Below are 56,585 nucleotides of genomic sequence, written 5' to 3' on the forward strand. Positions count from 1 at the left end.
GCGGACCTGGCCGCCGAGGCCGTCGACGGCGGCGTGCACCGCACGCAGCGGCCGGTGACGGACCTCGCCGAGCGCGTGCGGCTCGACGTGGTGTTCACGCCCGCGACGGGTCAGAAGTACGACGACCGGTTCGGGCCGTCGACGCGCCTGCAGGTCTCGTCGACCCCGCCCGGGCTGCTGCTCGCGGGTGCGGGCGACGACGTCCCGTTCGAGCGCGAGCTCGTGCTCGACCCGACCGTCGGCGAGGGCGTCCTGCACGTCACCGCCCACGCCGCGTCGTGCGACGACGACCCCGCGGTCGAGTACCCCGCGTGCCACCTGAACGCGCAGGACTGGGGCGTGCCGGTGCGCGTCACCGCGGACGGCGAGACCACCCTGACGCTCCCGTTGCACGGATAGCGACCACGCTCACCCCGCGGGGCGTGCACCGGGTGGGCTTCCGCTCGCTCAGCGAGCGCAGGTCCACCCGATCCGCAGCCCGGGCGCGGCGCACCGCGACGGCGGTGCGGGCGGCCGGCCGTGGTGGGGTCAGGAGGCGCCCTCGACCGCGACCGCGGCCAGTGCGTGCAGCGCGGTGGTCACCGCGGGGCCGGCCGCCGCGTGCGGCGACGCACCGATCTCGACGAGCCACACGCCGTGCGTCACCTGCGTGACGATCTGCTCGTGGTCCACGTCCGCGGGGCTGCCGCCGCGCGCGACCGCGGACGCGGTGCCGTCGCGCTGCATGAGCACCGCCCACGCCGACCCGCCGAGCGTCTCGGTGGTGGCCGCGGCCATCGCGCACAGCCGCGGCACGACGCCGGACTGCGCCGCCGTGATCGCCGCGGCACCCGCGACGACCACGCGCTCGGCGGTGACCGCCGGATCGGCGATCGGCACCGCGGACTGACGGGCGCGTGCGCGGGCGCGCTTCACGCGGTACTGCGCGATGTCCGCGCGGCGGAACAGGTGCCGCGCGGAGATCTCGCCCGTGATCGCGGTCGAGGCCAGGCCGTAGGAGATCGCGGCGCCGTGCGGCAACGGCGACTCGAGCGTCGTCGAGAGCATGACCTCCGCGACCTCGGCCCGGTGCTGGCCGACGGTCACGAGGCAGAACTCGTCGCCACCCAGACGCGCCGCGGTGCTGCCCGGCAGCCGCTCGACCGCGCGGCGCAGGACGTCCGCGACGCTGCGCAGCAGGTCGTCGCCCACGTCGTGACCCAGCTCGTCGTTGACGCGCTTGAGGCCGTCGACGTCGCACATGACGATGCAGACCTCCTCGCCGGACTCGAGCGCGGCCTCGGCGGCGTTGTCCGCGACGCGGCGGTTCGCGAGGCCCGTCAGCGGGTCGTCGGCGACGAGGTGGCGGATCTGCTCCTCGAGGTCGACGCGCGCGATCGCGCCGGCCGTGAGCGCGGCGATCACCTCGGCGCACGCCTGGTCGTCGAGCGTGAACAGCCCGTCGTCGGGCCCGCGCAGCGCGAACACCGCGCCCCACACGACACCGTTCACGACGATCGGCGCACCGAGCGAGCTCGCCGCACCCACCTCGAGCAGCTGCGCGACCTCGACCGGGTCCCCCGCACCCTCGTCGCCCGGGCGGGTGGGCTGGCCCGTGACGTCCTGCGCGTGCGCGACCCAGCTCTCCCGCTCGCGGATGAGCCGACGCAGGGCGGGGCGGTCGTCGGCGCGGTAGGTCGTGAGCAGGCGCCAGGCGTGCCGCGGGTCCGACGACGGCTCGTGGTGCAGCACGCGCATCGTCTCGTGCTCGATCCGGCAGATCGCCGCGAGCTTGCCCTGCAGCATCTCGGCGGCGAGCGCGGCGGCGGTCTGCACGACCTCGTCGAGCGAGCGTGCGCTCTCCAGCCGGTGCGCCGCGAGCGCGAAACCACGCGCGCCACTGAGCGCCGCAGCGGCCCGTCGGCCTCTGCGAGCTCCGGCCGTCACCCGTGGCGTCACGGGGACATCATCGCCTGCCGAGGCCGCCTGCGGACACCGGCGGCCGAGGAATCACCTGTTCCGCACGAATCACCCGCTCGCGCAGGTCAGCGCGCACGATCGGCGCGGACCGAGCTCAGTTGTGCAGCGCGCCGAGCTCGGCGAACACCGCCTGGTTGAGCCGGAACGCGACGCGCGCCTCCTCGACGGTCGCCGCGAGCTGCGCGTCGTCGAGCCCGAGACCGTCCAGCCGCTCGCGGTAGACGTCCTTGAACGGCTTGAGCTTGTGGATCTGCGGGAAGTCGTAGAAGCCGACGCCCTCGTCCGGCACGCCGTAGTGGCGCTGCACCATGCGCTTGACGACCTGACCGCCCGACAGGTCGCCGAGGTAGCGCGTGTACGCGTGGGCGGCGTAGAGCGACAGGTCCGACGAGCACGCGACGAGCCGCTGGGCGTACTCCTGGGTCGCGGGCAGGAACGTCACCCGCGCCGCCCAGTCGGCGCCGAGCAGGAACGCGAGGTCGCTCTCGATCGCCGGGACGCGCGTGAGCTCGTCGAAGACGAGCCCCTGGTCCGCACCCGCGGCGCGCAGCTGAGCGCCCGCGGCCTCGAGCGCCGTGTAGATCGCGAGCTGCTGGACCGCGAGCGCGGTGTACGCCTCGCGCGAGAGCCGGCCGTTGACGAGGCCGTCGATGAACTCCATGCCTTCGGCCTGGCTGTGCTGCTCGCGCGTGCCCTCGCGCAAGCAGGACGAGAGCGTCGTGGGGGCCGTCGGAACGGAGGTGGTGGTCACAGGCGTCTCTCTCGTCGCGGTCAGCACGTTGGTGACGTGGCGTCAGGAAGATCGTAGGGCATGAGGTTAGGCAAACCTACCCTCCGACCACGATGCGAGCATCGGGCGACGCCCCGCGGCCGGAACCGGATGGCCTCGCGCCGGTCTCCCGGGCCTGGCACGACGAACGCCGCGCAGCTCGTCGGCCGCGCGGCGCTCGTCGTCATCCCTCGGGATCACTCCACCACCGGGATCGCACCACCACCGGGATCACACCACCGGCGGCGGCGTCTCCCGGTGCTCGACGACCGCCGTGTGCGACGTGTTGGACCGCTGGGCGTTGACCACCAGCGCCAGGATCAGCATCAGCGCACCGGCGCCCATGCAGATGTACCCGATCAGCCCCAGGTTGACCCCGTCGATCGCGTCGCTGACCGCGAACGACAGGATGGCGCCGATCACGAGCAGCGCGATACCTCCACCGATACCCATGCTTGCTCCCTCTCGTCGGTCGGCCGTGGTGGCCGGTCTCAGATGAGGGAGTCTTGCCGCGACCGCTCGTGACCGCGCGTCGAACGTCCGTTTCGTCCGGTTCTGGGCGGGCTTGCGGGGGTCGCCCGTCACTCGGACGAGCGACCCCGCGTCAGCCTCGGCTCGGCGCGGCTCCTCAGCCCAGCGTGTCCGGGTACGGCACCGCGTCGTCGCCCGTGCGACCCAGCACGTGCTCGGCGAGGAACGCCTCGACCACCTGGTACCAGACGATCGCGTGCTGCGGCGAGAGCACCCAGTGGTTCTCGTCGGGGAAGTACAGGAACCGGTGCGGCGTGCGGCCCTCGTCGTCCGCGGGGAGCCCCGACTTCGCGAGGAGCTCGTACCAGAGGCGCAGGCCCTCGCCGATCGGCACGCGGTAGTCCTTGTCGCCGTGCACGACGAGCATGGGCGTCACGATCTGCTCGACGAACCGGTGCGGCGAGCTCTCGAGCGCCATCTCGGCGGTCATCTCCCGCTGCCAGTAGAAGGAGGCGTCCGTCGTCGGCCCGAACTGGTCGAGCGCCCACAGGCTCGCGTGCGTCACGATCGCGCGGAACCGGTCCGTGTGCCCCGCGACCCAGTTCGCCATGTAGCCGCCGAACGACCCGCCCATCGCGGCCGTGCGCGACTCGTCGACCGCCTCGTGCTGCTCGGCGACGTCCGTGACCGCCATGAGGTCCGTGTACGGCGCCCTGCCCCACGCGCCCCACCCGGCCTGGACGAACTCCTGCCCGTAGCCGGTGGACAGCGCCGGGTCCGGCAGCAGCACCGCGTACCCGCGCGCGACCAGCAGCCACGGGTTCCAGCGCCACGACCACGCGTTCCACGAGCCCAGCGGACCGCCGTGGATCCACAGCAGCAGCGGCGCCGGGTGAGCGGCGTCCGCGCCGTCGGGCAGCGCGAGCCACGCCCGCACGCGGCGGCCGTCCTCGACGGTCGTCTCGACCTCCTCGAGGCGCCCGGGCAGCTCGGGCGTGGGCGCGGGGGAGCGCAGCGGCACCGCCTGCGTCGGCACGCTCGTCAGGTCCACCCGGACCGGGTGCGCCGGGGCCAGGTACGACGAGCGCAGCGCGTACGCCGTGCGGCCGTCCGGGCTGACCTGCACGTCCGTGAAAGCCGCGTCGTCGCTGGTCACGCGCGTGACCCGGTCCTCGCCGCCGTCGGTCGCGAGGTCGATCCGGAAGATCGGCGCGCGGCCTTCGTCGTCCGCGACGACGAGCAGACCCGAGGAGTCCGGCAGCCACACCGGGCTGCCCGGCCAGCGGTCCCACCCCGGCGCGACGACGCGCGCCTGCCCACCCGCGAGCGGCACGACCGCCAGGCCGGACCGCGGCGCCTCGTGCGGCGTCGAGATGGTCTCGTACCCGTAGACGACCCACGCGCCGTCGGGCGAGACGACCGGCGACCACGCGTCGATCGCGTCGTCCTCGACGAGTGTGCGGCGCTCACCCGTGGCGACGTCGATCGCGACGAGCCGGCTGCGCTGGTCCGCGCGTCCCCGCAGCTGCGTCCAGCCGGTGACGATCGTCGTGCCGTCCGGGGAGATCGCCGCGTGCTGCTCGACGAGCGCGCCACGCGCGTCGGGCGTGCGGTCCGTGAGCTCGAGGCGCGGGTCGTCCTGCCCGGCGAGCAGAGCGGCCGGCTCGTCCGCCCCGTCTGCCTCGGACGTCCCGGCGCTCGCGAGGCCCGCCGCCCGCAGGTCCGCGGTGAACAGGTGCGGGAGGTCCGGGCCGAGGTCGTGGTCCCAGTACCGGACCGGGTAGCCGTCGTGCAGGATCGCCGCGACCTTCTTGTCCTTGCGGTCCTTGCGCAGCTTGTCGTCGCCCTCGGCGTCCGCGGCGCGCGGCAGCACGTCACCCGTCAGCAGCACGGTGTCCGCGTCCGTGGCGGTGGTCACCCCGCCGAGCCCGCCCGTGCGCGCCGCGACCACGCGCGCCTCGGCGCCGTCGCGCGGCAGCAGCCACAGCGCGGCCGGGGCCTCGTCGTCCGGCTCCTTCGCCGCCGGGTCCGGGCGCGCGCTCGTGAACAGCAGGTCGCCGTCGCGCGTGAACACCGCGCCGCCCTCGGACTTCGCCGACCGCGTCAGCCGCCGTGCCGGCTTCTCACCCGCGGGGTCGACCTCCCACAGCGCCGTCAGGTACCTGGTCTTCTTCGTGTCGAGCGTCGACACCGCCACGACGAGCCGCTCGCCGTCCTGGGAGAGCGTGAGCCCACCCACCCGCGGGATGCCGACGTACTCCTCGAGGTCACCGATCTTCACCATCCCCCCGTCCTATCACCCACGTCCCCCAGACCTGCGCGGTTCCGCACGGCACGTGCTCAGCCCTGGGCGGACGGGTCAGTCGTTGAGGGACTTGAGCATCTCGTTGTAGGCGTCGAGCTCGGGGTCCTCGTCGCGGGTGCGGCGGTCGCGCTGGCGCGCGGTGCGGTCGTCGTCGCGGGACCACGCCAGGGCGACGCCGATCGCCAGCGCGAGGGTCGGCAGCTCACCGATGCCCCAGGTGATCGCGCCGCCCGTCTGCTGGTCGGCGATCGCCGACGCGCCCCACGGGCGGCCGAGCAGCCCGAACCAGTCGGCGACGAGCAGCGAGTCGCCCGAGACGAGCGAGACGCCGAAGAACGCATGGAACGCCATGGTCGCGAACAGCGTGAGCAGGCGCTGCGGGTAGCCGAGCCGCCGGGGACCGGGGTCGATGCCGACGAGCGAGTTGACGAACAGGTACCCGACGAGCGTGAAGTGCACGACCATGAACAGGTGGCCCACGCTGCTGCGCAGCGACCACTCGAACAGGCCCGTGTAGTAGAAGAGCAGCATCGAGGCGACGAAGTTGACCGCCGCCACCACGGGGTGCGCGAAGAACTGCCCGAGCCGGCTGTGCACGAGCACCAGGAGCCACTCGCGCGGTCCGCGCGACACGTCGCCCGACAGCGTGGTGGCGCGCACCGGCAGCGCGCGCAGGGCGAGGGTCACGGGCGCGGACAGCGCGACGAACACGGGCACGACCATCGCGAGCACCATGTGCTGGATCATGTGGGCGCTGAACAGGACGTGCCCGTAGGTCGCGGGGCCGCTGTTCGTCGTCCAGAAGAACAGGACCAGCCCGGCCGTCCACGACGCGGTGCGCGCCCACGGCCACGCGTCGCCGCGGCGGCGCAGCCGGCGCACCCAGCGCCAGTACACGACGACGCCCGCGGCCGCGGCGAACGCGAGCAGCAGGTCCCAGCGCCACTCGGTGAACCACCGCACGGCCGTCAGCTCGGGCGGCAGCGGGTGGCCGGTGACGAGGTACGCGGGGGTCGGGTCGGCGGGTGGGGTCTCGGGGACGGGCGGCGAGCTCGACGCGAGCGCGACGGCGACGCCCGAGACCGCGCCCATGACCGCGAGCTCGACGAGCACGAGCCGCCAGAACAGCCGCGTCGCGCCCGCGGGCGTGCCGTGCGAGCCGGGGTCGTCGGCCGTGCGGGCGGCCATCGCCGAGACGGTCCGGCGGCGGTGCCACAGGCCGAGGCCGGCGAGCGTGACGAGCAGGACCACCTTCGCGACGAGCAGCGTGCCGTACCGGGTGTCGAGCCCGGCGAACGAGCCGAGGCGCAGCCACCCGCTCACCAGGCCGGACACCGCGACGGCCGCGACGCACCAGCCCGCGATCACCGAGTAGCGCGCGACCGCGGGAGCCACGTCGCGCCCGAGGGCCCGCACGAGGACCGCGAGCGCGGCGAGCGCGCCGATCCACACCGCGGCACCGACGAGGTGCACGAACAGCGCGGAGGTCGCCAGGTCGTGGCCCGCGGCGCCGGCCGCGTGGCCCAGCTGCGCGAGCTGCCACAGCGCGACGACCCCGAGCACAAGCGTCCACGCGGCGCCGGTCGGGGTGCGCACGACCATCGACAGCGCGGTGACCAGGGCCGCGACGACGACGACGGACCCGAGCGTCCGGCCGAGCGAGATCTGCGTGACGTAGAGCCACAGCTCGTCGCCGAAGCTCGGCGCGGTCACCGAGGTCCCGGCGACGTTCGCGTACGACAGGACGAGCTGCGCGACTGCGGCGAGCGTCCACGCACCCGCGGCCCACGCGGCGACGAGCAGCGAACGCGGGTAGGCGGTGCCGTCCGCGACGGGTCCGGTGCGTGCGGGGCGACGAGCGCCCGACGCGCGTTCCTCACGCCGCGGGAGCACGCACACCGCGAGGACGAGCGAGCCGATCGTGGTCGCCGCCGCGACCTGCACGAACGTCTCCGCGACGGGCAGGCCCCACCGCACGAACGGGCCGGGGTCCAGCACGAGCGCGGGCAGGGCCGCCCCGGAGAACCACACCCCGAGGACGACGGTGAGGACGGCGGCGCCGACGAGCGTCGCGGCCCGCCAGGGGCCGGGACGCCGGGGCTCGGTCGTGGCGGTCATCCGCTCACGCCCCGGGAGACGTCGTCACGTGCAGCACCCGTCCAGCATCCCCCACGGCGCACGGTCGTCCGCCCGGCGAGACACACCCTGTGACCGGGAACACATGCATGGACGCACATTGTTGATGACGTGCGCGTGCTCGGGGCGTGATCGTCGTCCCCGAGGACACCGGCGAAACCGGCGCCGTGACCACCCGCCCGTCCGCCCTACGTCGATCGAGGTCAGATGACGCAGCACGACGCCAGGTCCGAGGACACCGAGCAGCGCGAGCACGGTCAGGCTCCCGCCGCCTCGGCCGACGTCGGCACGACTGCACCGGACCCGGTCCAGGAACCGCAGCCGGACCCCACGCAGGACCCCGTGCAGGGGCCCACGCACCGCGAGATCGTCGCGATCCTCGGTGGCCTCATGATCGGCATGTTCCTGGCCGCGCTCGACCAGACCATCGTCGCGACGTCGATGCGCACCATCGGCGACGACCTGCACGGCCTGTCGCTGCAGGCGTGGGTCACCACGGCCTACCTGCTCACGGCGACGATCTCGACGCCGCTGTACGGCAAGCTCTCCGACGTCTACGGCCGCAAGCCGTTCTACCTCGCGGCCATCAGCATCTTCGTCGTCGGGTCGCTGCTGTCCGGCACCGCGGACTCGATGTACCAGCTCGCGGTGTACCGCGGCGTGCAGGGCCTGGGGGCCGGCGGCCTGATGTCGCTCGCGATCACGATCCTGGGCGACCTGGTCCCACCACGCGAGCGCGCCCGCTACCAGGCGTACTTCCTCGCGGTGTTCGGCACGTCGTCGGTGCTCGGACCGGTGATCGGCGGGTTCTTCTCGGGCGCCGACGAGATCCTCGGGCTCGCCGGGTGGCGCTGGGTGTTCCTCGTCAACGTCCCGCTCGGCATCCTCGGGCTCGCGGTGGTCTCCCGGGTGCTGCACCTGCCGCCCGTGCGGCGCGTCGACCACCGGATCGACTGGCCCGGGGCGCTCGCGCTCGTCGTCGCGCTCGTGCCGCTGCTCGTCGTCGCCGAGCAGGGGCGCTCGTGGGGCTGGACGTCCCCGCGCGCGGTCACCGCCTACGTCGTGGGCGGCGTGGGACTCGTCGCGTTCTGGCTGTGCGAACGGCGGGCCGGCAGCGACGCGATCCTCCCGCTGCGCCTGTTCCGCCTGCGGGTGTTCTCGATCGGGGCCGCGGCCAACGTGGTGATCGGCCTGGCGATGTTCGGCGGGCTCGCGGTCCTGCCGCTGTACCTGCAGATCGTGCGGGGTCAGTCGCCCACCCAGGCCGGGCTGACCCTCATCCCGTTCACCGTCGGGATCATGTCCGGGTCCGTCATCGCGGGCCAGACCACGTCCCGCACGGGCCGGTACAAGATCTTCCCCGTCCTGGGCACGGTCCTGATGATCGTCGGCTGCCTGACGTTCGCGACGCTCGACGTGGACACCCCGTTCGCCTGGATCTTCGCGTTCTCCGTGGTGTTCGGGCTCGGCCTGGGATTCACGATGCAGCCGCTGGTGCTCGCGGTGCAGAACGCGGTCCCCGTGCAGGACATGGGGGTGGCGACGTCCTCGTCGCTGTTCTTCCGGCAGATGGGCGGCACGCTCGGCACCGCGCTGTTCCTGTCGGTGCTGTTCTCCACGGTCGTCGGCAACATCTCGGAGGCGTTCACCCGCGCGGCCGCGACACCGCAGCTGCAGGGCGCGCTCGCGGACCCGGCGGTGCGCGCCGACCCCGCGAACGCGCACGTGATCGAGCTGCTCGAGACCGGCCGGACCGACGGGCTGAGCATCGACGACTCGTCGTTCATCTCGGCGCTCGACCCGCGCCTGGCCCGGCCGATCCTCGAGGGCTTCGCCGCATCGATCGACCTGGTCCTGCTGCTCGCGGGCATCGTGATGATCGCCGGCGTGGTGCTGACGGTGCTGCTCCCCGAGCTGCCGCTGCGCACGGTGTCCGGCATCCAGGGCCGCCTGGCCGACGAGGCTGCCGCGGACCGGGCGGCAGCCGCAGCCTCCACCCGAGACGACGGCGACGAGCCGCCGCAGGCACCCGGACCGCCCGACGACGAGCGCGCGACCGACGACGCAGAACGATTCCGCCAGGGGTCGACGCACGTCACGACGCAGACGACACACAGCCTCGACCGCTAACGTCGCTGCACCGGCCTTCCGGCCGAGCCGTGGGACGACGAGCCATACCGACCACCCGGAGGCACGCGATGACCAGCACCACGACACGAGGCCCCGTCGGGACGACCGCTCCCGACCCGGACACCCAGCCGACGCACGACCACCGCTCCTGCGCGGGCTGTCTCGACCGCCGCCAGCTCCTCACGCGCGCCGGCGGGGTGGGCCTGGCCGTCGCCGGCGCGGCCGTCCTCGCCGCGTGCGGGAGCTCGGCGACCCCCGGCGGCGGCTCGTCCGACGCCGCGAGCAGCGCAGGCGCCGCCTCGTCCGGCGACGGCGCGACGAGCCCGCTCGCCCAGGTCGCCGACGTGCCCGTGGGCGGTGCGCTGCTCGTCGACAGCGGCGGCCAGAAGATCCTCCTGGTCCAGGAGTCGCAGGGCACGATCACCGCGGTCAGTGCGATCTGCACCCACCAGGGCTGTACCGTCGCGCCCGGCGAGGGCGACCTGCGCTGCCCGTGCCACAACTCCGTGTTCGCGCTCGACGGCGCCACGGTGTCCGGGCCCGCCGAGAAGCCCCTCCCGAGCGTGGAGGTCCACGTGAAGGACGGGGCTGTGTTCTCCGGGGCGGCATGACATGACCACCGCACCGCACGCCGCACCGGTCGGCACCACGCGCTCGGTCGCGTGGCTCTGGCGGGTCCTGACCGCCCTCGTCGTCGCGATCTCCGGGGCGGTGCACGTGTACCTCGTCGCCGTGGAGGACTACGGCGGCGGCGACGGCAACTGGCTCGCGACGGCGTTCTGGTTGCAGGGCATCGGCGGGCTCGTGCTCGCGGTGCTCGTGCTCACGTGGCGCTCGCCGCTGCCCCTGCTCGGGGCGGTGGCGTTCGGCCTGAGCACGCTCGTCGGCTTCCTGCTCGCGGTGTACCTGCCCGACGGCCTGTTCGGCGTGCGGTCGCTGTGGGGCGGGTGGCCCGAGATGGTCTCGGCGGTCACCGAGGCGCTCGCGGTGGTCGGTGGTGCGGCGGCGCTCGTGCAGGAGCGGCGGCGGCGCGTCTGACCTCGTCGGCGCGCGTCTCACGTCGCGGGCCGAGCTTGACCGGTTGCTCCCGGATTGCCAGGGTCACCCTGCCCCGCCGCCGACATCCCGGAGCACCCGTGCAGCGTCGCCTGGTTCACGTCGTCCCCCTCGTCGTCGCGGGCTGCGCGCTCGTGGCGGCGTGCTCACCCGGCTCGGACGGTCCGTCGCGCGTGGCGCCGTCCGTGACGACGACCGCGACCGCTGCGGCCGGAGCGCCCGACAGCGGCGAGACGCCCGCTGGTGCGCTCCCGCCGGACGCGGTGGCGCCTGTGCCCGCGCCCGCATCGTGCACCTCCATCACGCTCGTCGAGGGTGCCGCGATCACCAGCGAGGAGCTAGCCGCGTGCCTCGCCGATCACATGCGCTGGGCCCGCAGCGGGCACCAGGAGGTGCGGCTCGCAGGCACCACGACGCGCGTGGACTGGGTGCTCACGGACGAGGGTCTGCACGCGTTGACCGACCGCGAGCCGGGCGGACGCGTCGCCCTCACGCCGACTCGGGGCTGGATCGAGGACGAGTCCGGCTGGGTCGAGGGGGACCCGGCGGGCGACTCCGAGGCCGCGCTCGCGGCGCAGGGCGTGGACATCCTGCGCTCGTCGCTCGACCCGACGTTCCTCGACGCCATGATCCGGCTCGCGCCGGGGTTCACGGTCGACGGTCGCGAGGAGGTCGAGCTCGCGGACGGCACGACGACGTCGCTGTGGGCGATCCGCGCCGACGCTCCGTTCCCGACGTTCGCGGACAGCACCACGACCGAGCTCGTCGTGTGGACCCCCACGCCCGGCCCGACCGCGCGGATCGACGTCACCTCGACCACGCCCGGCGCGGGCGAGGGCACGTCGACCACGTTCTACTCGCAGTGGGGCGAGCTCCCGGACCTCGCCGAGCTCGAGGAGCTCGCCGGCGAGATCGGCTGACTTCAGCCCCAGACGAGACCCTGGGCCGGGTCCGCGAGGACGGCCGCGACGTCGGCGAGCACGCGTGAGCCGAGCTCGCCGTCGACGAGACGGTGGTCGAAGCTCAGCGCGAGCTGCGTGACCGAGCGCACCTTGATCTTGCCCTTGTGCACCCACGGCTGCTCACGGATCGCGCCGAACGCCAGGATCGCCGCCTCGCCCGGGTTGAGGATCGGCGTTCCCGTGTCGATGCCGAACACCCCGACGTTGGTGATGGTGATGGTGCCGTCGGCCATGTCGGTGGGCGACGTGCGGCCCGCACGCGCGGTGGACGTGAGCTCGCCGAGCGCGGCCGCGAGCTCGTGCAGGCCGAGCCGGTGCGCGTCCTTGACATTCGGCACGACGAGCCCGCGCGGCGTGGCCGCCGCGATACCGAGGTTCACGTAGTGCTTGTAGACGATCTCCTGCGCGGCCTCGTCCCAGCTCGCGTTGATCTCCGGGTGGCGACGGACCGCGAGCAGGAGCGCCTTCGCGGCGACGAGCAGCGGCGTGACGCGCACGTCCGCGAACTCCTTGTCGCCGCGCAGCTTCTCGACGAGCTTCATGGTCCGCGTGACGTCGACCGTGTGGAACACCGTGACGTGCGGGGCCGTGAACGCCGAGGTGACCATGGCCTCCGCGGTGCGCTTGCGCACCGACTTCACGGGCACGCGCGTCTGCCGACCGTCGGACGAGACGGTGCCGGACGCGAGCCACGGCTGGTCGTCGCCCGGGTAGGTCGCCAGCGTGCGGGCCTCGGCCTGCGCGGCGTGCGCGAGCACGTCCTCGCGCGTGACGATCCCGCCGGGCCCCGTGGGAGTGAGCGAGTCGAGGTCGACGCCGAGCTCGCGCGCGAGCTTGCGCACGGGCGGCTTGGCCAGCGCGTGCGTGCGGCCCGGCGGTGCCGCCGCGGGGGTGGTCGCACCGGCCTCACCGCGCGGACGCCGCGCCGAACCACCGGCAGCCAGCCCGTACCCGACGAGCACCGACTCGCGCTGCTCCGCCGCGGCGGGCTGCGCGGCGGACCGGACGGCAGGGGCGGCGGCGGTGGAGCCGTCGGCAGCCGGCACAGCGGCCGCCGCGCGCTCGGCGGCCCCGCGCGCCTCGCGTGCGGCCTCGATCTCCTCGGCGCCACCGGGCTCGACCCCGCTGTGCCGCACGGCACCGCCGACGTGCCGGACCGCGCCCGTCGTCGTCGCGGGCTCGTCGGACGCAGCCTCGCCGGACGCAGCCTCGCCGGTCGCACGCTCGTCGGCTGCGGCGTCACCGGACGCGGCGGAACCGGACGCACCCTCGTCGGACCCGACAGGGGCCTCGCCGTCCGGGTCCGTGTCGATCTCGATGATCGGCGTGCCGACGTCGACCGTGGTGCCGGGCTCGACGAGCAGCCGCGTCACGACCCCGGCCCACGGGCACGGCAGGTCGACGAGCGACTTGGCGGTCTCGATCTCCACGATCGTCTGGTTGACCTCGACCGTGTCGCCGACGGCCACGTGCCACTCGACGATCTCGGCCTCGGTGAGGCCCTCACCCGCGTCGGGGAGGGGGAACTGCTGGTACGTGGGCACGTCGTCTCCTGTGAGCGGCCGGGGTCAGAACGCGAGCGCGCGGTCCACGGCGTCGAGCACGCGGTCCAGGCCCGGCAGGTAGTCGTGCTCGATCTTCGCGACCGGGTAGGGCACGTGGAAACCGCCGACGCGCAGCACGGGCGCCTCGAGGTGGAAGAAGCACTCCTCGGTGATGCGGGCCGCGACCTCGGCGCCGGTCCCGTACATGACGGGCGCCTCGTGCACGACGACGCACCGGCCGGTGCGCTGCACGGACGCGGCGACGGTCGCGGTGTCGAGCGGCGACAGGGTGCGCAGGTCGACGACCTCGATGCTCGTGCCCTCGGCCGCGGCCGCCTCGGCGGCCTTGAGCGCGGTGGTGACGGTCGGTCCGTACGCGACGAGCGTGACGTCGGTGCCCGCGCGCACGACCCGCGCGGTGTCCATGCCGGTCGCGGCGTCGCCGTGCGGCGCGGTCGCGGGCGCGTCGAGGTCGACCTCGCCCTTCTCCCAGTACCGGCCCTTGGGCTCGAAGAACAGCACCGGGTCGGGCGACGTGACGGCCTGCTGGATCAGCGCGTACGCCTCGGCGGGGCTCGACGGCGTGACCACCCGCAGGCCCGCGGTGTGCGCGAACAGCACCTCGGGGGACTCACTGTGGTGCTCGACCGCACCGATCCCGCCGCCGTACGGCACGCGGATCACGACGGGCAGGTTCAGGCGCCCGCGCGAGCGGTAGTGCATCTTCGCGAGCTGGGTCGTGATCTGGTCGTACGCGGGGAAGATGAACCCGTCGAACTGGATCTCGAGCACGGGGCGGTAGCCGCGCAGCGCCAGGCCGATCGCGGTGCCGACGATGCCCGACTCGGCGAGCGGGGTGTCGACCACGCGGTCGTCACCGAACTCGGCCTGCAGCCCGTCGGTCACGCGGAACACACCGCCGAGCCGGCCGATGTCCTCGCCCATGAGCAGGACCTTGTCGTCGTCCGCGAGCGCGCGCCGCAGGCCGAGCGTGATGGCCTTGGCGAACGTGAGCTTCTGGACGCCCGTGGGGAACGGCGGGATGTCCGACGAGCGTGCGGGCGCGCCGGTGGTCGCGGCCGACGACGCCGCAGGTGCGTGGGTCGTGGCGGTGGTCGTGGCGTCCGTCGGACCGCTCGTGGTGGTTGTCGGACCGGTCGACGCCGGACGCACGGCGGCGTGCGGTGCCGCGGGGAGGTGGAGGCCGGCGGGGCTGTCGTGCGTCGCGGTGCTCATCGGTGGCTCCCCTCGGAGTGACCCGGCCGGTCCAGGAACGACGACTCGTAGGACTCGAACCATGCGCGCTCGGCCTCGACGCCCGCGTGCGGCGTGGCGTACACGTGCTCGAACATCGACGCGGCCGACGGGTGACCCATCGCGCGGATCGTCGTGCGGATGTGCTCGCCGAGCGCGTCGCCCTCGGCCGCGAGCGACGCGAGGAACTGCGACGGCAGCGCGTCGCGCGACTCGAGGTACGCGCGCAGGCGCTCGATCGGGTCGCGGCGGCGCCAGTACTCCTCCTGCTCGGACGAGCGGTAGCGCGACGGGTCGTCGGACGTGGTGTGCGCGCCCATGCGGTAGGTGAACGCCTCGACGAACGTCGGGCCGCCGCCCGAGCGGGCGCGCTCGAGCGCCTGCGCGGTCACCGCGTAGCTCGCGAGCACGTCGTTGCCGTCGACCCGGACCGCGGGGATGCCGAAGCCCGGCGCACGCGCGGCGATCGGGACGGTGGCCTGACGTGTCGTCGGCTCGGAGATCGCCCACTGGTTGTTCTGGCAGAACAGCACCACGGGCGCCTGGTTGACCGCCGCGAAGACGAGCGCCTCGCTCACGTCGCCCTGCGAGGTCGCACCGTCGCCGAAGTACGTGACGACCGCGGTGTCCTTCTCGGGGTCACCGGTCCCGACGAGCCCGTCGCGCACGACGCCCATCGCGTAACCCGTGGCGTGCAGCGTGTGCGAGCCGATGACCAGCGTGTAGAGGTGGAAGCCGTGCGCGACCGGGTCCCAGCCGCCGTGGTCCACGCCGCGGAACAGCCGCAGCACGTCGGTCAGGTCGACGCCCCGCACGTGCGCGACGCCGTGCTCGCGGTAGCTGGGGAACACGTGGTCCTGCGGGCGCAGCGCGTGCCCGGAGCCGACCTGCGCGGCTTCCTGCCCGAGCGCCTGCGCGAACAGCGCGAGCTCGCCCTGGCGCTGCAGCGCGGTCGCCTCGGTGTCGAACCGCCGCACGAGCACCATGTCGCGGTACATCGCGCGCAGGTCGTCGTCCGTGAGCGCTGCGACGTACGCGTCGTACTCGGGGTGCGCTACCCGCTCGCCCGTGGGCGTGAGGAGCTGCACGAGCCCCTCCTCGGCCAGCGGGCCGCCCTCGAACGCGGGCTGGGCCGACGAAGACTGGGCCGACGAGGGCTGGGAGGTGGAGTAGGCCGCGGCCCGGCCGTCCGTGGTGAGGACGGGGGCCGCGGCCGGCCCGCCGTGGGTGGCGGCGGGCGTCCAGGGCGCAGCGGGCGCCGTCGAGCCGGACGGTGATCCGGTCGGACGGGCCCCGGGTGCTGCGGGGGTGAGGTCGGCGTGGGGGAGGCCGGACGAGCTCACGCGGTGCTCCTTCGCGTGCAGCGGCGGTGGCCGCTCCGGAACGTCGGGGCTTGGTCCAGCACCCAACCTACGTCACCGTAGCCTACGCATCCGTAGGTTCCAGGCAACCCCTGCGACAAGGTTCGTCCGCCCGACTTGTCGGCACCCCACAGGCCGCCCGGGCGCCCGTGCCGGCGCCCGCACCAGGGTGCTCCACGAGCCCGTCGGGCGCACGACCAGACGTCGCCGCAGATCAGGCCCGCGACGCTCGCGACCGGACGAGCCCCGCGCCCAGCGGACCGCCCAACCAGCCGAGGCAGCCCGACCTGGACGCCAGCGGGGACGGGATGTCAGCGGGGATCAGTCGCCGGGGATCAACGGCGACGCGGTCAGCGGGCGAGGTGCTGCGCGGTGACCTCGAGCAGGAGGTCGGTCGCCTCGGGCTCGCCGACGCTCACGCGCACGCCGTCACCCGCGAACGCACGCACGATCACGCCGCCCCGCGAGCACCGCTCCGCGAAGGACGTCGCGTGGTCGCCCACGCCGAACCACACGAAGTTCGCCTCGCTGTCCGGAACGGTCCAGCCCTGCGCCCGCAGCGCGGCGAGCATGCGCGTGCGCTCCTGGACGATCGCGTCGACGCGTGCGAGCAGCTCGTCGCGCGCCCGCAGCGACGCCAGCGCGGCAAGCTGGGCGACGTGCGAGACCCCGAACGGCGTCGAGGCCGCGCGGATGCCCGCCGCGTGCCGGGCGCGCGCGACGGCGAACCCGACGCGCAGCCCGGCCAGTCCGTACGCCTTGGAGAAGGTGCGCAGCAGCACGACGTTCCGGCGCGCGGCGAACACCGCCAGGCCGTCCGCGGCCGCGGGGTCGCGCACGAACTCGACGTACGCCTCGTCGAGCACGACGAGCACGTGCTCGGGGACCGCGTCGAGGAACTGCTCGAGCTCGTCGGCACGGACGGCCGGGCCCGTCGGGTTGTTGGGGGTGCACACCAGGACGACGCGCGTGCGGTCGGTGACCGCGGCCGCCATCGCGGGCAGGTCGAGCCGCCCGTCGTCGGTCACCGGGACGCGCACGCCCTGCGCACCGGCGAGCGTGACCGCGATCGGGTACGCCTCGAACGAGCGCCACGGGAAGACGACCTCGTCGCCGGCCTCGCAGAACGCGGTCAGCACGTGCCCGAGCACGGCGACGGACCCGCAGCCCACGACGACCTGGTCCGGCGCGACGCCGAGGTCCTGGGCGATCGCCTCGGTCAGCTCGGTCGCGTACATGTCCGGGTAGCGGTTGACGTCGACCGCGGCGTCGGCGATCGCGGCCATCACGGACGGCAGCGGCGGGTACGGGTTCTCGTTCGACGAGAGCTTGAACGCGGCGGCGCCGACGGGTGAGCGGGCACCGGGCACGTAGGGCGGCAGGTCGGCCAGGGCGCGGCGCAGGGTGGGGCGGCTCACGTGCACAGGATGCCACCGATGCCCGGGGCGCCGACCGGGGCGTTCGCCCGGTGACCGCCGGCCCTGTCGCCGCCCGACGGCACGCTCGTCCGACGCGCGTCGGCCCGGGTCAGCTGCGCCCCGGCCGTCCTGCCCCGATCGCCGTGACGACGGCGTCGAACGCGGGCTTGGTCTGGTAGTCCTCGTCCCACAGGAGCGCGGCGCCGTACCCCTCGAACCACCGCGGGATCCAGGAGTACCGGTCGGTGACGCCCCAGACCGTCACGCCGAGGCACCCCTCGACCGCGAGGCACGTGGTCACGACGCTCGCGTAGTCCTTCGCCTGCTGGGCGAGGTCCTCGTCGCTCGCGGGCGTGTGGACGCGCACGTCGACCTCGGTGAAGCGCACCGTCAGGCCCAGGTCGACGAACCGCTGGATGTTCTCCTGCAGGTCGTCGCGCAGCGTGCCGGCGGTGAGGTGACCCTGGAAGCCGACGCAGTCGATCGGCACGTCGCGCTCGACGAGGTCGGACACCATCTCGTAGACCGCGTCGGACTTGATGCCGATCGCCTCGAGGTCGTAGTCGTTGTAGCAGAGCTGCGCGTCCGGGTCGGCCTCGTGCGCGACGCGGAACGCGTCCTCGATGTAGCCGTCGCCGAGCGTGGCCTGGAACGGGGACTCCGCTCGTCGCCGGCCGTTGTCGTCGATCGCCTCGTTGACCACGTCCCACGCGACGACCTGGCCCTTGAAGTGCTCGACCTGCGTGCGGACGTGCTCCTCCATCGCCGCCTGCATCGCCTCGGCGTCGAGCTCCGAGACCCACGCGGGCAGCTGCGAGTGCCAGACGAGCGTGTGGCCGTAGAGCTTCTTGCCGTGCTCCTGGGCGTAGGCCGCGAGCTCGTCGGCCGCGGTGAAGTCCCACTCGCCGGGCGCCGCCTCGGTGGTCTCCCACTTCATGACGTTCTCGGCGACGACGAGGGTGGCGTGCGTGTCGACGATGTCCCGGTACTCGGGCTCGTCGAGCAGCTCGGGGGCGATCGCGAAGCCGATGTCGAGCGCGCTCCCGCCCGCGAGCTCGGCCAGCACGGGGTCGGTGCCCGCCGGGGGCTGCGCCTGGGTCTGGTCCGGCGTCACGTCCTGGGCGTCGCCGTCGTCGCTGCAGGCCGCCAGCGGGAGCACGACGAGCAGCGGCAGGAGCGCGGCGGTGACGCGGCGGCGTGCGGGCACGCGGGCGAGGGCGGCGTGAGGCATCGAGTCTCCGTTCGACTTTCGGCGTCGTCGCCGAAACCTGCGGGGATGGTAGCGCGCCGGGCAGCATCCGCGTGCCGTGTTCCCACCCGTCGCGGCACGTCTCCTGGCAGGATCGGGTGCATGTCCTTCGTGATGCGCGTGATCATCAACGGCCTGGCGATCTGGCTCGCGACCGTGCTGCTGTCCGACGGCCTGACGATCGTCGGCGCGGACTCGACCGGCGAGAAGATCCTCATCATCGCCTTCATCGCGCTGGTGTTCGGGATCGTCAACGCGGTCGTGAAGCCGATCGTACAAATCCTGTCGATCCCGTTGTACATCCTCACGCTGGGCCTGTTCACGCTGGTCGTGAACGCGCTCATGCTGCTGCTCACCGCGTGGATCACGGGCTTCACCGACTGGGGCCTGGAGATCGAGGGGTTCTGGTGGGCCGTCGGAGGCGCGCTGATCATCTCGATCGCGTCGTTCCTGCTCTCGGTCCTGCTTCCCGGCAAGAACAAGTAGCCGCGCAGGTCAGCCGCGGCGGGGGAGCACCAGCGTCGCGACGCCCGCGCCGGCCACGAGCGCGAGGATCCGCCACACGTCGCCCGCGTCGAGCTGAGCGCCCGCGAGCGCGAGCGCACCGACGGCGAGCAGCTGAGCGGGCACCTGCAGGAGCGCGACCTCGCGCAGCCCGTCGGCGAGCACCGCGAGCTCGACGCGCGCCCGCAGACCCACGCGCGCCGTCCAGCCGCTCGCCCACACGGCGAGGTGCACGAGCAGCACCAGGGTCAGCGTGAGGAACACCGACGGCGGCCCGCCGACGAGCACCTCCAGCCCGACCGCCGCGACCGCGAGCCCGACGAGCGACGCGCGCGGCAGCAGCACCACGGCCGTGGCCATGAGCAGCGAGACGAGCGCGGAGGCGAGCGACAGCGGCAGGAGCACGGACCAGCCGAGCACGAGCATCGCGGTGACGATCAGTCCGGTGACGAGGCGCACGACCCCGCCGCTCACCGTGGGTCCGACCTCGAGCTCGGCCTCCGGCTCGGGCGCGGGCCGCAGCCCGGGCACCCACGCCCACCGCGACGCCGCTCCCCGCGCTCCCGTCCCGACGCGCGTCGTCGTCCGCCCGTTCACCACGCCGCCGTCCATCGCGCCGCCGGCCGCCGCGCTGCCGCTCATCGCACCCCCGCCCCGGCACCCGGTCGCCGCTGACCGCTGCGCGCCAGCCCGGCGAGCGCCACCTGCGGCGCGTCGCGCCAGGAGACCAGCTCGACGTCCGCGTCCTGCACCGCCGCGAGCCGGTCGGTACGCGCGAGCCGCACGAGCCGCAGCGCGAGGCGTTCGCGATCGCGCAGCGCAGCCTCGCGCAGCGTCGGCAACACGTCGACGGCGACGACCCGGTGGCCCGCGCGCCGCCACTGCACGGCGGCGTCCGCGGCCGCGTCGTCGAGGAACGTCGAGAACACGACGACGAGCGCGCCCGACGGGAGCTGCGGCGCGCGCACCCGGTGCAACGGCTCGCCCTCGGGTCGGGTCAGGGCGAGCGCATGCCGGATCCGGTCGAGCTGACGGCGGCCCCCGCCGGGCGGCAGCGGGCGTCGCACCGCGCCGAGGTCGTCGAGCCCCACGCGGTCACCGGCGGACAGGTACGCCTGCGCGAGGGAGGTCGCCGCCTGGCGCGCCAGGTCCAGGGAGGTCGGGTCGGTCGCGCGCGGGCGGGACGAGCCGCGCCAGGTCCGCGGGTCGGGGCCGACGTCGTCGCGCGAGTCGACGACGAGCAGCACCACGGCCTCCGCGAGCGCGAGCTCACGGCGCACGTACAGCTCCTGCAGGCGCGGCGAGCGCCGCGCGGTCACGCGCCAGTCGATGCGCCGCAGGCGGTCGCCGGGCGCGTACGGGTGCACGTCGCGCAGGCCGCCGCCCTCGCCGGGCCTGCGCGACGGGTGCGCGCCGGACAGCCCGCGCAGGCGGTGCGGCAGGGGGAGCTGGGCGAGCGGACCGGGCGTCGGCAGCACGAGCGCCTCGTCGGACGCGGGCTCGACCGGCTCGGACACGCTGGTGCCGCCCGGCCCGATGCCGATCGCGTCGACCTCGGCCACGGTCTGCGGACCCGTGCGCACGGTCCGCACGACGAGCGGCACGGTCCGTGTACCGCGGACCTGGACGACGACCTCGTCCTGAGAGCGGTTCGAGCGGCGCACCGCGAGCGCGACGCCCGCCGTGTCCCGCGGCGCCCGGACCCGGACGTGCGTGCGCAGCGTCCCGGGCTCGTCACCTGCCGCGACGCCCGCACGCGGCACGGTCTCGTCGGACCCGGCAGTCCCGTCGGACCCGGCAGCCTCGTCGGGCGAGCCGTCGGCCTCGTCGCGCGCACCCACGCTCACCTCGACGTCCCGCGACGGCGTGCGCAGCCAGCCCCACAGCGCCGCACCGACCAGCGGTCCCGCGAGCACCGCGACGTCCGCGCGCCCGAAGGCGGCGCCGACGAGCAGCAGCACGGCACCGACGGCGGCACCCACCGCCGTCGTCCGTGCACGGGACCAGGGCTCGTTCATCGCGCGGCGCCGACCCCCCGCACCGTCGTCGGACCCGGCACATGCGCGAGGACCTCCTGCACGACGCGCTGCGGCGCGAGGCCCGACGCCCAGGCCTGCGGCGTGAGCGAGATGCGGTGCGCGAGCGTCGCGACGCCCACGGCCTTGACGTCCTCGGGCGTCACGAAGTCGCGGCCCGCGAGCACCGCGACCGACCGCGCGACGAGCACGAGCGCCTGCGACCCGCGCGGCGACGCACCGACCTCGACCGCGGCGTGCTGACGCGTGGCCGCCGCGAGGTCCACGCAGTACCCGAGCACGTCGTCGTCGACCGTCACGGCCTCGACGCCCGCCTGCATCGCGCGCAGCGTGCCCGCGTCCACGACCGTGCGCACGGTCGCGACCTCCTGGCGACGCGCGAGGCGCCGCGCGAGCACGTCGACCTCGGAGTCGCGCTGCGGGTAGCCGACCGCGAGGCGCACCATGAAGCGGTCGAGCTGCGCCTCGGGCAGCGGGTACGTGCCCTCGTACTCGACCGGGTTGGACGTCGCGACCACGTGGAACGGGTCCGGCAGCAGGCGCGTCACGCCGTCGACCGTGACCTGCCGCTCGGCCATCGCCTCGAGCAGCGCCGACTGCGTCTTGGGCGCGGTGCGGTTGATCTCGTCGGCGAGCAGGAGACCCGCGAACACCGGTCCCGGCCGGAAGTCGAAGGTCGCCGTCGCCGGGTCGAACACCGACGAGCCCGTGATGTCCGAGGGCAGCAGGTCGGGCGTGCACTGCACGCGCCGGAACTCCAGGCCGAGCGCGGTCGCGAGCGAACGCGCCGCGAGCGTCTTGCCCAGGCCCGGCACGTCCTCGAACAGCACGTGCCCGCCCGCGAGGATCGCCGCGAGCGCCACGGTGAGCGGCTCGCGCATCCCGACGACGACCGTGGAGACCTCGTCGAGCACCGCGCGGCCGTGCGCGGCGACCTCGTCGACGGGCAGGTGCTGGACCGGCTCGGCCGGCTCGAGGGTGCGCTCGGTCATCGGTTCCTCCTGGGGCGCGGGGACTGCTCGTGGTCGTGGTCGTGCTGCTCGGCGTCGTGCCCGGCGACGACGTCGCCGTCGAGCACGTCGGTGTCGAGCGCGTCGAGCTCGGGTCGGGCGGGGCGCGGGCCGAGGGCCTCGAGCGCGCCGAGCGTGTGGGTCAGGTCGGCGACGGACGGCAGCGGGGCCGAGCGGCGGGCGAGCGTCGCGGCGGCGCGGCGGCCGACGAGCGCGGCGACGGCCTCGGACTGCTCCGGGTCGGCCAGGTCCACGCCGTGCCGCGCGAGCCGGACGGTCGCGGTCTCGCGCAGGCGTCGCATCGCGCGCTCGCCGGCCCGGCCGTCACGGCCGACCATCGACCACGCCAGGTCCTGCAGGTCGCCGCGCGAGCCGGCGGGACGCACGTTCCGCTCCCGGTCCCACTCGGGGTCCGGGTCCGTCTCGAGACGGGTCGCGACGACGACGAACGCGGCGACCGCGATGCCGAGCACGAGCGACGACCACACCGTGAAGCCCGCCATGAGCCCGAGCGCGAGGCCCGCGAGCAGCCCGAGGCCCTCGCGCCACACGAGGTGCCAGACGTGCCCGATCACGGCGCCCCCTGCTCGCGCGGCGTCCCTGGCAGAGCACCGTCGTCGACCTGACGCCGCTCGCGCACGCCGCGGGCGATCTGCTCGAGCGCGGCGCGCGCGCTCGTCACGTGGTCGTCGGTCACGGGGTGCTCGCTGAACCGCGCCGCGAGGTACAGGTCGAGCAGCGCGCGGCTCGCGGCCGGGTCGGCACGCGTCGCGTCCAGCAGCTCGAGCGTGAACTCGGTCGCGGTCTGCGCACGCTCGCGCACCACGCCGCTGCGCTCGGCCGACCGCTCGAGCGCGACCCACGCGGCGATCACCGCGTCGCCCGGTGGCAGGTCGCCCGCGAGCGCCTCGACCGCGTCGTCGACGCCCGCCGCGAGCGCGGGCTGCGCGAGGTCGAGCACGTCGCCGCGCAGCACCTGCCCGGGCGCGAGCCCGTCGTCGACCGCGAGCTCACGCTGCTGCTCGAGCCAGCGCCGCACGACGCGTAGCGCCTTGCGGCCCAGGAACGTGAGCACCGCCAGCAGCAGGCAGAACCCCAGGACGACGAGCCAGGGCGGCATCCCGTTGTCCGTGACGACCTCGTTCACCGCCTCACCCGTGGGCACGGGTGTCGGCTGGTTGCGGTCCGGCAGGAGCGCGGTGGGCATCTCGAACTCGGCGCCGGGGCGCTGCCCGGGGACGAACGGTCCCGCGACGGCGGCGGCCAGCACGGTCACGACGACGAGCCCGCTCGCGACGAGCGCGGCACGCTGCGCGGACCGCAGGCGTGCGAGCGCGGACGGTCCGTCCGCCGCGCCGGGCTCGGGGTGCTCGTCATCGGCCGCACCGCGCGAGGTGCCGGACGTCGCGGCGCCTGTCGGGCTCGTCGGGCCGACCGCCATGCGCCCTCCCCGGACCCTCGTCGTGCGCCGCTGTCCGGGCGCGTCCGCGACGTGCGTCCCACGCCCGCGCGCTCACGGTAACGACCTGCGGGCCCGCCGGACGACACGCTGGGCGATTCGCCCCGGTGCGGCACCCGGACAGCGGTCGTGGACCGGGGCCCGCGCGTGCGGGCACGCCTGGGATGATGGGCGCCATGACCTCTCCCGCGCGTGTGAGCCTCGCCGACGTCACCCCGCCGATCGCCCTGGGCCCGCTCGACGGCCGCTACCGTCCCGCGGTCGCGCCGCTCGTCGACCACCTGTCCGAGGCGGCGCTCAACCGAGCGCGCGTGCACGTCGAGGTCGAGTGGCTCATCCACCTCACGAGCCGCGGCGTGGTGCCGGGTGCGCCCGTGCTGAGCGACGCCGAGCAGGCGTACCTGCGGGACGTGGTGGCGACGTTCGGCGCCGCCGAGATCGCGGAGCTCGCGCAGATCGAGCGCGTCACGGTGCACGACGTCAAGGCGGTCGAGTACTTCCTCAAGCGCCGGCTCGAGGCCGCGCCGGGCGTGCTCGGTGAGGGCACGGTGCTGCCGTCCGTCGGCGAGCTCGTGCACTTCGCGTGCACGAGCGAGGACATCAACAACCTGTCCTACGCGCTCATGGTCCGCGGCGCCGTGCAGGACGTGTGGCTTCCGGCCGCCACCGCGCTGGCCGACGAGGTCGCGGCGCTCGCGCACGAGCACGCCGACCAGCCCCTGCTCGCGCTGACGCACGGTCAGCCCGCGACGCCGACGACGCTCGGCAAGGAGCTCGCCGTGCTGGCCCACCGCCTGCGCCGCCAGCTGCGTCGCATCGCGGGCGACGAGTACCTCGGCAAGATCAACGGCGCGACGGGGACCTACGGCGCGCACGTCGTCGCCGTCCCGGGCGCGGACTGGCAGGAGGTCTCGCGCACGTTCGTCGAGCACCTGGGCCTGACCTGGAACCCGCTGACCACGCAGATCGAGTCGCACGACTGGCAGGCCGAGCTCTACGCCGACGTGTCCCGCTACAACCGCGTGCTGCACAACCTGGCCACCGACGTGTGGACGTACATCTCGCGCGGGGTGTTCATCCAGATCCCCGTGGCGGGTGCGACGGGCTCGTCGACCATGCCGCACAAGGTCAACCCGATCCGGTTCGAGAACGCCGAGGCCAACCTCGAGCTCTCGTCGGCCCTGCTCGACACGCTCGCCTCGACGCTCGTGACGTCGCGTCTGCAGCGCGACCTGACGGACTCGACGACGCAGCGCAACATCGGCCCCGCGTTCGGGCACAGCCTGCTCGCGATCGACAACGTCCGACGAGGGCTGCGTGCGCTGTCCGTGGACGCGGACCTGCTGGCACGTGAGCTCGACGAGAACTGGGAGGTGCTCGGCGAGCCCGTGCAGTCGGCCATGCGCGCCGCGTCCGTGGCGGGCGTGACCGGCATGGAGAACCCGTACGAGCGGCTCAAGGAGCTCACGCGCGGGCGCCGGCTGACGGCCGACGACATGCGCGAGTTCATCGCGGGCCTGGGGCTGCCCGCGGACGTCGCGGCGCGGCTCCAGGAGCTCACGCCCGCGGGGTACACGGGGCTCGCGGCCTCGCTCGTCGCGCACCTCGACGCCTGACGCGCGGAACCGGCGCGGGCTGACGGCTTCACCCCGACGGCCGGGCCGCGTCGGCGGGCTACGGCGCATGACCATGTGACGGTCGTCACGCCCGGTATGTCCGGGGCCGCGTGCGGCGTGGGCGCGCTACCACTTCCGGATGACCCGATCTGGACATCCGACCCGATTCCTTGCAGAATCGGGCCCGATCCGTCCGATTTACCCGTTCCCGAACCCTGAAAGTTTCGGCGACGGGGTCGGTTCCGTCCAGTCGTAGGCGAGGCCGCCATGACCCTGATGCAGAAGGCGATCACCCCCGCGCTCGCACGAGCGCACGTCGAGGGTGGCTACGACCGGATGGCCGGGTACGTGGTGCGCGCCGAGGACGTCGCGTTCGCGACGACGCCCGCTCAGCTCTTCGAGGTGCACGGCCTCGGCTACCCCGGCTCGCCGTTCCGTCCCGACGCGCAGTTCATCGACCTGCTGCGGTTCGAGTCCGGGCCGCAGCTGCAGTACCGCGACGTGCCGGGCTACATCGTCCCGCTGTGGTGGCTGCGCCACTCGCGCATCACGCCGGGCGCCGAGCTCGTGCGCGTCTTCGCCGACGGCTCGGTCACGCTCCTGGCGCGCTACGGCGACGTCGGCACCGGCTGGTCCGTGACCAACCTGGGCTACCGGCCCGCGCTCGCCTCGCTGTCGCGGTGCGTCGGCCCGGTCGCCAAGTGGCACAGCGCCTACCTCGAGGCCGACCTCGTCGACGGCGGCAACACCGTCGTGCTCGCCCTCGCCAACCCGCCGCTCGCCGAGACCGGCTTCCAGCAGGCGCAGTCCGGCCGCTGGTTCCGCCGCGTCCCGCGTGAGGACGTCTCCGAGCTGTTCGAGCTGGACCTCACGGCCCGGTGGAACGGGCTCGCGGTGCGCGTCGTCGACCAGTGGCAGGACGCGCAGCGGTACGTCGTGGCGCGCATCTCGCACCTGGGCGACGACCTGGACCACGCCGAGCACCTGCGCCTCGACCGCGTCGAGGCGGGCGTGTACGAGGCAGTCGTGTACGCGGCGGAGCTCACGGACATCCAGACCAACCAGGTCGTCCCGCACACCTGGTCGCCCGGCCCGGCGCGCGCGCTCCGTCGCCCGGTGTCCTCGCAGTCGTCGTACTGAGCCGCTCGCCGTCTGACCGCTTGTCGCCTGACCAGCCCGACGTCGTGACCCGCTCGACGTGCTGAGCGGCGCGACGTCCTGAGCGGCGTCGAGCCGTGCGTCGGCCCGTGCGTGGGGTCAGCGGACGCCGAGCGCGGTCGGGAGTGCCGGGACCTCGATCGCGGCCAGGTCCGCGAGCGCGGCGGCGTACGCCGCGGTGTCCCCCGCGCGGGCGGCCTCGCGCGCCCGGACCGTCGGGCCGTGCAGCGCGGCCCGGGTGCGCCGGCGCAGCTGCCGCGCCGCACGCTCGTCGCGCTCGTCGTCGGACAGCGCGGACAACGCGGACTCGAGCCCGCCCAGCACGCGCGACCGCTCCGCGAGCACGGCGGGGTTCCACTCGCGCACGCGACGCTCGGCCTCGTACGCGTCCGCGGCCCGCGTGACGAGCTCGCGCGCGGTCACCACCGCGCCGTGCTCGGCGGGCGCGTGCTCGGCCACGGTCGTCAGGGAGACGAGCCGCACGCCGGGCAGGGTCCGGACGCCGGGGTCCACGTCGTGCCGCAGCGCGAGGTCGACGACGGTCAGCGGCTGCGCACCGTCGGAGCGGGCCTGCGCGAGCGCGTCGACCGTGAGCACCGCGCCGGCCGCGCCCGAGCACGCGACGACCAGGTCGACCCCCGTGAGCTGGTCGGCGAGGTCCGCTCCCGGGGGCACCGCAGCCACGCCGCGCGCGGCGGCGAACGGCGCGGCGCGACCGCTCGGGGAGTAGACGCGCACGTCCCGGCAGCCGCGGGCCTTGAGCGCCGCGAGCGACGCACCCGCGTACGAGCCGGTGCCGATGAGCACGCAGCGCACGCGGTCCCACGCGACGAGGTCGCGCTCGGCGATGTCGAGCGCGACGCCCACGACGGACCGACCGGTCGAGCCGAGGCCCGTGCGCTTCTCGACGATCCGGGACACGCGCGACGCGGCCTGGAACAGACCCTCGAGCGCGCTCGTCGTCGTGCCGTCCGCGCGCGCGGTCGTCAGGGCGCGGCGCACCTGCCCCGCGATCTCCCGCTCGCCGACGACCATCGACTCGAGCCCGCTCGCGACAGCGAACAGGTGGCGTGCGCTGTCGGTGCCGATCTCGACGGTGAGGTGCGCGGCGACGCTCGTCGGGTCGTAGCCCGATCGCGCCGCGACGGTGGCGGCCACGGCGTCGCGCGCATGGGGGGCGTGGGCGGCGTCGTCGACGTCCAGGTACAGCTCGAAGCGGTTGCACGTCGCGAGCACGACGGCACCGCAGATCGAGGGGGACGCACCGACGAGCTCCCGGCCCACGGCGTGCACGTCAGACGAGAGACGCTCGAGCACTCCGAGGTCGAGATCACGGTGCGACGCGACGAGGGACAGCAGCACCACGTGCTCGATTCAACCATCCGGGCAACCCGGACAAGAAATGTCAGGCACAATCGTCAGATGCTTTCTGCAGGTCATCCGCTCGTCGACGGGCGTACGTCACATTCTGCGCTGGTGCGGGCCTATTCCGGCGAGCGCCCCGACCGCCTTCCGGTGTGGTTCATGCGGCAGGCCGGACGCTCCCTGCCGGAGTACCGGGCGCTGCGCGTGGGCACCGCGATGCTCGAGGCGTGCCTCGACCCGGCGCTCGCGTCCGAGATCACGCTGCAACCCGTGCGCCGCCACGGCGTGGACGCGGCGATCTTCTTCTCGGACATCGTCGTGCCGCTGCGGCTGGCCGGGGTCGACGTCGAGATCAAGCCGGGGGTCGGGCCCGTCATGGGCACGCCCGTGCGGACCGCCGCCGACGTCGCGCGCCTGGCCGAGCTGACCCTGACGGACGAGGCGCTCGCGCCCGTGACCGAGGGCGTCGCCCGGACGGTCGCCGAGCTCGGCCGTACGCCGCTGATCGGCTTCGCGGGTGCGCCGTTCACGCTCGCCGCGTACCTGGTCGAGGGCGGCCCGTCGCGCGACCACCTCGCGGCCCGCACGCTCATGCACGCCGACCCGGACACGTGGCGCGCGCTGACGCAGTGGACCGCCGAGGTCACGGGCGCGTTCCTGCGGGCCCAGGTGCTGGCGGGCGCGTCCGCCGCGCAGCTCTTCGACTCGTGGGCGGGGGCGCTGTCGCTCGCCGACTACACCGCGCACGTCGCTCCTGCGTCGGCCCGTGCGCTGGCGGCGGTGCACGACCTGAACGTGCGGACCGTGCACTTCGGCACGGGCACCGGCGAGCTGCTCGCCGCGATGCGTGACGTGGGCGCGGACGTCGTCGGCGTGGACTACCGGATCCCGCTCGACGAGGCCGCGCGACGCGTCGGTGCGCGCACGCCGCTGCAGGGCAACATCGACCCCGCGCTGCTCGCGGCGCCGTGGCCGGTGCTCGAGGCGCACGTGCGCGACGTCGTGGCGCGTGGCGAGGCGGCGCGCGCGCACGTGGTCAACCTGGGCCACGGCGTGCCGCCGAGCACGGACCCCGACGTGCTGACGCGCGTCGTCGAGCTCGTCCACTCGTTGTGACCGCGCGATGACGACCGCCGACGACGCCCGCGACAGCACCCCGGACGAGACCGCCGACGTGCCGTGGGGTGCGGTCGTCGTCGGTGGTGGCGTGGCCGGGCTGGTGGCGGCGCGTGAGCTCGTGGACGCGGGCGTGCGCACGCTCGTCGTCGAGGGACGCGACGCGGTCGGCGGCGCGGTGCGCGGGCACACGGTCGCCGGGCTGACGCTCGACGCGGGCGCGGAGTCGTTCGCGACGCGCGGCGGCACCGTGGCCGCGTACCTCGAGGAGCTGGGGATCGCCGGGCTGGTCGTCGCGCCGAGCGGTCTGGGGTCCTGGGTGCACCTGCCGTCGGGCGACGGTCCGCTGCCGCGCACGGGTCTGCTCGGCATCCCGTCCCGGCCGTGGGCGGCCGACGTGCGCCGCACGCTCGGGCTGCTCGGCGCGGCGCGCGCGAGCCTCGACCTGATCCTGCCGACGCGCGTGGGCGCGGGTGAGACCACGCTCGGCGGCCTGGTCCGGGCGCGCATGGGCGCGCGCGTCGTCGACCGGCTCGTGCGGCCCGTCGTCGGCGGCGTGCACGCGGCGGACCCCGACGAGCTCGCGGTCGACGCGGTCTCGCCGGGCCTGCCCGCGGCGCTGCGCTCGTCACGCTCGCTCGCGCGCGCAGTGCGGTCGCTGCGGGCCGCGGCGCCCGCGGGCTCTGCTGTGCAGGGCCTCGACGGCGGTGTGCGCGTGCTCGTCGACACCCTCGCCGCGCAGGTCGGCGAGCGGGGCGGGCAGATCCGCACCCGGACCCGGGCGACGAGCGTCACGGCCGGCACGGACGGCCCCGGGGGCCCGGTCGTCGTCGGGCTCTCCGACGGGACGAGCGTGCGCACCGAGCGTCTCGTCGTCGCGGCGCCCCAGGGTCTCCCGCTGCTCGCGGCGCTGCTGCCCGGCCTCGACGACGTGACGCTCGACGACGGCGCCGACGTCCGCCTCGTCACGCTCGTGCTCGACGCCCCGGCGCTCGACGCCGCTCCGCGCGGGACGGGCGTGCTCGTCGGGCGGGACGCCACGGACGTGCAGGCCAAGGCGCTGACGCACGCGACCGCGAAGTGGCCGTGGCTCGCGCGGCAGGCCGGTCCCGGCCGGCACGTGGTGCGGCTGTCCTACGGCCGGGGCGACGCGGCCGACGAGGCGGCCGGCGGCTCGGCCGGGCCGGGCGGGCTCGGCGGGCCGGAGCTCGTCGCGCAGGCGCTCGCCGACGCCTCGGTGCTGCTGGGTGTGCCCCTCACCGCCGACCAGGTCACCGCGAGCGCGGTCGTCCGGTGGACGCAGGCGCTGCCGCGGCCCAGCGCCCGGCACCGCGACGCGGTCGCCTCGGTGCGTGCCGCGCTCGGCTCGGCGGCGGCGCGCGACGTGCGGGTGGCGGCGTGCGGGGCGTGGCTCGCGGGCAACGGGCTCGCATCGGTGATTCCCGATGCGGTCACCGCCGCGCGTTCGGTGCTCGAGCCGTAGCGGATTCTCTTTTCTGACAGTCCGTCCCGACCCGGTCACAGAATGGCACGAGCTCAGGATGTCCTGGCCATTTGGACGAGCGTCGAGAATGCGCCGACGAACATTCTGACAAGGCGTCACGACCGCGTCACGGACGGCGCATTGTTTCGCACATCGACGACGGAAGGGTCAGACTGACTCACATGCCTGCGGTCCGGATCGGTACGCGCGCCTCGGCCCTGGCGCTCACGCAGACGGGTCACGTGGCCGACGACCTCGCCCGGCTCGGCGGCTTCGACGTCGAGATCGTGCACGTGCGCACGGAGGGCGACCGGCTCACCGGGAGCCTGGCGACGCTGGGCGGCACGGGCGTCTTCGTGACCGCGCTGCGGGACGCGCTGCTGGAGGGTCGCTGCGACGTCGCGGTGCACTCGCTCAAGGACCTGCCCACCGCGCCCGCGCCGGGCCTGACGGTCGCGGCGGTCCCGCTGCGCGAGGACCCGAGCGACGCGCTGTGCGCGCGCGACGGCCTGACGCTGCGCGAGCTGCCCGCCGGCGCACGTGTCGGCACGGGCTCGCCGCGCCGCGCCGCGCAGCTCCTCGCCGCCCGGCCCGACCTCGAGGTCGTGGACATCCGCGGCAACGTCGACACGCGCCTGGGCCGCGTCCGCGGCTCGGGCCACGGTCCCGGTGACCTCGACGCGGTGGTCCTCGCGCGCGCCGGCCTCGCCCGCCTCGGACGGCTCGACGCCGTGACCGAGGTGCTCGGGCCGGACGTCATGCTCCCCGCACCCGGTCAGGGCGCGCTCGCCGTCGAGGTCCGCACCGCCGACCTCGCGGACCCCGCGTCGCCGCTCGCCGCGGCGCTCGCCGCGCTGGACCACAAGCCGACGCGGCTCGCGGTCGTCGCCGAGCGCGCGCTGCTCGCGCGGCTCGAGGCGGGCTGCGCCGCGCCGGTCGGTGCGCTCGGGCGGATCGACGACGCCACGGTGCACCTCGAGGCGGTTGTCGCCCGCACGGACGGGACGCGGCTCCTGCGCGAGGGCGTGTCCGTCGGCGTGTCCTTCGGGTGGGAGGGCGACCCGCCTGCCCCCCTGCCGCACCCGGTCGCCGACGAGCAGACCGCGCGCTCCGCCGGGGAGGACCTGGCCGACCTGCTGCTCGAGCAGGGTGCGGCCGAGCTCGCCCCGCTCGGGCCGGGCGCGTGAGCCGCCAGCCCGGGCCGCTCGCCGGCTGGCGCGTCCTGGTCCCCCGCCCGACCGCGGGTCAGTCGGCGGCCGCCGTCGCCCTCGCCGCCGCGGGAGCGACCGCCGAGCTCGTCCCGCTCATCGCGATCGAGCCGCCGCCCGAGACCGGCCCGCTCGACGACGCGCTGCTCGCGCTCGGCGCCGGCTGGTACCGCTGGCTCGTCGTGACCAGCGGCGCCGCCGTCCCGGTGCTCGACGACCGCGCCGAGGCGGGCGGGCGAACGCTCGCCTCGCTCGTCGCCGACGGCCGCGTGCAGGTCGCCGCGGTCGGCCCCGGCACGGCGCGTGCGCTGTCCGACGCGCAGGTCACCGCCGCGCTGACGCCCCGCGGCGCGTCCACGGGCGCGAACCTCGCCGCGCAGTGGCCCACGCCCGCGAGCGCCGACGCAGGCGAGGACCGCCCGCCCCGTGTGCTGTTCGCACGCGGGGACCTGGCGGCCTCGACCGTCGCGGACGGGCTGCGCGCCCGCGGCTGGCAGGTCGACGAGGTCGTCGCGTACCGCACGGTCACGGCACCGCCCCCGCCCGACGACGTGCGCGATGCCTGGCGCACCGGCGAGATCCGCGCGGCGCTCCTGACGTCGGCGAGCACGGTCCGCTCGCTCGTCGAGCACCTCGGCGCACCCCCCACCGGGACGCTGCTCGTCGCGATCGGCCCGACGACCGCCGACGAGGCCCGACGCCTCGGCCTGACGCTCACGGCGACGGCCGACGAGCAGACGATGGGCGGCCTGGTCGCGGCGCTCGCGCGGGCCGCCGCGCGTGCCGACGAGGAACGCGCGTCGTCGCACGACACCCCCGTCCGCACCCCGTTCGTCGGGGAAGATGGACGGAACGGACACCTGGAGGTGCTGTGAGCCCCGAACCGACCGACGCGCCGACCCCCGGACGCGTCCGTCCGCGACGTCTGCGCTCGACCGAGGCGATGCGTCGCCTCGTGCGCGAGGTCGACGTGCACCCGCGCCAGCTCGTGCTGCCCGTCTTCGTCCGCGAGGGCCTGACGGAGCCGCGCCCGATCGACTCGATGCCGGGCGTCGTCCAGCACACGCTCGACTCGCTGCGCGGCGCGGTCGCCCAGGCGGCGGCCGCTCGTCTGGGTGGTGTCATGGTGTTCGCCGTGCCCGAGGTGCGCGACGCGACCGGCACCCAGGCCACCGAGCCCGACGGCATCCTCAACCGTGCGCTCGCCGTCGCGGCGGCCGAGGCCGGTGACGCGCTCGTCGTGCAGGCGGACCTGTGCCTCGACGAGTTCACCGACCACGGCCACTGCGGTGTGCTGACGCCCGACGGCCGCGTCGACAACGACGCGACGCTCGTCCGGTACGCCGACATGGCGCTCGCGCAGGCCGCCGCCGGAGCACACCTCGTGGGCCTGTCCGGGATGATGGACGGCCAGGTCGCGGCCGTGCGGGACGCGCTCGACGCCGCCGGGTACGACGAGGTCGCGGTGCTCGCGTACGCCGCGAAGTACGCCTCGGCGTTCTACGGACCGTTCCGCGACGCCGTCGAGTCGCAGCTCGAGGGCGACCGCCGGACCTACCAGATGGACCCCGCGAACCGCCGCGAGGCCGCGCGCGAGGTCGCGATCGACATCGCCGAGGGCGCCGACGTCGTCATGGTGAAGCCCGCGATGGCGTACCTCGACGTGCTCGCCGACGTCGCCGCCAGCAGCTCCGTTCCCGTTGCGGCCTATGCGGTGTCCGGCGAGTACGCCATGATCGAGTCCGCCGCAGCGGCGGGATGGATCGAGCGCGAACGGGCGATACGCGAGTCCGTGCTCAGCATCCGTCGCGCCGGTGCCGATCACGTACTGACGTACCACGCGACGGAGCTGGCCGGATGGCTGGCGGAGGAGTACCGATGAGCCCGACGAACGCCGAGGTGTTCGCCCACGCGCAGGCCGTCATCCCGGGCGGGGTCAACTCGCCCGTGCGCGCCTACGGCTCGGTCGGCGGCACGCCTGCGTTCATCGCGTCGGCCAGCGGCCCGTACGTCACGGACGTCGAGGGCCGGCAGTACGTCGACCTCGTCGGCTCGTGGGGACCCGCGCTGCTGGGGCACGCACACCCCGAGGTCGTCGCCGCCGTGCAGGAGGCCGCCGCGCGCGGCCTGGGCTTCGGCGCCCCGACGACGACCGAGGTCGAGCTCGTCGACGCCGTCCGCCACCGCGTCCCCGCGGCCGAGTCCGTGCGCCTCGTCTCGACCGGCACCGAGGCGACCATGACCGCGCTGCGCCTGGCGCGCGCCGCGACGGGCCGCGACCTCGTCGTGAAGTTCGCCGGCTGCTACCACGGCCACGTCGACGCGCTCCTGGCCCAGGCGGGCTCGGGCCTGGCGACGCTCGCGCTGCCGGGCTCGGCAGGCGTCTCGGCGGCCGTCGCGGCCGAGACCATCGTGCTGCCGTACAACGACGTCGACGCGGTCCGCGAGGCGTTCGCGACCCACGGCGACCGCATCGCCGCGATCATCACGGAGGCCGCGCCCGCCAACATGGGCGTCGTGCCGCCCGCGCCGGGCTACAACGCCGCGCTGCGCGAGCTCACGCTCGAGCACGGCGCGCTGCTCATCCAGGACGAGGTGCTCACCGGGTTCCGCGTCGGGTACTCCGGCTGGTGGGGGCTCGAGGGCCTGCGCGAGGGCTGGGCGCCCGACCTGTTCACCTTCGGCAAGGTCATCGGCGGCGGCCTGCCCGTCGCGGCGGTCGGCGGTCGGCGCGACCTCATGGGGATGCTCGCCCCCGTCGGGCCCGTCTACCAGGCCGGGACGCTGTCCGGGAACCCCGTCGCGACCGCTGCGGGCCTGGCCACGCTGCGCCTCGCCGACCTGGCGGTGTACGCGAAGGTCGACGAGGCCGCGGCGCGGCTGCGGGACTCGGTGACCAAGGCGCTCGCCAACGCGGGCGTGCCGCACGCGCTGCAGTGGGCCGGCTCGCTGTTCTCCGTCTCGTTCGGTGCGGACGCCGCGCAGGCCGGCGTGCGTGACTACGCCGCGGTGCAGGCGTCCGAGCACTGGCGGTACACGCCGTTCTTCCACGCGCTGCTCGACGCGGGTGTCTCGGCTCCGCCGTCGCCGTTCGAGGCGTGGTTCGTCTCCGCGGCGCACGACGACGAGGCCCTCGGCCGCATCGAGGACGCCCTCCCCGCCGCCGCCCAGGCCGCCGCCACCGCCACGCACCCCTGAGCGGCGCGCGACCCACCGAACGCTCCGGCTCCCCCTCCCTGAGCCGGCGGGCTGGGCGGGGTCGTTGTTCCGGATGCGGAGTCGCGCGGTCGTTCATATGCTCCCGGCAACCGCCGTGACGCGGTGGCGTCCGGGGAGCGAGAGCCACCGGTCATGGTCCGAAGGCACGCCTTGTGCGGGCGAGCCGACGGCGCGCGACCGCGTCCCGCGGCGGTGGCCTGCTCTCCTCGCCCGGGCTGCGCCGGCCTGCCCGTCGCCACGCTGGGCACGCCTGTCTAGGCGCGCTGGCGCGCCATCTCGGCGACCCCTCGGCTCGTGGTGCGGGGCATCGCTGAGGGCGGGCTCGGACCCTCTCACCGGACTAGCACTCTGGCAGCGAGAGTGCTAAAACGGAGATGTAGCCGTCCCGGGCGGACCGTCTCCCCCGGGCAGCCCCGAGCCCGGAGGGTCCGGGCTCACCAGGAGGAGGTGAGGGTTCATGGCTACGCGATTCGACCCCTTCCACGAGCTCGACCGCCTGTTCGGCCAGGTGCTCGCCGCGGACCGCGCGTCCGCCACGATGCCGATGGATCTGTACCGCGCCGGGGACCACTACGTCCTGCACCTCGACCTCCCGGGCGCCGACCCCGGCACGATCGACGTCTCGGTCGAGGACCGCACCCTGACGATCCGCGCGCAGCGCACCGCGCGCACCGAGGACGACGTGCAGTGGCTCGCCAAGGAGCGCCCGGTCGGCACGTACGCGCGTCAGCTCGCGGTCGGTGCGGGTCTCGCGCTCGACCGGATCGAGGCCACGTACACCGACGGCGTCCTCACGCTCACGATCCCGGTGGCCGAGGACGCCAAGCCGCGCAAGGTCGAGGTGCAGCACGGCGCCCGCCCGCAGCAGGCCACGATCGAGGCCTCTGCCGAGGCACCGGCCTCGTGAGCGCGACCCCCGCGTCCCGCTGATCCCCGGACGGCGCCCGCCACACGGTGCGGCGCCGTCCGCATGTCCGCCGCCGGAGGACGACCACCGCGGCTGTCGGGCACGCGTCGAGCGGCAGGGCCCGGGCGTGCGGTCGTCGGGAGTCGTTCGTCGGGAGTCGGTCGTCGGGAGTCGGGCGACGGGCCGGGCGGTCAGGCCGTGGCGGTGCGATCGGTGGGCTCGAGCAGGTCGCGGCCCACCGGGATGCGGCGGGCGTACCAGCGACGGTCGTGCAGGTCGTACCCCAGTCGCCCGGTCGCGGCGTCGGGGGCGGCCGCGAGGTGGTCGACGACCGCCTCGCGCTCGCCGCCGGCGGGGTCGAGCCCCATCCCGACGCCGAGGCGCGCGTGCGGCAGGTCGAGCTCCCACCACGACGCACCGGTCGCGGCGTCCGCCCACACGCGCAGCGCGTTCGCGTGGCGGAGCAGCGGTTCGAGCTCACGCAGGGCCGCGGGCGCGGCGACGAGGACGGCATCCGGACGCGCGGCGTCCGCCTCGGTGTCGGCGACGAGCCGCAGCGTGTCGCGCGTCGGCCGGGCCTGACGGGCCGACGGGTCGGCGGGCAGCGACCGCACGAACGACCTCGCGTGCCGTGTGCCGAGCTCGGCGCGCACGGTCATCGCGGCGGTGAGCGCCGGCAGCTCGGCGAGGGTGCGCACCCAGTGCGCGGGCAGCATGACGCGCCGCTCGTGCAGGCGAGCGCCCGGCGGGATGAGGGTCTGGCCCGCGGCTCCGACCTCGAGCCGCACGGGGTCGCGCGGCAGCACACCGCCGAGCAGCTCCCGCACGCGCGGTCCGAGCTCGACGTTCGTCGTCCCCGCGGGGTGGTCGGCGAGCTCCAGCCCGCCGGGCAGCAGGTCGAGCCGTGCGGCGACCCGGCCGCAGCCGGACAGGCTCTCGAAGCGGACGGCCCCGTCGCCGGTCGTCACGAACGGGTCGGCGAGCCGGACGCCGGCTCCCTCGGGGGTGTCGTAGCGGGCCGCGGCCACGTGCGCGACGACCAGCAGCGCGGCTCCGACGAGGTCGGCGCGTTCGGCGCGACCGTCGACGAAGGTGCGCCGCTCGGTCGTCGCGAGGCCGAGGTGCACGCCACCGCGCTCGACCCTCAGCCCCGAACGACCGGCGTACCGGAACGCGACCTCCGCCTGACTCACAGACTGTCCATCGGCAGCCCGAAGGTCACGGTTGAGTCACGACGGCCCGGCGGTCAGCCGACGACGGCCACCTGGGGCTCGCGCTCGGACGTCGCCGACGCCTCGTCGTGCGACGGCGCGACCTCGACGATCGTCGTCGCGACGACCTTCTCGCGCCGGTAGGCGCGCACCGACCAGACCACGGCCGCGGCCCACACGACCGCGAGGAGCGTGAGGATCCATGCCTGCGCGGGCGTGCCCGCCAGTCCCACCCAGTCGGACCGGATGATCGTGCGCGTGTTCGTCAGGACGATCACGCCGCCGACCGCGGAGCCGAGGATGCGCGGCGGGATGAGCCGCACGAGCCACGCGGCGATCGGCGCGGCCACGAGCCCGCCGGCGAGCAGGGCGAGCACCCACACGGCGTCGATGCCCTGCGAGCCCAGCGAGAACAGGAAGCCGAGCGACGCGGCGATCGCGACGAGGAACTCGGAGGTGTCGATCGAGCCGATCACCTTGCGCGGCTCCATGCGTCCCGACGCGAGCAGCGCGGGTGTGCCGACCGGCCCCCAGCCCCCGCCGCCGGTCGCGTCGACGAAGCCCGCGACCAGGCCCAGCGGGGCGAGGAACCGCCTGCGCACGGGCTGGCCGAGCCGGTCCTTGCGCAGACCCCGGAACGTGAACCGGATGAGGATGTAGAGGCCGAGCGCGAGCAGGATGCCGGACATCACCGGTGCCGCCGCGTCCGTCGCGAGCCGGGACAGCACGGTGGCGCCGAGGAACGCGCCGATCGCGCCGGGCACGCCGACGCGCCGCACGACCTTCCAGTCGACGTTGCCGAACCGCCAGTGCGAGATGCCCGACGCGAGCGTCGTGCCGATCTCCGCGAGGTGCACGGTCGCCGAGGCCGCGGCCGGGTTCGTGCCGATCGCCAGCAGCAGCGTCGTGGACGTCACGCCGTAGGCCATGCCGAGCGAGCCGTCGACGAGCTGCGCGGCAAGGCCGACGACGGCCAGGAGCACGAGCTGCGGCATGGCGGGTTCCTTCGGGTATGGGCCGGTTCGGAGCGAGAACCCGATAATCCCGACCGCCCAACTCGATATTCAACCCCGGTCCCAGGATGCAAGACGAGGAGCGCGCGCACGGCCCTGGCCCGGGCGGGTGCCGCACCCGCGCGCGAGGTCCCGCCGTGGGCACGGCGCTACGACGCGGGCGGACGTCCGCCCGTCGTCGTCGAGGTCCAGCCCGCCCGCGAAGGGGGCTGGCTCAGGGGTTCTCCCATGCGTCCGCGCGCTGGAGCATCGCCTGGATCGGGGCCGGCAGGTCGCCCGCGACGAGCGCGGCGATCGACACCTCGTCGAGCACGTCGCGCACGCTGACGCGCAGCGCGACCCACACGTCGAGCAGCGCGGCGGCCGAGCCGTCGTACGTGAGCGACGGCGGACGCTCGTCGCGCACCGTGACCAGCGGGCCCTCGGCGGCACGCATGACGTCCGCGAGCGTGATCTCGGTGGCGGGCCGCGCGAGCTTGTAGCCGCCCGACCGCCCGCGCACGCTCACGACGACGCCGCCGCGTCGCAGGTCGCCGAGGATGCGCTCGAGGAAGCTCGTCGGCAGGCCCTGGCCCGCGGCGAGCGTCTCGACCGCGACGGGCTGGCCCTGCGGGCTCGCCGCGAGCTCGGCGCACGCACGCACCGCATAGTCCGCCTTCGCCGAGACCCGCATGCGCACATTCTGCCTGCCGGGCGCCACGGACCCGGCACCGGACGTCCCATCCGGCGATTCCCGACAGCCCCGATCGAGAACCGGCACCCGCGCACCTCGTCGGGCGCACGTCACCGGCCCCGGCCGGCGGTCAGCACCCCCCGACGAGACTCGGTCGCTCAGGGGTGCCGGCCCCCGGACCCGGAGCGACCGCGGGATCGCGCGGAGACGGCACCGCACCCGTGAGCAGGTCCGCCAGGGTCACGTGGTCGAGGACGTCGTGCAGCGTCTCGTCGAGCGCACCCCACAGCGTCGGCAGGTGCTGCGCCACGCCGCGGTACGTCAACGTGTCGGGCAGCGCCGCACGCACCGTGACGAACGGACCCTCGAGCGACGACAGCACCGGCCCGATCAGCACCTCGTCGGCCGGGTGCGCGAGGTGGAACCCGCCACGCGCACCCCGCTTGGAGACCACGTACCCGAGCTTGCGCAGCTCGGTCAGGATCTGCTCGGCGTACTCGCGCGGCAGGTCCTGCTCGGCGCTCAGCGCCTCCGCGGTGACGAGCTCGGGCGCGCGCTGGGCGAGCAGCAGGAGCGCGCGGACCGCGTAGTCGACCTTGGCGGAGATGTGCACGCGGGCGCCTCAGGCGGGGACGGGCTCGGGTGCGCGCGGCGAGCCCGCGGGGAACGGCGTGGCGACGAGCGGGCGCAGCCAGACCGTCGCGCCCTCGGCCAGGTCGAGCTCGGCCACTTGCGCACGCGTGAGCTGCACCCACGGCGTCGACCCGTCCTGCGCGCGCGTCTCGGCGCGCACCTCGTAGCCCACGCGCAGCAGCTTGGTCACCTCGACCTGCACCGCGCCCGCGCGCTCGTCGGTCAGCACCTCGATGTCGTGCGGCCGGACCAGCACGCCGCCGAGCCGCGTCACCGGGCCCAGGAACGACATGACGAACTCGTTGGCCGGGTGGTCGTACAGCTGCGCGGGCGAGCCCACCTGCTCGATGCGGCCCTGCGAGATGACGACGATCTCGTCGGCCACCTCGAGCGCCTCCTCCTGGTCGTGCGTGACGAACAACGTCGTCACGTGCACCTCGTCGTGCAGGCGGCGCAGCCAGTCGCGCAGCTCCTTGCGGACCTTGGCGTCGAGCGCACCGAACGGCTCGTCGAGCAGCAGCACCTCCGGCTGGACGGCGAGCGCGCGGGCCAGGGCCATGCGCTGGCGCTGGCCGCCCGAGAGCTGTGACGGGAGCCGGTCGGCGAACTGCTCGAGGTGCACGAGCTCGAGCAGCTCGGCGACCCGGTCGTGGACCTCGGCCCGGGGGCGCTTGCGGATCTCGAGCCCGAACGCGACGTTGCGCGCCGTGGTCAGGTGCTTGAACGCGGCGTAGTGCTGGAAGACGAAGCCCACCGAGCGGCGCTGCGGCGGCAGGAACGTCGCGTCGCGGCCGCCGATCTCGACCGCGCCGCGGTCCGGGTAGTCGAGGCCCGCGATGATCCGCAGGAGCGTCGACTTGCCGCCCCCGGACGGGCCGAGCAGGGCGGTCAGGCCACCCGGCTTGACCTCGAGGTCGATGTCCTCGAGCGCGACGAAGTCACCGAACGACCGGTGCACGCCGCGCACGACGATCCCGGACTGCGCCTCGGCGCTGCCGCTGTGGCCGGCTGACTGGTTCACGAGCGCTCCTCCTGGGGCCGCAGTGCGGCGATGACGACGATCAGCGCGACGGCGATCGCCATGAGCACGAACGCGGCGGCGAACGCCTGCCGCTGCGCGTCGGGTCCGAACTCCTGGTACGAGTCGTTGACGTACAACGTGAGGGTCTGGGACTCGCCGGCCACCGAGCCGGACACGACGCGCACCGCGCCGAACTCGCCCAACGAGCGCGCCAGGCTCAGCGCGACGCCGTAAGCCAGCGCCCACCTGATCGTCGGGAGGGTGACGCGCCAGAACCGCTGCCACGCGCTCGCCCCGAGCGACTGCGCCGCCTGCTCCTGCTCGATCCCGGCCTCCTCGAGGGTCGGGACCACCTCGCGCAGCACGAGCGGCAGCGAGACGAGCACGGTCGCGAGCACCATGCCCGGCACGGAGAAGATCACGCGGAACCCGGCGTCCTCGAGCGCCCCGCCGAACCAGCCGTAGGTCCCGTAGACGAGGATCAGCGCGACGCCGACGACGATCGGTGAGATCGACACCGGCAGGTCGATGACGGCGGACACGAACCGACGCCCCCAGAACCGGTACCGCACGAGCAGCACGCCCATCCCGACGCCGAACACGGTGTTGAGGAGCGTCGCGATGCCCGCGACCACGGCCGTCAGGCGCAGTGCCGCGAGGAAGTCGTCGGACGTCAGCACCTCCCAGACCGGGCCCAGGCCGTCGGCGAACGTGTGCTGCACGACGGACGCGACGGGCAGCGCGACGAGCGCGAGCACATACCCGATCGCCACCAGGCGCAGCACCCACGCCGTGCGCGTGGTGCGGCGGCGCGCTCGTCGGACGCGGGCGTCCACGGGCGCCGGGGCGACGGTCCGGACGTCAACCACGGCGGGCCGTCCGGCGCTGGACCACGTCGAGCACGACGAGCACGACGACCGCGACGGCGAGCAGCAGCGTCGCGACGGCCGCGGCGGAGACCGTCTCCTGCGACTCGATCATCTTGAGGATGTAGGAGGAGGACACCTGCGTCTTGCCGATCAGGTTGGCGGAGATGAGGATGACCGACCCGAACTCCCCGAGCGCCCGCGCGAAGCTCAGCGCGGCGCCCGAGACGACGGCCGGGGTGACGGTCGGCAGGATCACGCGGCGGAAGATCGTGAAGCCCGACGCGCCCAGCGACGCGGCGGCCTGCTCGACCTCACGGTCCGCGTCGATCAGGACGGGCTGCACGGAGCGCACGACGAACGGCAGCGTGACGAACAGCAGCGCGAGCACCACGCCCGCGCGCGTCCCGACGAGGTTGATCCCGAACGGCCCGCTCGGCCCGTAGAGCGTGATCAGGACGAGGCCCGCGACGATCGTCGGGAGCGCGAACGGGATGTCGATGACGACCTCGAGGATCCGCTTGCCCGGGAAGTCGTCCCGGACCAGCACCCATGCGATGAGCGTCCCGACGACCGCGTTGATCACGGTGACCAGCAGCGCGGCCCCGACCGTGAACCGGATCGCCGAGAGCGCCTCGGGGTCGGTGACCGCGTCCCAGAAGCCCGCGAGCCCGTCCTCGAACGCCGTCGAGACGATCGCCGCGATCGGCAGCAGGACCAGCAGGCTCAGCCACAGCACGCCCACGCCGAGGCCGAGGCTCGCGACACCCGTGAGCTCGCCGGGGCGACGCCCCCGCCCGAAGGCGGAGGGCGTCGCCCGGTCGACCTGTGCGACGAGGGACATCAGCCCCGCAGCTCCGCGACGAGGCCGTTCTCCTTGTCGAACAGCTCGTCGTTGACGACGCTCCACCCGCCGAGGTCCTCGACGGTCCAGATCTTCGCGTCGGGGAACGGGTTCGACGGGTCGTTCGCGCCCTCGACGTCCGCGGTGGGCTGCACGCCCGACGGCGAGCGGAAGCCGTGCTCGATGAAGATCGCCTGGCCCTCGTCGGACTTGATGAACTCGAGGAAGTCCTTGGCCGCCTGCGAGCCGCTCTCGGTGACGGCCGCCGGGTTCTCGATGAGGAACGTCGACTCGGGGACGAGGTAGTCGAGCTCGACGCCCGCCGCGCGCGCCGCGATCGCCTCGTTCTCGTACGAGATGAGCACGTCGCCCGTTCCCTTGACGAACGCGTCCGTCGCGGTGCGGCCCGAGTCGTTCCAGCTCACGACGTTGCCGATGAACTTGCCGAGGAAGTCCTGCGCCGCGGCCTTGTCCTGGTTCTCGCCCAGGCCGTGCGTGTACGCGCCGAGCAGGTTCCACTTCGCGGCGCCCGACGTGCCCGGGTCCGCGGTGACGATGCCGACGCCGGGCTGCACGATGTCGTCCCAGCCCGTGATGTTCTTCGGGTTGCCCTTGCGGACCGCGAGGACGACGACCGAGTCGGACACGATGCCCTTGTTCTCGTCGGCGTTCCAGTCCTGCGCGATCAGGCCCTCCTTGACGATGTTGTCCACGTCGGGCGTGAGCGACAGCGCGACGAGGTCCGCGTCCTGGCCGGCGATCACCGCGCGGCTCTGGGCGCCCGAGGCGCCGAACGAGCCCTTGACCGTGACGCCCTTGCCGGCGTCGGTCTTGGCGAACTCCTCCGCGAGGTGGTCGTAGGCGGACTGGATGACCGCGAAGCCGACGAGGTCGATGGACGTGTCGCCGCCGCCGGCGCCTGCGGTGCCGTCGGCGGACGTCGCCGTGTCGTCGGACGAGCCACACCCCGCCACCGCCAGGAGCGACGCGGCGACGAGCACCGCGGCGAGGCGAGAGTGCGTGCGGGCGCGCTGCCCGCGGATGGGGGACTTCATGGTCGGTGTGCTCCCTGGTCGACGCTCGGGGCTCGGCTTATCCCGAGTTACCCGATCAGAACGCTCGGAATAGTGGTCCCGCGCCGTCGGCCCCGTCTACACCCCGTCCACATTTCGGTCACCGCGTCTCATTCCTCCCGCTGGCAGCCCGGGTACCTCACGTCGAGGGGCTCCGGTCAGGACGTCCGCGCGTTCGCGGGAATACCCCGCGGGGGTATGTTGGTTGTGAGGCACGACGAGGAGGACGCATGCACGGGTACGACAGCTCCAAGGACGACTACCTCAAGCGGCTGAGGCGCATCGAGGGCCAGGTGCGCGGGATCGCGCGCATGGTCGACGAGGACGTCTACTGCATCGACGTGCTCACGCAGATCGCCGCCGTGACCAAGGCGCTGCAGGCGGTGAGCATCGGCCTCGTCGAGGACCACCTCGGGCACTGCGTCGTCGACGCGGCTCGTCGGGACCCCGAGGAGGGCGCCGCGAAGGTCCGCGAGGCGTCCGACGCGATCGCGCGCCTCGTCCGCAGCTGAGCACCCCCACCAACCCACGACCGGCTGCGAGGGCAGCCGCCAGAAGGAGATCGCGATGAGCCAGACCACCACGTTCGGCGTCGACGGCATGACGTGCGGGCACTGCGTCCAGCACGTGACCACCGAGCTCGAGGCCATCCCCGGCGTCACGGGCGTCGAGATCGACCTCGCCGTCGGCGGGTCGTCCCGCGTCACCGTGACGTCCGACGCGCCGCTGTCCGACGAAGCCGTCGCCGCCGCGGTCGACGAGGCCGGGTACGCCGTCACCCCGCGCCGCTCGCTGCTCTGAGCGCGAGCCCGCACCCCACCTGAGCCCGCCCGTGCGGGCACGCCGAACAGATCGAGGAGAACGTCCATGAGCACCGACGAACGACTGGTCGTCGACCTCGCGGTCGAGGGCATGACGTGCGCGTCGTGCGTCGCACGCGTCGAGAAGCGCCTGCAGCGCCTGCCCGGCGTCACCGCGACCGTGAACCTCCCCCTCGAGTCGGCGCACGTGGTGGGGACGGACCCGTCCGTCACGCACGACGACCTGGTGGCCGCCGTCCGCGCCGCGGGTTACGACGCGCGTGTCACGTCGCCGCTGTCGGCGGCCACGCACCGGCACGACGAGCACGCGCACGACTCGCAGGCGGACAGCTCGCACGCGGAGCACGCGGAGCACGCGCACGGCACCGCGGGTCACGACGGGTCCGGTGCCGTCGCCGTCGCGCAGGCCGAGCACACCGGTCAGCACACCGGTGCGCACGCCGGTGAGCACACCGGTGAGCACTCGATGGTCGAGCACGCGCTGTCGGGGCACTCGATGGCGCCCGGGCACGACATGGACCCGGACGAGGACACCTCCGCCCCGACCGACCAGCGCGGCGCGGACCTCCGTCGCCGGCTCACGGTCGCGGCGGTCCTCACCGTCCCCGTCCTGCTGATCTCGATGATCCCCGCGCTGCAGTTCCGGGCGTGGCAGTGGGTGGTCGCGGCGCTCGCGCTGCCCGTCGCGACGTGGGCCGCGTGGCCGTTCCACCGTGCGGCCGCGCGCGCCGCCCGGCACGGCGCCTCGACCATGGACACGCTCGTCAGCATCGGGATCATCGCGGCGACCGGCTGGTCGCTGTGGGCCCTGGTCCTCGGCGGGGCTGGTGAGCTGGGCATGACGATGACGCCCACGCTCTGGCCGCGCGCCACCGACGTACAGATGGCCGTCCCGGAGTTGTACTTCGAGGTCGCGGCGGTCGTGACGACGTTCCTCCTGGCCGGCCGGTACGCCGAGCACCGCTCGCGCCGACGTGCGGGCGACGCGCTGCGCGCGCTCCTCGACCTCGGCGCCAAGGACGTCGCGCTCGTCGTGACCGGCCCGGACGGGCGGCGCACCGAGCAGCGCGTGCCGATCGACCGGCTGCGCGTGGGCGACGAGTTCGCGGTGCGGCCGGGCGAGAAGGTCGCGACCGACGGCGTCGTCGTCTCCGGGTCGTCGGCGCTCGACACCTCGTTGCTCACGGGTGAGCCCGTGCCGGTGGAGGTGGGTCCGGGCGACGAGGTCACGGGTGCGACCGTGAACACGTCCGGCGCGCTCGTCGTGCGGGCGACGCGCGTGGGTGCGGACACGCGCCTCGCGCAGATCGGCCGGCTCGTCGCGCAGGCGCAGACGGGCAAGGCGCCCGTGCAACGGCTCGCGGACCGCATCTCGGCGGTGTTCGTGCCGGTGGTGCTCGTGCTCGCACTCGGCACGCTCGCGGTGTGGCTCCTGACCGGCGGCGGTGCGCAGGCCGCGTTCACGGCGGCGGTCGCGGTGCTGATCATCGCGTGCCCCTGCGCCCTGGGCCTCGCGACCCCGACCGCGCTGCTGGTGGGCACGGGACGCGGTGCTCAGCTCGGCATCCTCATCAAGGGTCCGGAGATCCTCGAGCGCACGCGTCGCGTGGACACGGTCGTGCTCGACAAGACCGGCACGATCACGCAGGGCCGCATGGCGCTGACCGACGTTCTCCTCCCGGGCGCGCCGCCCGCCGATGCCCAGACCGAGCCCCGGACCGACGCACCGGCCGCCGGGGCGCAGGTCGCCGGGGCGCGGGTCGACGACGCACGACGCGAGGCGCTGCGGCTCGCCGCTGCCGTCGAGCGTCAGGCCGAGCACCCGATCGGCGCGGCCGTCGTGGCCGCGTGGGACGAGCTCGCCGCGGCGGCTCCGCAGGTCACGGGCGTCGGGCAGGACGGCGTACAGATCGGATCGGATGAGGTGTACGACTTCTCGGCGGTCGCCGGTCGCGGCGTCGTCGGCGTGGTCCGCACCGCCCACTCCGGGCTCCAGATGGGCCGACGCGTGCTCGTCGGACGCCCCACCTGGCTCGCGGAGCAGGGTGTCGACACGGCGGCGCTGACCGACGGCTTCGCGGCCGCCGAGGCGGACGGCGCCACGGCGGTCATGGTCGCCTGGGACGGACGTGCCCGCGCGACGCTCGTCGTCCGGGACCCGCTCAAGGACACGTCCCGCGACGCGGTCGACGACCTGCGCGCCCTCGGCCTGCGTCCCGTGCTCCTCACGGGCGACAACGAGGGCGCGGCCCAGGCCGTGGCACGCGAGGTCGGCATCACCGAGGTCGTGGCCCAGGTGCTGCCCGAGGACAAGGTCGACGCGGTCCGGCGCCTGCAGGAGCAGGGCCGGCAGGTCGCGATGGTCGGCGACGGCGTCAACGACGCCGCGGCCCTCGCGACAGCCGACCTGGGCCTCGCGATGGGCACCGGCACGGACGTCGCGATCGAGGCCGCCGACGTGACGCTCGTGCGCGGTGACCTGCGCTCCGCGGCGCAGGCGATCCGCCTGTCACGCCGCACGCTGCGCATCATCCAGCAGAACCTGTTCTGGGCGTTCGCCTACAACGTCGCCGCGATCCCGCTGGCCGCGCTCGGCCTGCTCAACCCGATGATCGCCGGCGCCGCGATGGCGTTCTCGTCGGTGCTCGTCGTGACGAACTCCCTGCGCCTGCGCACGTTCCGCTGACCTCACCGGGTGCCGCGTCAGCGGAACCGGCGGCCCTCGTCGGAGCGGTAGGCCAGCACGGCGAGCGTGGCGAACAGCGCGGTCCAGCCCAGGAGCACGGGCAGCGCGAGCGGGTAGGCGTCGACGCCCGCGGTGACCTGGACGACGAGATCGCGCACGGCCCGCGACGGCAGCGCCTTCGAGAACACGTCCAGCCACTGCGGGAACGCCTCGGGCGGCAGGAACAGCCCGCCGGCGAACGCGAGCGGGAACAGCACGGCCTGCACCACGGCGATCGCGGCCTTGGACGACATCCGGTACCCGATCGCGAGCCCGAGCAGCAGGAACGGCACGGCGACGCCGACGACGAGGAGCACCGACTGCCCGACCTGCAGCCAGTCGAGCGCGGCGGCGGTGAGGAGCCAGCCGACGAGCACCACGGGCGCCAGGGCGAAGTAGGACCACAGCAGACCGTTGAGCACGCGGCCCGTCAGCCGCGGGCCGGGCCCGGCGGGCAGGGTCCGCAGGTACGGGTCGAACGGCTGCGCGCGGTCCTCGGCGACGCCCGCGCCGAACGAGAACAGGCACGTGGACATGACCGCGAACGTGCCGAGCTGGGCGACCGCGACGGTGGCCGATCCGGGGTCGTCGGCGACCGCGCGCTGCGGGACGACGAAGAACAGCAGCGCGAGCGCCGGGAACAGCAGGTTGCCGATCACCGCGATGGGGATGCGGACCGTCTCGAGGAAGCCGAGCCGCGCGTGCAGCAGGGCGAGCCGCCAGAACGGCTGCGTCCGCGCTGGCCGGCCGGTGCGCGCGGACGCGCGTGCGGCGGTCGTCGTCGTGGTCATCGTTCCCCCTCGGTCGCGTGCGCGAGCGGACGCGCGTCGTGCAGGTCGTCGGCGCTCCGACCGGCCGCTGCCCGGCCCTCGTCGGGCTGGTCGGCCGTGAGCGTGAGGAACGCCTCCTCGAGCGAGGCGCCGCGCACCTCGAGGTCGCGGAACGGCACGCGCGCGCCGACGAGCGCGCGCACGAGCTCGTCGGCGTCCTCCGCGAGCAGCGTGAGCCGCTGCTCGTCGTCCTGGGTGGGGTAGCGCTCGCTCAGCGAGCGGTTCTCCACCCGCTGCTCGTCGACCACTTCCGCGCCCGCCAATGAGCGCACCGTCGGGAGCGCGCGGTCCGGGACCGTGAGCAGGACGCGGCGGCGCGCGACGAGCGAGAGCACGTCCGCGAGCGCACCGTCGGCGAGCACGCGGCCCTGCCCGACGACGACCACGCGGTGGGCCAACGCCTCGATCTCCTCGAGGTAGTGGCTGGTCAGCACGACCGTCGCGCCGTCCGCGTGGTAGTCGCGCAGCGCCTGCCACAGCACGTGCCGCGCCTCGACGTCGAGCCCGGTCGTCGGCTCGTCGAGCAGCACCAGGCGCGGCCGGCCGACGAGCGCGAGCGCGACCGCCAGCCGCCGCTTCTGACCGCCGGACAGCCCGCCGGTCTGCCGCCGCGCGAGGTCGGCGAGCCCGAACCGGTCGAGCGCCTCGTGGGTCGACATGGGTGCGGGGTAGTGGCCGGCGACGAGCGCGACGACCTCGCCCACGCGCAGCGTCGGCGGCAGCCCGGTCTCCTGCGGCGTGGTGCCGAGCGTGAGTCGCGCGCTCGCGACGCGCGGGTCGCCGCCGAACAGCCGGACCGTCCCGGCGTCGGCCTTGCGCAGGCCGCTGACGAGGCTCAGGAGCGTCGTCTTGCCCGCGCCGTTCGGCCCGAGCAGCCCGACGAGCTCGCCCTCGCCGACCGTCAAGGACACGTCGTCGAGCGCGACGACCGGACCGAACCGACGCGTGACGTGATCGACCTCGACCACGGGTGGCCCGGCGCCCTCGGTCCGGGCGCTCATCGCGCGCTCCCCAGCAGGTCGAGCAGGCGGCGGGAGTAGCGGTCGAACGCGAGGCGTCCGGTGGGGGTCAGGGCCACGTAGGTCGCGGGCGACCGGCCCTCGTACGTCTTGGTGATCATCACGTAGTCCGCCTCCTCGAGGCGTCGCAGATGGGTGGAGAGGTTGCCTGCCGTCATGTCGAGCAGGCGGCGCAGGCGGGGGAAGGCGATCCGGTCGCCCTCGCCCAGCGCGGCCAGGGTCGCGACCACACGGAGGCGGGCCTGCGCGTGGATCACGGGGTCGAGCTCGTCGTCAGGCACGGCGCGGACCACACACCTTCACGACGACCGCGGCGGCGAGCATCCCGCCGCCGCCCGCGAACGCGAGCACGGCGTAGGACCCGGGGATCCCGGCGAACGAGCCGAACGCCCCGGTGAGCAGCACCCACGCGCCGAGCCCGTACATCGGGTACGACTCCCACAGCACGCCGCCCGCGAGGTAGAGCAGGCCGACGACCATGGTCGCCATCGCGTTGGCGGCGAGGCTGATGACGACGGGGGTCGCGCCCGCGTTCGCGAGCGCCGAGACGATCACGCCCTGCGCGAGGAAGCCGACGAACCACGCCCAGCCGTACATCGCGCCCTGCAGCGCGCTGCGCCCGCGGATGCCGTGGGTGCGCACGACCATGTGCCACGCGGTGGTGACCATCGCGACGATGGTCGCGACGGCCGCGACGACCGCCGCCCAGACCGCGGGCGTGTCGTCGTCGAGCGACGTGAGCCACAACAGGCCGTAGCCGAGGAGCCACACCGTGCCCCACAGGCCGAACAGCAGCGTGGCTGACGGGTAGGTGCGCGCGGCGACCGCGCGCTGGCCCGCGATGATCGCGAGCGCGTCGTGCGGCGCGAGCGCCGTCCCTGGTTCGTCGTCGTCCATCTCGTCCCCCTCGCCGAGCGGTGCGACGCCGGGTCCCCCGGCGTCTGGTTTGTGCGGCAAACCAGTTTGCGCACCTTTCGCCCGGTTCCACAAGCCCCTGTGCGCGACCCGTTCGACGAACACCCGCACGGGCACGGCGGCTACGGTGCCGACATGAGCGACGTGCACGACGCCCCCGCGCAGGCCACGGGAACGCCGCCCGTCTCGGAACGCGCGCTGCGGCGCCGCCTCACGGTCGAGATCTGGATCGTGCTCGGCCTGTCGCTGGGCCGGTCCGGCGTCTACGCGCTCGTCAACATCCTCGACCGCATGACCGCCGGCCCTCCGCTCGCCGACCAGAGCACCACGATCAACCCGCCCCTGAACGCCCGGCCCTGGCTCGACGTCATCTACCAGGTCCTGTCCATCGGGTTCGCGCTGATCCCCGTGGCGCTCGCGCTCTACCTGCTGTCCGCGAACGGCCGCTCGGCCACGCGCCGGATCGGCCTGACGTTCGCCCGGCCGTGGCGCGACCTCGGGGTCGGCGTCGGGCTCGCCGCGCTCATCGGCGTCCCGGGGCTCGGGCTCTACGCGATCGGCCGGGCCGTCGGCATCACCGTCCAGGTCCAGCCGACGACGATCGACGACCACTGGTGGACCATCCCGCTGCTCGTCGCGCTCGCGCTCAAGAACGCGCTGCTCGAGGAGGTCGTCGCGGTCGGGTACCTCATGGAGCGGCTGCGCGACCTGCGCTGGAGCCCGCCGGTGATCGTCGTGACGAGCGCGCTGCTGCGCGGCTCGTACCACCTGTACCAGGGGTGGGGGCCGTTCTTCGGCAACGTCGTGATGGGCCTGGTCTTCGCCGAGTACTACCGCCGGAGGCGACGCGTCATGCCGCTCGTCGTCGCGCACACCGTGATGGACCTCGTGGTGTTCGTCGGCTACGCGCTCATCCCCGACGACTGGATCTCGACGCTCGGCCTCGACTGACGTCGAGCACCGAGCCCGCGCGGACCGGCTAGCGCGGCAGGGTCAGGATCTGCGCGCCGTCGTCGGTGATCGCGATGGTGTGCTCGCTGTGCGCGGTGCGGCAGCCGGTCGCGCTGCGCAGCGTCCAGCCGTCCGCGTCGGTCACGAGCTCGTCGGTGTCGACCATGACCCAGGGCTCGAGCGCGAGCAGGAGCCCCGGCCGCAGCGCGAACCCGCGGCCCGGCCGGCCGGTGTTCGACACGTGCGGGTCCTGGTGCATGGTCGAGCCGATGCCGTGCCCGCCGAACTCGGTGTTGATCGGGTACCCCGCCGCGCTCAGCACCCGCCCGATCGCGTGCGACAGGTCGCCGATCCGCGCCGTCGGGCCGGCCGCGGCGATCCCCGCGGCGAGCGCGCGCTGCGTCGCGTCGATCAGCGCGACGGACTCCGCGGGCCGCGAGCGGCCCACGACGAAGCTCACCGCCGAGTCCGCGGCGATGCCGCGCAGCAGCACCGCGATGTCGAGCGTGAGCAGGTCGCCGTCGGCGAGCACGTAGTCGTGCGGCAGGCCGTGCAGCACCGCGTCGTTGACGGACGTGCAGATGTAGTGGCCGAACGGGCCGCGCCCGAACGACGGCGCGTAGTCGACGTAGCAGGACCGCGCGCCCGCCTTCTCGATCATCGCCTTGGCCCAGCGGTCGATCTCGAGCAGGTTCGTGCCCGGGACGGCGCGGTCGCGCAGCGTGTGCAGGATCTCGGCGACCAGCGCGCCGGTGTCCCGGGCGCGCAGCAGCTCGGCGGGGCTCAGGATCTCGATCATGCGGGTGCCGTTCCAGGTGCGTCGGTGCCGTGCCAGGTGCGGGCGTGCCCGCTCGTCGGCCCCAGAACAGTACCGGCCGGCTACGCGCTGAGCTCGCGCCCGAGGGACCGTGCGGCGAACCCGCTGATCAGCAGCAGCACACCGCCGACCAGCGCGAACACGCCGAACAGCACCATGACCACCGAGAGCGAGGTCTGCGGGTTGAACGCCAGCAGCAGCCCGATCACGAGGTTGACCAGGCCGATCGCGAGCGCGCCGTACCAGGAGTAGTCGCCGCGCTTGTGCAGGAGCACCGCGGCGACGATCCCCACGACCGCGACCGCGAGCACCCACGCCGTCACGGCGTAGAACAGCACCAGCACCGTGGGCTTGGGCCACGTCACGACGACGACGCCGAGACCGATCACGACCAGGCCGCCGAGCAGCTGCCACCACATCGCGCCCTTGCGGTGCTCGATCAGCGCCTGCAGGACGATCAGCGCGCCGTCGACGAGCGCGAAGATGCCGATCACCCACGTGATCGCCGTGAGGGTCTCCAGCGGGTGCAGCAGCATGAGCAGGCCGAGGCCCAGGAACACGAGCCCGCGCAGCACGGGCAACCACCAGACGGCTCGCAGCTCCCGGCCGACCTGCTTCTCGAGGGTGTCGCTCACGATCGCCTCCCGTCCGCGCCGCACGGCCGCGGCCGCCTGGTGGCCACGCTAGCCCTGCTGAGCGTGACGAACCCGGCGAAACGGTCCGACACGCGCCGCGCGCGTCGCGGACCGGTCCGGCGCAGCCCGGTGACCGCGTCCGAGCAGGTCGGCGGACCGCGCGCGGACGACCGTCGCGCGACGGGCCCGCCGCCTAGACTCGCCCGTATGTCTGCACGGAGGTCGGCGGGGTCGGCGTCGCCGCGGCCTCCCGGTCCGGCGGACGACCTGGTCACCCCACGCCCGATCGAACCCGCACGCACGACGCGCACGCGCGGTCCGGCGACGGTCGGCACCGACGTCGAGCCGGGTGAGGACGGGCAGGCGGCCGACGGCGAGGCCCGGCTCGACCTGCCGGACCCCGACGAGGAGCGCGCCGAGCGCGCCCGTGCGGAGGCCGAGGCCGCGGTCATCGTCGTCGACGACCAGCCCACCGTCCGGGTGCACCACCCGAGCGACCTCATCGCCACGATCCTGTCGGCGCTCGGCGTCGCGGTCGTCATGATCCTCGCGACGTACGCGCAGCACACCACCACGGGCGTCGCCGAGGACGTGCAGGGCTTCGCGACGCTGCTGCGCAAGATCCTGTTCGTGCCCGTGCAGGTGCTCGAGGGCGTCGTCACGCTCGCCGTGCCGCTCGCGGTCGGCATCGAGCTCACGCTGCGGCGGCTCGGCCGCCAGCTGATCGAGGCGATCGTCGCGGCGGTCCTGGCGATCATGGTCGGCGCGGCCGTGATCCTCGTCGTCGAGCAGTTCGGCTCCGACGAGCTCGTGCGCGGCCTGTCCGTGCTGCTCGGCGGCACGTGGCAGCTGACCATCCCCGTGTACGTCTCGATGCTCGCGAGCCTGCTCACCGTGAGCGGGCCGCGGCAGCGCCGCCGCACGGTCGCGTGGTCGTGGAGCGCGCTGTGGTTCGCGATCGCGGTGCTGCTCGTGACGGCGCAGGTCTCGCTCGCGGGGCTCGCGGTCGCCCTGCTGATCGGCCGCGTGTGCGGGCTCGCGGTGCGCTACGTGTCAGGCGTGCGCTCCGAGCGCGCGTACGGGGCGAGCCTCGTCGCGGGCGTGCGCCGGGCCGGGTTCGAGCCCGTGCGGCTGCGCCGGATCGCGGCCGACGAGCCGGACGGCGACGTTGGCGACGACGACGACCCGACCGCCGACGCGCCGCACGACGTGCTCCGCTCGACCGCGCACCGGCCCGCGCCCGACGACGCCGCGGCCCGGGCGCTCGTCCGCTCGACCGGCTACCGCACGTACGAGCTCACCACCGAGGACGACGAGCGCCGCGACCTCGTCGTCATCGACGGCGACCGCCAGGTCGCGAGCATGGTCTCGCGCGTGTGGCGCTCGGTGCGGCTGCGCGGCATCGAGGGCCGCTCGGTCCAGTCGCTGCGCCAGACCGCCGAGCGCACCGCGCTGCTGAGCTACGCCGCGCGCGCCGCGGGTGTGCGCACGCCCGAGCTGCTGCGCGTCGCCGAGGCGCAGGACTCGATGCTCCTGGTGCAGGCGCACCCCGGCAACGCGCGCCCCCTGACCGAGCTGCACGACGACGAGATCACCGACGAGATGCTGCGCGCGATCTGGGAGCAGCTGCGCACCGCGCACGAGGCCGGGATCGCGCACCGGGCGCTCACGTCCGACACCGTGCTCGTCGACCAGCTCGTCGGGACGCCGATGATCTGGATCGTCGGTTGGGAGAACGGGTACGTCGCGTCGTCCGAGCTCGCGCGACGCATGGACCTCACGCAGATGCTCGCGCTGCTCGCGCTGCGCGTGGGCGTCGAGCGCGCGCTGCAGTCCGCTGCGGACTCGCTCGACGACGACGACGTCGCCGCGATCGGCCCGCTCCTGCAGGGCATCACGCTGCCCGAGCGCACCCGGACCGAGGTGCGCCGGCACAAGGCCGTGCTCAGCGACCTGCGCGCCGCGATCGTCGCGCGCATCCCCGAGGCCGACGTCGAGCCGCAGCAGCTCGTGCGGTTCGGGGCGCGGTCGGTCGTCACGATCGTGCTGCCGATCGTCGTGGTCCTGCTGCTCGTCACGCGCATCAACCTCGACGAGATCACCACCGCGCTCACCGACAGTGACTGGCGCTGGACGATCGTGGCGTTCCTGCTCGGCCTGCTCACGATCGTCGGTGCGGCCCTCGCGCTCATCGCGTTCTCCCCGGTGCGGCTGCCCCTGTGGCGCACGCTCGAGGTGCAGGCCGCGTCGAACTTCGTCGCGATGGCCGCGCCTGCGGGCATCGGCCCGGCGGCCCTCAACCTGCGCATGCTGACCAAGCGCGGCGTGCCCACGTCGCTCGCCGCCGCGACCGTCGCCATGGTCCAGGTGAGCCAGCTCGTCGTGACGATCGCGCTGCTCGCGGTCCTGTCCGTCGGGTCCGGGGGCCAGGAGTCCGCACTGCCCGTCTCGCCCGAGGTGCTGCTGATCATCGCGCTCGTCGCGACGCTCGTCGGCGCGTCCCTGCTGGTGCCGAAGGTGCGTCAGTGGGTCCTGGCCAAGATCCGGCCGACCCTGCGGCAGATCTGGCCGCGGCTGGTGGACATCCTCGGCCGGCCGTGGCGGCTGGCCGTCGCGGTCGCCGGCAACCTCGTCATGACCCTCGGCTTCGTGCTCGCGTTCGACGCGTGCCTGCAGGCCTTCGGGCAGGAGGCGAGCCTCATCCAGGTCGCGATCGTCTACCTCGCGGGGAACACCGCGGGCGCGCTCGTCCCGACGCCGGGCGGCATGGGTGCGATCGAGATCGCGCTCGGCGCGGCGCTCACCGCCGTGACGGGCATCAACCCCGGTGTCGCGACGTCGATCGCGGTGCTGTTCCGCGTGGTCACCTACTGGGTGCGCATCCCCATCGGCTGGGTCGCGATGCGGCACCTGCAGAAGGTCGGCGAGCTCTAGCCCCGCGGTCTTGGGGGCGAGCCCTGCGTCCCGGGCCGCGCGCGACGAGGCCCGCCACGCGGTTGAGCGGCGTGGCGGGCCTCGGGTGTCGTGCGGGACGCTCGTGCGGACGCGTCCGGCTCGGCGTGGGTCAGGCTGCGAGCGCCTTGGCCTTCAGCAGCGCGAACTCGTCCTCGTTGATCGCGCCGGAGTCGAGCAGGGCCTTCGCATCGGCGATGTGCTCGGCCGCGGACTTCGTCCCCGCGACCTCGCGGATGTAGCTGTCCGTCTCGGACCGGGCCCGACGGACGGCCGCCTCCTGACGCTCGGCCATCGACTTGCCGCGCGAGACGACGTACACGAGCGCGGTCAGGAACGGGAAGACGATGAGGAAGACGATCCAGACGGCCTTCCACCACCCGCTCAGCGTGGAGTCACGGAAGAGGTCGCTCAGGATCTGGAACAGGATGACGAGATAGGCGAAGAAGAGGAACCACCACAACAGGATCCAGACCCACTGCCAGAAGTTCATGTCGTGCCCTTCGACGTCGAAAGCGGCGGGATCGGCCGTGCTGCCGACATTAGCGACGAACGGGACACCTCGACACCCTTCCAGGGCGTCCGGCCGCCCGGCACGACGCGCGGGCGCTCGGGCACGACGCGCGGGCGCGCTCCGGCGGGGCGACGACGAGCGACGCACGCGCGTCGGCCGGGACGGCGACGGCCGGCCCGGGAAGCCCGGACCGGCCGTTCGTGGTGCGTCGTCGCTCGTCGCGGCTGTCAGGCCGCGGCGCGCTCCCGCTGCGTCGGCAGTGCCGTGAGGGCACCCGCTGCGGCCGCCATCGCGCTCCACGCCTGGGCGCGGGTGCGGAAGGAGGCGGGGGTGGTGGGCGACTGCGACGGTTCGGCGGGGAGGCCGGTCTGGTCCATGATCGCTTCCTGTCTGTTCGGTAGCCCGGCTGACCGTCGAGGGTCCCGTGGCTTTGCGTCCCCTCCTCGCGGAGGGTTTGCCGTTATCGCTGACAGGTAGGAAGGTAGTTCAGATCACTTACCCGGCCAAGGGCACGAAGCGGCCAAATACGGACAGCGAGCAAAATCACCCGTTCGGACCAGTGAAAACCTGGGCGTTCTGTCCCTTTGGTCCCGGGTCCTGGTGGTCCCACGAAGCGGTGAACCGGATCAGCGGGCGTCCAACCAGGTGCTCTCCGGAGGGACGAGAGCCTCGAGCTCGGCCCACAACCCGTCCGGCACGGCGCGCGCAGCCGCCTCGACGGTGGCCGTGACCCGGCCCGGACGGCTCATCCCGACGACCGTCGAGGCGATCCGCTCGTCGCGCAGCGAGAACTGCAGCGCCGCGGTCGCGATGTCGGTGCCGTGCGCGGCGCAGGCCTCGCGCATCCGGGCCGCCGCCTCCAGCACCTCGGGCGGCGCGGGGCGGTAGCCGTAGGTGGTCGGGCCGCCCGACTGCGCCGCGAGGATCCCGCCGCCGTACACGGCCGCGTTGAGCACGCCCATGCCGCGGCGGTGCGCCTCGGCGATCAGCGGGCCTGCGCTGCGGTCGAGCAGCGTCCACCGGTTGTGCACCAGCAGCACGTCGAACACCCCGAGCTCGAGGTACCGCGCGATCTCGTGCACGCGCCCGCCGGCCAGCCCGATCCGGCCGACGACGCCGCGCTCGCGCAGCTCGACGAGCGCGTCGACGGCGCCACCGGGTGCGGTCATCGTCGCGAAGTCGTGGAACTCCGGGTCGTGCAGGTGCACGAGCGGGAGCTCGTCGAGCCCGAGCCGCTGCCGGCTCTCCGCGACCGACTCACGCACCCGCTGCCCCGAGTAGTCGTCACCGCGCGGGTCCACCTTGGTCGCCACGACCACACCCGCCGGCAGCCCTTCGGCCAACCCGATCGCCGCGCCGATGCGCCGCTCGCTCTCG

The 56,585-nt window shown here is 74.4% G+C and carries 53 protein-coding genes, 1 pseudogene and 1 riboswitch (2 of these 55 cut by a window edge); of the genes and pseudogenes, 20 read left to right on the forward strand and 34 right to left on the reverse strand.

Translation table 11 applies throughout. The annotated features are described in order from the left end of the window. Window positions 1-399 carry the end of an NHL domain-containing thioredoxin family protein gene (locus tag CPE01_RS06475; protein WP_146805835.1) on the forward strand. The gene continues 1,572 nt to the left of window position 1, outside the view, so the window shows 399 of its 1,971 coding nt (coding positions 1,573-1,971); the start codon falls outside the window, past its left edge; the stop codon is at window positions 397-399. Between the two features lie 129 nt (window positions 400-528). Here CPE01_RS06475 and CPE01_RS06480 read toward each other — a convergent pair whose 3' ends face one another. The 5 genes from CPE01_RS06480 to CPE01_RS06500 all read right to left on the reverse strand — a co-directional run bounded on the left by CPE01_RS06480 (window position 529) and on the right by CPE01_RS06500 (window position 7,622). Beyond that, on the reverse strand, window positions 529-1,938 hold the full coding sequence (locus tag CPE01_RS06480; RefSeq protein ID WP_186811436.1) for a GGDEF domain-containing protein: 1,410 nt from the start codon (window positions 1,936-1,938) through the stop codon (window positions 529-531). 115 nt (window positions 1,939-2,053) lie between these two features. Continuing rightward, window positions 2,054-2,710 carry a biliverdin-producing heme oxygenase gene (locus CPE01_RS06485; RefSeq protein ID WP_146805836.1) on the reverse strand — a complete coding sequence of 219 codons (657 nt, stop codon included), beginning with the start codon at window positions 2,708-2,710 and terminating at the stop codon, window positions 2,054-2,056. A 249-nt stretch (window positions 2,711-2,959) separates the two neighbouring features. Beyond that, on the reverse strand, window positions 2,960-3,181 hold the full coding sequence (locus tag CPE01_RS06490; protein WP_146805837.1) for a DUF6458 family protein: 222 nt from the start codon (window positions 3,179-3,181) through the stop codon (window positions 2,960-2,962). 175 nt (window positions 3,182-3,356) lie between these two features. Then, window positions 3,357-5,483, reverse strand: a complete 2,127-nt coding sequence (locus CPE01_RS06495) for a S9 family peptidase (protein WP_146805838.1) — start codon at window positions 5,481-5,483, stop codon at window positions 3,357-3,359. 75 nt (window positions 5,484-5,558) lie between these two features. Further along, the gene (locus tag CPE01_RS06500) at window positions 5,559-7,622 is read right to left on the reverse strand and encodes a bifunctional copper resistance protein CopD/cytochrome c oxidase assembly protein (RefSeq protein WP_146805839.1); all 2,064 of its coding nucleotides are present in this window, start codon (window positions 7,620-7,622) and stop codon (window positions 5,559-5,561) included. A gap of 225 nt (window positions 7,623-7,847) precedes the next feature. On the opposite strand from CPE01_RS06500, the gene CPE01_RS06505 reads away from it, so the two are divergent. The 4 genes from CPE01_RS06505 (at window position 7,848) to CPE01_RS06520 (ending at window position 11,746) form a co-directional block, all read left to right on the forward strand. Continuing rightward, window positions 7,848-9,770, forward strand: a complete 1,923-nt coding sequence (locus tag CPE01_RS06505; RefSeq protein ID WP_146805840.1) for an MDR family MFS transporter — start codon at window positions 7,848-7,850, stop codon at window positions 9,768-9,770. A gap of 68 nt (window positions 9,771-9,838) precedes the next feature. Next, window positions 9,839-10,381: a QcrA and Rieske domain-containing protein gene (locus CPE01_RS06510; RefSeq protein WP_146805841.1), complete on the forward strand. Its 543-nt coding sequence runs from the start codon at window positions 9,839-9,841 to the stop codon at window positions 10,379-10,381. Window position 10,382: 1 nt separating this feature from the next. After that, window positions 10,383-10,808 (forward strand): hypothetical protein, encoded by a 426-nt coding sequence (locus CPE01_RS06515; RefSeq protein WP_146805842.1) that lies wholly within the window; start codon window positions 10,383-10,385, stop codon window positions 10,806-10,808. A 98-nt stretch (window positions 10,809-10,906) separates the two neighbouring features. Beyond that, window positions 10,907-11,746 (forward strand): hypothetical protein, encoded by an 840-nt coding sequence (locus CPE01_RS06520; protein WP_146805843.1) that lies wholly within the window; start codon window positions 10,907-10,909, stop codon window positions 11,744-11,746. A gap of 2 nt (window positions 11,747-11,748) precedes the next feature. Here CPE01_RS06520 and CPE01_RS06525 read toward each other — a convergent pair whose 3' ends face one another. The 5 genes from CPE01_RS06525 to CPE01_RS06545 form a co-directional block, all read right to left on the reverse strand. Continuing rightward, the gene (locus CPE01_RS06525; protein WP_146805844.1) at window positions 11,749-13,332 is read right to left on the reverse strand and encodes a dihydrolipoamide acetyltransferase family protein; all 1,584 of its coding nucleotides are present in this window, start codon (window positions 13,330-13,332) and stop codon (window positions 11,749-11,751) included. Between the two features lie 24 nt (window positions 13,333-13,356). Then, window positions 13,357-14,568, reverse strand: coding sequence for an alpha-ketoacid dehydrogenase subunit beta (locus tag CPE01_RS06530; protein ID WP_246783780.1), 1,212 nt, complete (start codon window positions 14,566-14,568; stop codon window positions 13,357-13,359). Further along, complete coding sequence (pdhA, locus tag CPE01_RS06535; protein ID WP_146805957.1) at window positions 14,565-15,692, reverse strand: pyruvate dehydrogenase (acetyl-transferring) E1 component subunit alpha; 1,128 nt, start codon at window positions 15,690-15,692, stop codon at window positions 14,565-14,567. Before pdhA ends, CPE01_RS06530 begins: the two co-directional genes overlap by 4 nt. 605 nt (window positions 15,693-16,297) lie before the next feature. After that, the gene (gene hisC / locus CPE01_RS06540; protein WP_146805845.1) at window positions 16,298-17,365 is read right to left on the reverse strand and encodes a histidinol-phosphate transaminase; all 1,068 of its coding nucleotides are present in this window, start codon (window positions 17,363-17,365) and stop codon (window positions 16,298-16,300) included. A 109-nt stretch (window positions 17,366-17,474) separates the two neighbouring features. After that, window positions 17,475-18,596, reverse strand: coding sequence for an endo-1,4-beta-xylanase (locus CPE01_RS06545; protein WP_146805846.1), 1,122 nt, complete (start codon window positions 18,594-18,596; stop codon window positions 17,475-17,477). A 120-nt stretch (window positions 18,597-18,716) separates the two neighbouring features. Here CPE01_RS06545 and CPE01_RS06550 point away from each other — a divergent pair, with 120 nt between their 5' ends. Further along, window positions 18,717-19,100, forward strand: a complete 384-nt coding sequence (locus tag CPE01_RS06550; RefSeq protein WP_146805847.1) for a phage holin family protein — start codon at window positions 18,717-18,719, stop codon at window positions 19,098-19,100. A 9-nt stretch (window positions 19,101-19,109) separates the two neighbouring features. Here the strand turns inward: CPE01_RS06550 and CPE01_RS06555 are convergent, their stop codons facing one another. From CPE01_RS06555 to CPE01_RS06575, 5 genes are read right to left on the reverse strand one after another with little or no spacing between them, the layout of a single operon-like run. Continuing rightward, complete coding sequence (locus CPE01_RS06555) at window positions 19,110-19,760, reverse strand: hypothetical protein (RefSeq protein ID WP_146805848.1); 651 nt, start codon at window positions 19,758-19,760, stop codon at window positions 19,110-19,112. Then, on the reverse strand, window positions 19,757-21,100 hold the full coding sequence (locus CPE01_RS06560) for a DUF58 domain-containing protein (RefSeq protein WP_246783781.1): 1,344 nt from the start codon (window positions 21,098-21,100) through the stop codon (window positions 19,757-19,759). The genes CPE01_RS06555 and CPE01_RS06560 overlap by 4 nt, the downstream gene beginning before the upstream one ends. Window positions 21,101-21,132: 32 nt before the next feature. Beyond that, entirely contained in the window at window positions 21,133-22,146 is a 1,014-nt protein-coding gene (locus CPE01_RS06565; RefSeq protein ID WP_146805850.1) for an AAA family ATPase, read from the reverse strand. Further along, window positions 22,143-22,739 (reverse strand): hypothetical protein, encoded by a 597-nt coding sequence (locus tag CPE01_RS06570; protein WP_146805851.1) that lies wholly within the window; start codon window positions 22,737-22,739, stop codon window positions 22,143-22,145. The genes CPE01_RS06565 and CPE01_RS06570 overlap by 4 nt, the downstream gene beginning before the upstream one ends. After that, complete coding sequence (locus CPE01_RS06575) at window positions 22,736-23,605, reverse strand: DUF4129 domain-containing protein (RefSeq protein ID WP_146805852.1); 870 nt, start codon at window positions 23,603-23,605, stop codon at window positions 22,736-22,738. The genes CPE01_RS06570 and CPE01_RS06575 overlap by 4 nt, the downstream gene beginning before the upstream one ends. 194 nt (window positions 23,606-23,799) lie before the next feature. Here CPE01_RS06575 and purB point away from each other — a divergent pair, with 194 nt between their 5' ends. After that, window positions 23,800-25,239 (forward strand): adenylosuccinate lyase, encoded by a 1,440-nt coding sequence (purB, locus tag CPE01_RS06580; protein WP_146805853.1) that lies wholly within the window; start codon window positions 23,800-23,802, stop codon window positions 25,237-25,239. Window positions 25,240-25,506: 267 nt separating this feature from the next. Further along, window positions 25,507-26,379, forward strand: a complete 873-nt coding sequence (locus CPE01_RS06585; protein WP_146805854.1) for a UCP033725 family protein — start codon at window positions 25,507-25,509, stop codon at window positions 26,377-26,379. A 117-nt stretch (window positions 26,380-26,496) separates the two neighbouring features. Here CPE01_RS06585 and CPE01_RS06590 read toward each other — a convergent pair whose 3' ends face one another. After that, window positions 26,497-27,762, reverse strand: coding sequence for a glutamyl-tRNA reductase (locus CPE01_RS06590; RefSeq protein ID WP_146805855.1), 1,266 nt, complete (start codon window positions 27,760-27,762; stop codon window positions 26,497-26,499). 57 nt (window positions 27,763-27,819) lie between these two features. Here CPE01_RS06590 and hemE point away from each other — a divergent pair, with 57 nt between their 5' ends. The 7 genes from hemE to CPE01_RS06625 all read left to right on the forward strand — a co-directional run bounded on the left by hemE (window position 27,820) and on the right by CPE01_RS06625 (window position 35,695). Further along, entirely contained in the window at window positions 27,820-28,878 is a 1,059-nt protein-coding gene (gene hemE, locus CPE01_RS06595) for a uroporphyrinogen decarboxylase (protein WP_146805856.1), read from the forward strand. 7 nt (window positions 28,879-28,885) lie between these two features. Next, window positions 28,886-30,361 (forward strand): protoporphyrinogen/coproporphyrinogen oxidase, encoded by a 1,476-nt coding sequence (locus CPE01_RS06600; RefSeq protein ID WP_146805857.1) that lies wholly within the window; start codon window positions 28,886-28,888, stop codon window positions 30,359-30,361. A 182-nt stretch (window positions 30,362-30,543) separates the two neighbouring features. After that, window positions 30,544-31,548 carry a hydroxymethylbilane synthase gene (gene hemC / locus CPE01_RS06605; protein WP_146805858.1) on the forward strand — a complete coding sequence of 335 codons (1,005 nt, stop codon included), beginning with the start codon at window positions 30,544-30,546 and terminating at the stop codon, window positions 31,546-31,548. Then, window positions 31,545-32,444: a uroporphyrinogen-III synthase gene (locus tag CPE01_RS06610; RefSeq protein ID WP_146805859.1), complete on the forward strand. Its 900-nt coding sequence runs from the start codon at window positions 31,545-31,547 to the stop codon at window positions 32,442-32,444. Before hemC ends, CPE01_RS06610 begins: the two co-directional genes overlap by 4 nt. Continuing rightward, window positions 32,441-33,451, forward strand: coding sequence for a porphobilinogen synthase (hemB, locus tag CPE01_RS06615; RefSeq protein ID WP_146805860.1), 1,011 nt, complete (start codon window positions 32,441-32,443; stop codon window positions 33,449-33,451). The genes CPE01_RS06610 and hemB overlap by 4 nt, the downstream gene beginning before the upstream one ends. Beyond that, on the forward strand, window positions 33,448-34,767 hold the full coding sequence (gene hemL, locus CPE01_RS06620) for a glutamate-1-semialdehyde 2,1-aminomutase (protein WP_146805861.1): 1,320 nt from the start codon (window positions 33,448-33,450) through the stop codon (window positions 34,765-34,767). The genes hemB and hemL overlap by 4 nt, the downstream gene beginning before the upstream one ends. Window positions 34,768-35,245: 478 nt before the next feature. Continuing rightward, the gene (locus CPE01_RS06625) at window positions 35,246-35,695 is read left to right on the forward strand and encodes an Hsp20/alpha crystallin family protein (RefSeq protein ID WP_146805862.1); all 450 of its coding nucleotides are present in this window, start codon (window positions 35,246-35,248) and stop codon (window positions 35,693-35,695) included. Window positions 35,696-35,886: 191 nt separating this feature from the next. On the opposite strand, the gene CPE01_RS06630 is transcribed toward CPE01_RS06625, so the two are convergent. From CPE01_RS06630 to CPE01_RS06665, 9 genes and pseudogenes are all read right to left on the reverse strand, one after another. After that, window positions 35,887-36,888: a hypothetical protein gene (locus tag CPE01_RS06630; protein ID WP_146805863.1), complete on the reverse strand. Its 1,002-nt coding sequence runs from the start codon at window positions 36,886-36,888 to the stop codon at window positions 35,887-35,889. 53 nt (window positions 36,889-36,941) lie between these two features. Then, on the reverse strand, window positions 36,942-37,901 hold the full coding sequence (locus CPE01_RS06635; protein WP_146805864.1) for a sulfite exporter TauE/SafE family protein: 960 nt from the start codon (window positions 37,899-37,901) through the stop codon (window positions 36,942-36,944). A 232-nt stretch (window positions 37,902-38,133) separates the two neighbouring features. Beyond that, the gene (locus CPE01_RS06640; RefSeq protein ID WP_146805865.1) at window positions 38,134-38,592 is read right to left on the reverse strand and encodes an RrF2 family transcriptional regulator; all 459 of its coding nucleotides are present in this window, start codon (window positions 38,590-38,592) and stop codon (window positions 38,134-38,136) included. A gap of 130 nt (window positions 38,593-38,722) precedes the next feature. Continuing rightward, window positions 38,723-39,205, reverse strand: coding sequence for an RrF2 family transcriptional regulator (locus CPE01_RS06645; protein ID WP_146805866.1), 483 nt, complete (start codon window positions 39,203-39,205; stop codon window positions 38,723-38,725). A 9-nt stretch (window positions 39,206-39,214) separates the two neighbouring features. Then, on the reverse strand, window positions 39,215-39,517 hold the full coding sequence (locus tag CPE01_RS17055; RefSeq protein WP_443092626.1) for a TOBE-like domain-containing protein: 303 nt from the start codon (window positions 39,515-39,517) through the stop codon (window positions 39,215-39,217). A gap of 30 nt (window positions 39,518-39,547) precedes the next feature. Further along, window positions 39,548-40,246, reverse strand: a pseudogene (locus CPE01_RS06650) (sulfate/molybdate ABC transporter ATP-binding protein); the annotation flags it as partial. Continuing rightward, window positions 40,243-41,115, reverse strand: a complete 873-nt coding sequence (locus CPE01_RS06655; protein ID WP_246783783.1) for a sulfate ABC transporter permease — start codon at window positions 41,113-41,115, stop codon at window positions 40,243-40,245. The pseudogene CPE01_RS06650 and the gene CPE01_RS06655, both read right to left, overlap by 4 nt. Further along, the gene (cysT, locus tag CPE01_RS06660) at window positions 41,108-41,956 is read right to left on the reverse strand and encodes a sulfate ABC transporter permease subunit CysT (protein WP_146805867.1); all 849 of its coding nucleotides are present in this window, start codon (window positions 41,954-41,956) and stop codon (window positions 41,108-41,110) included. The genes CPE01_RS06655 and cysT overlap by 8 nt, the downstream gene beginning before the upstream one ends. Continuing rightward, complete coding sequence (locus tag CPE01_RS06665; RefSeq protein ID WP_146805868.1) at window positions 41,956-43,011, reverse strand: sulfate ABC transporter substrate-binding protein; 1,056 nt, start codon at window positions 43,009-43,011, stop codon at window positions 41,956-41,958. Before CPE01_RS06665 ends, cysT begins: the two co-directional genes overlap by 1 nt. Window positions 43,012-43,259: 248 nt before the next feature. Here CPE01_RS06665 and CPE01_RS06670 point away from each other — a divergent pair, with 248 nt between their 5' ends. The 3 genes from CPE01_RS06670 (at window position 43,260) to CPE01_RS06680 (ending at window position 46,536) form a co-directional block, all read left to right on the forward strand. Then, a complete protein-coding gene (locus CPE01_RS06670; RefSeq protein ID WP_048342447.1) occupies window positions 43,260-43,541 on the forward strand; it encodes a metal-sensitive transcriptional regulator in 282 nt (93 codons plus the stop codon). A gap of 55 nt (window positions 43,542-43,596) precedes the next feature. Then, window positions 43,597-43,830 (forward strand): heavy-metal-associated domain-containing protein, encoded by a 234-nt coding sequence (locus CPE01_RS06675; protein ID WP_146805869.1) that lies wholly within the window; start codon window positions 43,597-43,599, stop codon window positions 43,828-43,830. 66 nt (window positions 43,831-43,896) lie between these two features. Further along, window positions 43,897-46,536: a heavy metal translocating P-type ATPase gene (locus CPE01_RS06680; protein ID WP_146805870.1), complete on the forward strand. Its 2,640-nt coding sequence runs from the start codon at window positions 43,897-43,899 to the stop codon at window positions 46,534-46,536. A gap of 17 nt (window positions 46,537-46,553) precedes the next feature. Here the strand turns inward: CPE01_RS06680 and CPE01_RS06685 are convergent, their stop codons facing one another. From CPE01_RS06685 to CPE01_RS06700, 4 genes are read right to left on the reverse strand one after another with little or no spacing between them, the layout of a single operon-like run. Continuing rightward, complete coding sequence (locus CPE01_RS06685) at window positions 46,554-47,366, reverse strand: ABC transporter permease (protein WP_146805871.1); 813 nt, start codon at window positions 47,364-47,366, stop codon at window positions 46,554-46,556. Further along, window positions 47,363-48,406, reverse strand: a complete 1,044-nt coding sequence (locus CPE01_RS06690) for an ABC transporter ATP-binding protein (RefSeq protein WP_146805872.1) — start codon at window positions 48,404-48,406, stop codon at window positions 47,363-47,365. Before CPE01_RS06690 ends, CPE01_RS06685 begins: the two co-directional genes overlap by 4 nt. Then, complete coding sequence (locus CPE01_RS06695) at window positions 48,403-48,705, reverse strand: transcriptional regulator (protein WP_146805873.1); 303 nt, start codon at window positions 48,703-48,705, stop codon at window positions 48,403-48,405. Before CPE01_RS06695 ends, CPE01_RS06690 begins: the two co-directional genes overlap by 4 nt. Continuing rightward, window positions 48,698-49,321, reverse strand: coding sequence for a hypothetical protein (locus tag CPE01_RS06700; protein WP_146805874.1), 624 nt, complete (start codon window positions 49,319-49,321; stop codon window positions 48,698-48,700). The genes CPE01_RS06695 and CPE01_RS06700 overlap by 8 nt, the downstream gene beginning before the upstream one ends. Before the next feature lie 153 nt (window positions 49,322-49,474). Between CPE01_RS06700 and CPE01_RS06705 the strand changes: the two genes are divergently transcribed. Beyond that, entirely contained in the window at window positions 49,475-50,290 is an 816-nt protein-coding gene (locus CPE01_RS06705) for a CPBP family intramembrane glutamic endopeptidase (RefSeq protein ID WP_146805875.1), read from the forward strand. Between the two features lie 28 nt (window positions 50,291-50,318). On the opposite strand, the gene map is transcribed toward CPE01_RS06705, so the two are convergent. Further along, window positions 50,319-51,089, reverse strand: a complete 771-nt coding sequence (map, locus tag CPE01_RS06710) for a type I methionyl aminopeptidase (RefSeq protein ID WP_146805876.1) — start codon at window positions 51,087-51,089, stop codon at window positions 50,319-50,321. Between the two features lie 80 nt (window positions 51,090-51,169). Continuing rightward, window positions 51,170-51,742, reverse strand: a complete 573-nt coding sequence (locus tag CPE01_RS06715) for an HdeD family acid-resistance protein (RefSeq protein ID WP_146805877.1) — start codon at window positions 51,740-51,742, stop codon at window positions 51,170-51,172. Between the two features lie 207 nt (window positions 51,743-51,949). Here CPE01_RS06715 and CPE01_RS06720 point away from each other — a divergent pair, with 207 nt between their 5' ends. After that, complete coding sequence (locus tag CPE01_RS06720; RefSeq protein WP_146805878.1) at window positions 51,950-54,676, forward strand: lysylphosphatidylglycerol synthase transmembrane domain-containing protein; 2,727 nt, start codon at window positions 51,950-51,952, stop codon at window positions 54,674-54,676. A gap of 130 nt (window positions 54,677-54,806) precedes the next feature. On the opposite strand, the gene CPE01_RS06725 is transcribed toward CPE01_RS06720, so the two are convergent. The 3 genes from CPE01_RS06725 to CPE01_RS06730 form a co-directional block, all read right to left on the reverse strand. Continuing rightward, window positions 54,807-55,187: a hypothetical protein gene (locus CPE01_RS06725; RefSeq protein WP_146805879.1), complete on the reverse strand. Its 381-nt coding sequence runs from the start codon at window positions 55,185-55,187 to the stop codon at window positions 54,807-54,809. A 248-nt stretch (window positions 55,188-55,435) separates the two neighbouring features. Continuing rightward, entirely contained in the window at window positions 55,436-55,585 is a 150-nt protein-coding gene (locus tag CPE01_RS16390; RefSeq protein WP_186811437.1) for a hypothetical protein, read from the reverse strand. Between the two features lie 16 nt (window positions 55,586-55,601). Beyond that, a riboswitch (cyclic di-GMP riboswitch) is annotated at window positions 55,602-55,677 on the reverse strand. A gap of 157 nt (window positions 55,678-55,834) precedes the next feature. Next, window positions 55,835-56,585, reverse strand: partial view of an aldo/keto reductase gene (locus tag CPE01_RS06730; RefSeq protein WP_146805880.1) — the 3' portion only. 221 nt of this gene lie beyond the right edge of the window; the window shows 751 of its 972 coding nt (coding positions 222-972); its start codon lies off the right edge, out of view — the gene reads right to left on this strand; its stop codon occupies window positions 55,835-55,837.

The sequence above is a fragment of the Cellulomonas persica genome, from assembly GCF_007989825.1.
Classification (GTDB): Bacteria; Actinomycetota; Actinomycetes; order Actinomycetales; family Cellulomonadaceae; genus Cellulomonas; species Cellulomonas persica.

Coding starts and splice junctions, on each gene's coding strand:
- CPE01_RS06490 (WP_146805837.1), bottom strand. CDS start 3,181: ATGGGTATCGGTGGAGGTATCGCGCTGCTCGTGATCGGCGCCATCCTG.
- CPE01_RS06495 (WP_146805838.1), bottom strand. CDS start 5,483: ATGGTGAAGATCGGTGACCTCGAGGAGTACGTCGGCATCCCGCGGGTG.
- CPE01_RS06500 (WP_146805839.1), bottom strand. CDS start 7,622: ATGACCGCCACGACCGAGCCCCGGCGTCCCGGCCCCTGGCGGGCCGCG.
- CPE01_RS06505 (WP_146805840.1), top strand. CDS start 7,848: ATGACGCAGCACGACGCCAGGTCCGAGGACACCGAGCAGCGCGAGCAC.
- CPE01_RS06510 (WP_146805841.1), top strand. CDS start 9,839: ATGACCAGCACCACGACACGAGGCCCCGTCGGGACGACCGCTCCCGAC.
- CPE01_RS06515 (WP_146805842.1), top strand. CDS start 10,383: ATGACCACCGCACCGCACGCCGCACCGGTCGGCACCACGCGCTCGGTC.
- CPE01_RS06530 (WP_246783780.1), bottom strand. CDS start 14,568: ATGAGCACCGCGACGCACGACAGCCCCGCCGGCCTCCACCTCCCCGCG.
- CPE01_RS06545 (WP_146805846.1), bottom strand. CDS start 18,596: ATGCCTCACGCCGCCCTCGCCCGCGTGCCCGCACGCCGCCGCGTCACC.
- CPE01_RS06550 (WP_146805847.1), top strand. CDS start 18,717: ATGTCCTTCGTGATGCGCGTGATCATCAACGGCCTGGCGATCTGGCTC.
- CPE01_RS06555 (WP_146805848.1), bottom strand. CDS start 19,760: ATGAGCGGCAGCGCGGCGGCCGGCGGCGCGATGGACGGCGGCGTGGTG.
- CPE01_RS06565 (WP_146805850.1), bottom strand. CDS start 22,146: ATGACCGAGCGCACCCTCGAGCCGGCCGAGCCGGTCCAGCACCTGCCC.
- CPE01_RS06575 (WP_146805852.1), bottom strand. CDS start 23,605: ATGGCGGTCGGCCCGACGAGCCCGACAGGCGCCGCGACGTCCGGCACC.
- purB (WP_146805853.1), top strand. CDS start 23,800: ATGACCTCTCCCGCGCGTGTGAGCCTCGCCGACGTCACCCCGCCGATC.
- CPE01_RS06585 (WP_146805854.1), top strand. CDS start 25,507: ATGACCCTGATGCAGAAGGCGATCACCCCCGCGCTCGCACGAGCGCAC.
- hemE (WP_146805856.1), top strand. CDS start 27,820: ATGCTTTCTGCAGGTCATCCGCTCGTCGACGGGCGTACGTCACATTCT.
- CPE01_RS06600 (WP_146805857.1), top strand. CDS start 28,886: ATGACGACCGCCGACGACGCCCGCGACAGCACCCCGGACGAGACCGCC.
- hemC (WP_146805858.1), top strand. CDS start 30,544: ATGCCTGCGGTCCGGATCGGTACGCGCGCCTCGGCCCTGGCGCTCACG.
- hemL (WP_146805861.1), top strand. CDS start 33,448: ATGAGCCCGACGAACGCCGAGGTGTTCGCCCACGCGCAGGCCGTCATC.
- CPE01_RS06625 (WP_146805862.1), top strand. CDS start 35,246: ATGGCTACGCGATTCGACCCCTTCCACGAGCTCGACCGCCTGTTCGGC.
- CPE01_RS06635 (WP_146805864.1), bottom strand. CDS start 37,901: ATGCCGCAGCTCGTGCTCCTGGCCGTCGTCGGCCTTGCCGCGCAGCTC.
- CPE01_RS06640 (WP_146805865.1), bottom strand. CDS start 38,592: ATGCGGGTCTCGGCGAAGGCGGACTATGCGGTGCGTGCGTGCGCCGAG.
- CPE01_RS17055 (WP_443092626.1), bottom strand. CDS start 39,517: ATGTCGTTCCTGGGCCCGGTGACGCGGCTCGGCGGCGTGCTGGTCCGG.
- cysT (WP_146805867.1), bottom strand. CDS start 41,956: ATGTCCCTCGTCGCACAGGTCGACCGGGCGACGCCCTCCGCCTTCGGG.
- CPE01_RS06665 (WP_146805868.1), bottom strand. CDS start 43,011: ATGAAGTCCCCCATCCGCGGGCAGCGCGCCCGCACGCACTCTCGCCTC.
- CPE01_RS06670 (WP_048342447.1), top strand. CDS start 43,260: ATGCACGGGTACGACAGCTCCAAGGACGACTACCTCAAGCGGCTGAGG.
- CPE01_RS06675 (WP_146805869.1), top strand. CDS start 43,597: ATGAGCCAGACCACCACGTTCGGCGTCGACGGCATGACGTGCGGGCAC.
- CPE01_RS06680 (WP_146805870.1), top strand. CDS start 43,897: ATGAGCACCGACGAACGACTGGTCGTCGACCTCGCGGTCGAGGGCATG.
- CPE01_RS06685 (WP_146805871.1), bottom strand. CDS start 47,366: ATGACCACGACGACGACCGCCGCACGCGCGTCCGCGCGCACCGGCCGG.
- CPE01_RS06690 (WP_146805872.1), bottom strand. CDS start 48,406: ATGAGCGCCCGGACCGAGGGCGCCGGGCCACCCGTGGTCGAGGTCGAT.
- CPE01_RS06700 (WP_146805874.1), bottom strand. CDS start 49,321: ATGGACGACGACGAACCAGGGACGGCGCTCGCGCCGCACGACGCGCTC.
- CPE01_RS06705 (WP_146805875.1), top strand. CDS start 49,475: ATGAGCGACGTGCACGACGCCCCCGCGCAGGCCACGGGAACGCCGCCC.
- map (WP_146805876.1), bottom strand. CDS start 51,089: ATGATCGAGATCCTGAGCCCCGCCGAGCTGCTGCGCGCCCGGGACACC.
- CPE01_RS06720 (WP_146805878.1), top strand. CDS start 51,950: ATGTCTGCACGGAGGTCGGCGGGGTCGGCGTCGCCGCGGCCTCCCGGT.
- CPE01_RS06725 (WP_146805879.1), bottom strand. CDS start 55,187: ATGAACTTCTGGCAGTGGGTCTGGATCCTGTTGTGGTGGTTCCTCTTC.
- CPE01_RS16390 (WP_186811437.1), bottom strand. CDS start 55,585: ATGGACCAGACCGGCCTCCCCGCCGAACCGTCGCAGTCGCCCACCACC.